The sequence below is a fragment of the Pseudoroseomonas sp. WGS1072 genome, from assembly GCF_049340465.1.
In the GTDB taxonomy this organism is placed as follows: domain Bacteria; phylum Pseudomonadota; class Alphaproteobacteria; order Acetobacterales; family Acetobacteraceae; genus Pseudoroseomonas.
The window spans coordinates 1-52,209 of record NZ_JBMPSU010000006.1 but is presented as its reverse complement, the minus strand read 5'-3'; the positions used below and the strand labels follow the sequence as shown (position 1 = coordinate 52,209).

Genomic DNA, 52,209 nt, shown 5'->3' with positions numbered 1-52,209 from the left:
CGCTGCGCCAGTGCTACAGGGCCGGCCGGGCGCATGGCGCCGAGGTCCGGCGGGAGAACGATGCCCGGCGCGCCACCCGGTCCTGAGCGGCCGGGGTCGCGCGAAAAAATACAGCTCGGCCGGGGAAGGCGCCGTCGGCGCCCTCTGGAGTGGACCGGCGCCCGTCAGCCCTGGCCGTAGGCGCGCCGCGCCGCGGCGGCGTCCTCGCGCAGCGCCTGGACGATCCCGGCGGGCAGGTCCCGGGCCTCCGCGCCGCGCAGCGCGCCGGCCTTGTTCATGCGGCTGAACACCTCGACCAGCGTGGACAGCATCGCCTGCTCCTGGTCGTGCGCCACCCGGGCCGGGCGGCCGCTGCCCCACCAGAAGGGATCCGCCTCGGCCGCCGCGGCGGCGGCGGTGGTCGCCTCCGGTTGCGCGACGGTCAGGCTCAGCGGCCCGTCCGGCGCGGCGAGGCCGAGCTGCGCATAGGTCTGGCTCACCCGCCCGCGCAGCGTCTCCATCACCTGCCGCACCGAGAGGGGGGCGCCGTCGGCGCCGCGGAAGATCGCCGGATTGGCCCGCGCCGCCTCCGGCAGCACCTGGCTCGCCGCCTTGTCGGGATCGCTCGACAGGGTCCGCAGGAACGCCGTGGCGCCGCGCGGGCCGAGGAAGTGGCCGAGATAGAGCTCGGTCGCGTCCGGCTTGCGGCCGCCCAGGGCCGGGGCCAGTGCATCGGCGGTGTCCTTCAGATGCTCGGCGCCGAGCCTGGCCGCGATCTGCGGATCGTCGCGCAGCGCCAGGATGCGGCTGCGCAGCGCCGGATCGGAGACGGTGAGGCGGCTGCCCTGGCGGGTGATCGCCGCCGCCTCCTGGGCCAGGCCATGCGCCGCGCCATGCTCCTGCACCACGCCGAGCCAGGTCTGCTCGATGAACTGGAACAGGCCGCGCGCCGAGGAGGTGCCGGCCTGGGCGTCGCTGCGGAAGCCGCTTTCCATCGCCGCCTTGGCGGCCAGCACCTCGAAGCCGACGCCCGTGGCGCTGGCGGCGCTGCGCAACGCGCCGGTGACCCGGGAATCGACATTGTAGCGACCGAGGCTTTCGCGCGTGGCGCGGCCGGCCGGGTCGGCCAGGGGTTGGAGGGAGACCGGCTGGGGCATGGGGCACTCCGCATTTTGCGAAAAATGTCCATAGCACGAAGGCATGCGAAATGATAAGAGGGATGCATCGGCCGCCTGCAGGCCGTCTGTCGCAACGAGGCGAGGCCGCTGCAACGCGATGATCCAGATTGCCGGAATCCTTGGAGTCTTCGTCGCCATCTTCGGCGGCTACCTGATCGCGGGCGGCAAGATGGGGGTCATCCTCCATGCCATCGGCCCGGAGATGATCATCATTGGCGGCAGCGGCGTGATGACCCTGCTGATCATGGGTGATGCCGCCAGCGTTGCGAAAACATTCAAGTCGCTGGGCATCGCCTTCAAGGGCCCCCGCTGGAAGAGCCAGGACTTCAACGACCTGCTCTGCCTGCTCTACCTGCTGTTGCGCACGCATCAGAAGGAGGGTGCGGCCAAGCTCGAGAAGCATATCGAGAAGCCGGAGACCTCGCCCATCTTCAGCCGCTACACCCGGCTGACCGCCGAGCCCGCGCTGCGCGGCCTGGTCTGCGACACGCTGCGCACCATCACCCTGAACAACAAGGACCCGCACCGCGTCGGCGAGATGATGGAGGCGGCCATCGACAAGCGCCACGCGGAGAACCTCAAGCCGGCCAAGGCGATCCAGACCGTGGCCGACGCCTTCCCCGCGCTCGGCATCGTCGCCGCCGTGCTCGGCGTCATCAAGGCGATGGGCGCGATCAGCGAGAGCCCGGAAATCCTGGGCGGCATGATCGGCTCGGCGCTCGTCGGCACCTTCCTCGGCGTCTTCCTCTCCTATGGCCTGGTCGGTCCGCTGGCCGCGCGGATCAAGGGCATCGTCGAGGAGGAGCGGCGCATGCTCGATGTCACCCGGGCGGTGATCACCAGCTATCTCGAGAACCTCTCGCCGCAGATCTGCGTCGAGGTCGGGCGCCAGTCGGTGCCCTCCAAGCTGCAGCCGAGCTTCGACCAGATGGAGGAGCAGCTGCGCGAGGCCGGCCGGGTCAAGACCGACGGCGAGGGGGCCTGAGCCCCATGCCGCCCGCCGCCGCCCTGCCAAGGGCCGTTCTGCTGGCCGGCCTTGCCCTGCCGATGGCCGGTCCCGCTCCGGCGCAATCCCCTTCGGCCCAATCTGCGCCCGCCCAACCCGTTCAGCCCCAACCCGTCCAGGCGCAACCGGCTCCGCCCCCCGCCGGGCGGGACGCCGCGGCCGCGGCGCCATCCCTGGCGGTGCGGCTGCGCGGCGGACAGCATGCCGATCGCGGCCGGGTCGTGCTGCATCTGGGCGAGATCCCCGCCTACAGCCTGCGCCGGCTGGGCCAGGACCATGAGCTGCGGCTGCGCGGCGCCTATCGCATCGACCAGTCCGGCCTGCGCCGCCCGCGCGAGCTGGCCGGCGTCTCGGTGCGCCAGGACGCGGGCGAGACCGTGCTGCGGCTGCACGGCAGCTGCGATTGCACCGCCGAGAGCGGCGCTTTCGACGGCATGCTCTATGTCGATCTGCGCCCCGCCGCCGGCGCCCCTTCCGGGGCGGAGCTGGCGCCGCAGGCCGAACGGATCGAGGCGGCGCGGCGCCGCCTGCTGGAGGATGCGGTGCGCCTCGGCCTGCTCGGCCGCGACCAGGCGGAGGCCTTGCTGCGCGGCGCCCCGCCGCCGGCCGCGCCCCTGGCCGCGCCCACGCCCGTGCCCCTGGCCGCCACGGCGCCGGCGCCCCCGCCGCCCGTTGCCCCGCCCGTCTCCGCTCCGGCGCCGGCCGCCGCCCCGCCGTTGAAGACGGATGATCTGGCCGCGCTGCGGGACGCCATGACCCGCCGCCTCGCCCTGCTGAACGGCGCGGCCCCCCCCGCCGCCGCGCCGCTCCCCACCCCGACCCTGGCCGCACCCCTGGCCGCGCCGCCAGCCCCCGAAGCGGCTCCCGAGGCAACTCCCGATCCGGTCCCCATGCCGCCCGTGGCGCGCCTCGCCTGCCCGGCCGCCTCCTTCTCGATGGCGGCGTGGAAGGGCGGCGGAAGCTTCACCGAGGGCCTGGCGCCGCGCCGCGCCGCCCTGGCGCGGACCGACCAGGGCCCGGCCGAGCTCGCCGCCCTGGCCGAATTCTACGTGGCGCATGAGCTGCCGCGCGAGGCGCTGTCGCTGCTGTCCGGGCCGCTTGCCGAGACGCCCGGCCCGCTCCTGCGGGCGCGGCTCGAGCGGGCGCGCGACATGGCCCGCCTGCTCGCCCGTCAGCCGATCGACCCGGCCTCGCCGCTGCTGGCCGAGGCGGCCGGCTGCGCCTGGCCCGACCTGCCGCTCTGGCAGGGCCTGGCCGCGGCGCTGGGCGGCGACGGGCCGGTCCTGTCGCGCCTGGCGCCGCGCATCCGGGGCGCGCTGCGCGACCTGCCGCCGGATCTGCGCCTCGCCTTCGTGGGCATCCTGGCCGATGCGGCCGAGGAGGACGCGGAGACGCTGCGCGGCCTGCTCGGCGCCATCCGCACCCTGGACGGGCTGCGTCCCGACCAGCGGATCCTGCGCCATGCCCTGCTGGCGCGGCTGGCCCGGCTGGAGGGCAACCGCGCGGACGAGGTGCAGCATCTGGAGCGCGCCGTGGCCGTGGAGGGCTTCGGCGCCCGCGGCCTGCCGGCGCAGCAGGCGCGGCTGCGGCTGGCGGCGCTGCGGCTCGGCCAGCCCGGTCCCGAGGCGCAGCAGGCCGAACTGCTGTTGCAGGATGCCAGCCGCACCTACCGCTTCGATTCCTTGGGCGAGGAGGCGGCCGTGCTCTATGCCGAGCGGCTGCTGGAGCGTGGCGATATCGGCGGCGCCCTGGCGGTGGCCGATGGCGCCGGCATGGCCGCGCTGCGCCCCGGCATGGACAGCCGCGGCGCCCGGCTGGCGGCGGGCGCCCTGCGCCGGCTGCTGCTCGCCCCGCGCGACGGCGGCCTGCCGCCGCCGGCCGACCGGCTGGCGCTCTACTGGCAGTACGAGGGCTATGCCACGCCGGGCGAGCGGGGCGACGACATCCGCCTCGGCGCGCTGCGGCTGATGCTGGAGCAGGGCCTGGCCGATGCGGCGCTCGACACCGGGCGGCAGCTCACCCCAGCCACGGCGCAGCGCCCGGAGGCGGCGCTGCTGCTGGCCCGCGCCGAGGCCGGCGCCGCCCAGGGCGACGCGCAGCGGGCCCTGGCCCTGCTCGCCCCGCTGCCACCCGGCACCGCGACCCGGCAGGCCGCCAGCGCCGCCCTGCTGCGCCTCGGCCGGCCGCTGGAGGCGGCGCGGGCGCTGGAAGGGCTGCCCGACCTGGCCGACCGCCAGCAGCGTGCCGCCCTGCTGTTCCAGGCCCAGGACTGGGCCGCGGCGGCCGAGGCCTATGCCGCGCTGCTGCGCGACCCGGCGCTCGAGGCATCGCCGCGGGCCGAGGCCGCGGCGCGGCTGGCCAGCGCCGCGGCGCTGGCGCGGCAGCGCCCCGGCATCGCGCCCGATCTGCTGGCCGGCGAGCCCGCCGCCGAGAACCTGCTGCGTCTCACCGCCGAGGCGCCGCCCGAGCGTGGCGTCGCCGGCGCCCGCGCCGCCATCGCCCGCAGCCGGCGGATCGAGCAGCTGCTGCCGGAGAGGAACTGACGCCATGGACAGCCCCAGCATCGTCGGCCTGTCCGGGCAGCTGGCGCTGCGCCAGCAGCTCGACGTCACCGCCAGCAACCTGGCCAATGCCAGCACCACCGGCTTCCGCGGCGACCGCACCCTGTTCCAGAGCCATGTCAGCCGCCTCGCCGTGCCGGGGCGCGAGGTGGCCTTCGTGCAGGACCGCGCGACCTATGTCGACACCCGCCAGGGCGGCATCGCCCAGACCGGCAATCCGCTCGACCTGGCGATCGACGGCGATGCCCATCTGGCGGTCGAGCGGCCGGGCGGCGCCCGCGGCTACACGCGGGACGGCCGGCTGAAGATCAGCGCCGACAACACCCTGACCGACAGCGCCGGCCGCCCGGTGCTGGGCGAGGATGGCGGCCGCATCACGCTGCCCGACGCCGCCTCCCGCCTCGAGATCCGCGCCGACGGCACCATCCTGGTCACGCTCGAGGGCGGCCGGGCCGAGCCGGCCGGCCGTATCGGCCTGTTCCGCGGCTCCGATCCGCGCGCCCTCCGCAAGGCCGGCGACGGCCTGCTCGAGATCGCCGATGCGGCGCCGGCGCCGCCGGGCGCGGCGCGGCTGGTGCAGGCCGCGCTCGAGGCCTCCACCGTCCAGCCGGTGCAGGAGCTGGCCAATCTCACCCTGCTGCAGCGCGCCTATGACAGCCTGCAGCAGGCGGTCAGCGAGGATGACAGCCGGCTGCGCCGGATGATCGAGACCATCGGGCGGCCGTGAGCATGGCCGCAATCCCCTCCCGCGACGAAGGAGTTCCCCCATGCGCGCCATGAGCATCGCGGCCACCGGCATGCAGGCCCAGCAGACCAATGTCGAGGTCATCGCCAACAACATCGCGAACGTCTCGACCACCGCCTTCACGCGCCGCAAGGCGGAGTTCCAGGACCTGATCTACCAGTCCACCGAGCGCGTCGGCTCCGCCTCCTCCGAGGCCGGAACGCTGCTGCCGGTGGGCACCCAGGTCGGCCTCGGCGTGCGCAACTCGGCGGTCAGCCGCATCACCCTGCAGGGCTCGCTGACCGAGACCGGCAACCGCTACGACCTGGCGCTGGAGGGGCGCGGCTATCTCGGCATCACCCTGCCGGACGGCACCATGGCCTATACCCGTGACGGCAGCCTCAAGCTCTCCAACGAGGGCCAGCTGGTGACCAGCGAGGGCTATCCGGTGGAGCCCGCGATCAATGTCGCGGCCGATGCCAAGGATGTCACGATCAACCAGGCCGGCGAGGTGATCGTCACCGAGGCCAATGGCCAGCAGCGCAATGCCGGCCGGCTGAACCTCTTCATGTTCGCCAACGACTCCGGCCTCGAGGCGATCGGCGGCAACAAGTTCCTGGAGACCGAGGCCTCCGGCCAGCCCAACCAGGGCCTGCCCTCCGATCCCGGCTACGCCAAGGTGCGGCAGGGCTATCTCGAGGCCTCGAACGTCAATGTGGTGCAGGAGATCACCCAGCTGATCGCCGCCCAGCGCGCCTACGAGATGAACTCGAAGGTGATCGAGGCGACCGACCAGATGCTGCAGACCGCCAACAACGTGCGCTGAGGCCGGGCCCGATGCGTCCCCTGCTCCTGGCGCTGCCGCTCCTGGCGCTGCCGCTCTCCGCCCCGTCCGCCGCGGCGCGCGAGGTCTGGCACGCGGCCCGCCCGCTGCTGCCGGGCGACATCCTGCAGCCGCAGGACATCGAGGCGCTGGCGCCGCGCCGCGACCGCGCCGATCTGGTCGAGGCGGAGCGCGAGGTCATCGGCCTCGAGGTCAAGCGCCGCGTCCGCGCCCAGGTGCCGCTGAGCGCCCGCGACATCGGCGAGCGCGCCCTGGTGCGCGCCGCGCAGCCGGTCCGCGTCTTCTGGAAGAGCGCCGGCGTCTCGCTGGAGCTGGAGGGCCGGGCCCTGGAGGCCGGGGCGCTGGGCGAGGCGGTGCGCGTCCACAATCCCGGCAGCAACCGCACCTTCCGCGCCCTGGTGGTGGCGGAAGGCACGCTGGAGGTGCGCGCCGCGCCATGAGCCAGTTCCCCCGCCCCCCGGTCTTTCGCCCCCCGGTCTTTCGTCCATCGGTCTTTCGTCCATCGGCCTTCCGCCCCTCGGCCCTGCGCCTCCCGGCCCTGTTGCCGCTCGCCCTGCTCGGCCTGGCCGGCTGCGACACGCTCGGCCATATCCAGCGGCCGCCGCCGATCTCGGCGCCGGGCGAGATCGGCGGGGCGCCTGCCACGGCGCCGGACAGCCCGCTCGAGGTGGCCAACCGTTCGCGCCCGGATGCGGGCGGCCCGGCCATGGCCGGATCGCTCTGGCGCCCCGGCAGCCGCACCTTCTTCCGCGACCAGCGCGCCCGCACGGTGGGCGACCTGCTGACCGTCGAGATCGAGATCGACGACAGCGCCCAGTTCGACAACAAGACCGAGCTCGAGCGCGAGAGCGCGCAGTCGATGCGGATGCCCTTCCTCTTCGGGCTGCAGGGCGTGCTCGGCCGCGCCTTCGGCGGCCAGCTCGATCCCGCCCTGGAGCTGGGCGGCGGCAGCACGGCCAACGGCAGCGGCAAGATCCGCCGCAACGAGAAGATCCGCCTGCAGGTGGCGGCCACCGTGGTGCGGGTGCTGCCGAGCGGCAATCTGGAGATCGCCGGCTCGCAGGAGATCCGCGTCAACAACGAGCTGCGCGAGCTGCAATTGCGCGGCCTGGTGCGGCCGGAGGACATCCGCCCGAACAACCGCATCGCCTCGGAGAAGATCGCCGAGGCGCGCATCGCCTATGGCGGGCGCGGCGTGTCGAGCGACCTGCAGCGGCCGCGCTGGGGCCAGCAGGTGATCGAGCGCGTGATCCCCTACTGATCTCCCCGCCTTAACCTCCTCTCGCCGGATCTCCTCACATCGGGCCGGGCAACCGGTCGCGATAGTCGAGGATGGCCTCGCGCAGCGCCTCGGCCACCGGCAGGCCGAGGCCGCCGGCGACCAGCGCCGGCTCGCTCGCATCCCGCCGGTCCAGCCAGAGCCGCGCCTCGGAGGCGCGCTGCTGCGCGGCGATGCCGGCGCCGAGGCCGTGCGGGCCGGGCAGGGTGGCGGCGGGCGGCGGCGCCTCGACCCGCAGGCCGCGCAGCGCCGTCCAGGCCAGGCGCCCCTCGGGCAGGAGGATGCCGGCGGCATCGAGCCGGATCTCGCGCCGCCCCCGTCCCCGCCGCGCCCGGCGCCAGGCCAGGGCCGCCAGGCCCAGCACCAGCAGGGCGCCGAGCGCGGCGCCGAGCGACAGCGCGTCGTGCCGCGCCGGATCGATCAGCACCGCCAGGGCGGGCAGGCCGAAGAGGCCGCCCAGCAGCGCCACGCTGGCCAGGAAGGCGAGCGGCGGGCGGGCCGGGCGCAGATGCAGCAGCAGGGCGCCGTCGCCCAGCGGGGTGCGGGTGAAGGCCCCCTGATCCTGTCCAGCCATCCGCCCCTCTCCGTTGCGCGGCGCAGGATAGGGCCAGGGGCGCCCGGGATGAATGGGCGCCGCCGCCGCGCGGACGGGTTCGGCCGCCGCCCGGCCGGGCCCCGAGCTGCGGCGGCCATCGGCGGACGCGGCGGTCAGATGAACTGCAGCTCCGCATGCAGCGCGCCGCTGGCCTTCAGCGCGGTCAGCACCGAGATCAGGTCGCGCGGCGCGAGGCCGAGCGCGTTCAGCCCGTCCACCAGATCCTTCAGCGTCGTGGCGCGCGGCAGGGTGGCCAGGCGCCGGCCGCGCTGGTCGTCCACCTCCACCTGGGTGCGCGGCACCACCGTGGTCTCGCCATTGGAGAAGGGCGCCGGCTGGCTGACCAGCGGGCTCTCGGTGACGCGGATCACCAGATTGCCATGGGTGATGGCCACCGGATCGACGCGCACCTGGGCGCCGACGACGATGGTGCCGGTGCGCTCGTCCACCACCACCCGCGCCGGCGTCTCGGGCCGCACCTGCAGCCCCTCCATCTGCGCCACCAGCAGCGGCAGCCGGTCGCGGAAGCCGGGCGGCACCCGCACCTCGACGGTGCCGAGGTCGAGCGCCGTCGCGGTCGTGGCGCCGAAGCGGGCGTTCACCGCCTCTTCGATGCGGATGGCGGTGGTGAAGTCGGGCGCGCGCAGCGCCAGGCGGATGCTCTCGAGGCCGCGCATCTCGACCGGCACCTCGCGCTCGACCAGCCCGCCGCCCGGCACGCGGCCCTGGGTGGTGACGCCGCTCGAGATGCTCTGCGCCTGGCCCTCGGCCTTGAAGCCGCCGACCACCACCGGGCCCTGCGCCACGGCATAGACCTCGCCATCGGCGCCCATCAGCGGGGTCACGATCAGCGTGCCGCCGTTCAGGCTCTTGGCGTCGCCGAGCGAGGAGACCTGCACGTCGATCGGCGTGCCCTGGCGGGCGAAGGCGGGCAGCGTCGCGGTGACGATGACGGCGGCGGTGTTCTTGGTCTGCACCCGGGCATCGGCGACGTTGATGCCCATGCGCTCCAGCATCGCCGCCAGGCTCTGCTGGGTGAAGGGCGTGTTGCGCAGCTGGTCGCCGCTGCCCTGCAGGCCGATCACCAGGCCGTAGCCGATCAGCTGGTTGCCGCGCACCCCTTCGATCGCGACGATGTCCTTGAGCCGCACCTGCGCCTGGGCCAGGCCCGGCAGCAGGCCGGACAGCAGGCCCGGCAGGGCGGCCGCGAGCAGCAGCAGGCGGAGCGGACGGCGCGGGCGGCGCGGCATGGCGCGGGCGTCCCGCGTCAGGCGCTGTAGCGCAGGCCGGCGGCGGCCAGCGCCGCGACCGGCATGCGGGCGGGGTCGAGGCCGAGCAGCGCCTTCATGGCGCCGAGCGCGCGGCCGTCCTGCAGCCGCCGTGCCGGGCCGCCGGCCGCCTCGTCCGGCCTCTCGCTCGGCCCCCCGCCCGGCCCCTGGATCAGGCCGCGCCAGAGGCGCACCGCCGTCTCGCGCGCCAGCGGCGTCGCCAGCATGAAGGCCTCGGCGCAGGTCTCGGTGTCGCAGCCGAGCCCCTCGGCCATGGCGGCGTAGGTGGCGATGTCCTCCTCCTCCAGGGCCAGGGGGATGAAGGGGGAGACGGGGGGGATGGCCATGGACGGTTTCTCCGGGGATGGGGTGATCAGAGGTAGTTGACCAGGCTCAGCTGATTGAGCCGGGCGGTGACCGAATAGGTGGCGTTGAGCTGCAGCTCGAGGGCGGAGACGCGGTCGGCGATGGTGTAGTAGTCGACCGTCTCGAGGTCGTTGATCTGCGCCGTCGCCGCGGCGATCGCCCTGTCCTGGATCTCGGCGACGCTCTCGAGCCGCGCCTGCTTGATGCCGAGCACGCCGGAGAGGGTGGTGAGCTGGCTCTGCGCGCCGCGCATCAGCGCGCCGGCCTGGTCGAGCAGGCCGCGCCGCGCCGCCTCGCTGAGCTGGCTGTCCGGCGCGTCCAGGGTGGAGAGCAGGGCGAGCGACTGGAAGGCGTCGCGGAAGGCCTGGTTGTCGGCGCGGACGTCATAGCTCAGCGTCTCGCCGGCGCCGATGCGGACCTGCGTCGGCCGGCCGTCGCCGGTCCGGCTGTCCGCGCCGTAGACCAGGCCGTAGAAGGCCGGCGGCTGGGTCGTGGCATCGCCGTCGCCATCGGCATCGGCATCCTCGAACAGCGCCCGGACATCGGCCATCAGCGCCCCGGCCTCGTCCGCGTCGAGCGGGCCGCCGCCGCCGACGGCGCCGCCGAGCAGGGACTGCACCTGGGCGAGCAGGCCGGCGGGCGCGGCCACCGGCGGCGCGGCGCTGTCGGTGCCGGCAAAGACGTTCTGCTGGTCGAAGCGGGTGTTCAGCAGGCCGACGAGGCTCTCGAGCGCGCCGCGCGCGGCCGCGGCCAGGGTGGCATAGCCATCGCCCTCCAGCGCCTCGGCCTGCAGGATCTGCGTCGAGATCTCCTGCATCACCGTGCCGGCATTGCCGAGCGCGGTCTGCATGGTGGCCAGCCGCAGCCCGGCCTGGCTGGCGACGCTCTTCAGCGAGGCGCCCTGCTGCACCTCGCCGTGCAGTTTGTAGAGCAGCGAGGCGCCGACGCCCATCTCGCGCGCCGGATCGGCCTTCCTGCCCGAGGACATCTCGGCGGTCAGCCGGGCCAGCTCGATCTTCATCTGGGTCAGGTCGGCCTGGCGGCCGATGGCCATGCCGCTGCCCGAAACACGGTTGTCCATGGTGTTCTCCCTCCGCTCCGGCTCACCGGATCTCGGACAGTTCCTTCAGCATGTCGGAGACGGCCTGGATGACCTGCACCGTGGCGGCATAGGTCTGCTGCACGACCAGCAGGCGCATCGTCTCGTCATCCACATTCACGGCGGTCTTGTTGGCCAGGCTCTCGCGCGCCTGCAGCGCCTGGCTGGCGCGGCTCTCGGCGCGGTCGGTCCAGACCGCGCGGGCGCTCTGCATCAGCCCCGCCACCTGGGCGGCGGCCGTCGGCAGGCTCATCGTGCCGGGCAGGCCGCCGCTGCTGTCGTAGCTGCGGTTCTCCTCGATCCCGGACAGGGCGCGGAGGACGAAGCTGTTGTCCGTGGCTTGGCCCGGGCTCGTCGCCTGCATGCCGTCGCGCAGGCGCCACAGCGCGCCGCCCTGCTCGGGATCGGCCTGCGTGTTGAGGCGGATGTCGCGGGCGAGGCCGCGGACGTCATCGCCGCCGGCGAGCGCCACGGGCGGGCTGCCGCCGGTGGTGAAGAGGCCGGCCGCGGTGCCGGAGAGGGTGGTGTCGGCCTCCTGGAAGGCCGTGACCAGCGCGCCGGCCGTCTGGTCCAGCATGGCGGCGAAGCCCGGCAGGGTCCTGTCGCGCAGCGTCAGCGAGGCGGCCAGCGAGCCGCTCTCCGAGACGCGCAGCGCCTGGCCGTTGACGGTGACGCCGGCCAGGCCGGTCGCCGTCGCGGAGATCACCGGCGTGTGGGTGAAGCGCAGGGGGTGCGCGGTGGTGCTGTCGAGCAGCGTGTTGCCGCCATCGGTCATCACGATCAGCCGGCCGGGGCCGTTGTCGTACACCTGGATCGGCACCACCTTGCCGATCCCGGCCAGCAGCACGTCGCGCCGGTCCTCGTACTCGGCCGTCGAGGCGCCGCGCGCGGCCGCCTGGGCCATCTGCCGGTCGTTCTCGGCCAGATTGGCCAGGGCGGTGTTCACCGTCTCGACATCGCGCGCCACGGCGAGGTCGGCCGCGGCCCGGCCATCGGCCAGGGCGGCGTCGAGCCCGTGCAGCGTGTCGAGCAGGTTCTGCGCCGTGGCCAGGACCTGGCTCTGCGCCACGGCGTCGTCCGGGCTGCCGGAGAGGAAGTCGAGCGCGTCCTGGAAGGCGCCGAGGCGGCTCGGCAGGGAGGTCTCGTCCGCCGGCTGGCCGACGGTCTTGTTGTAGACCTCCAGCGTGCCCTGCATGCGGTCGGCATAGGCCTCGGCCGCGTCGGCGGCGCGCGAGGCGGCGGCGAGGGCGGCATCGGCGGCGCGCTGCGCGACGCCGGTCTCGACGCCGGCGCCGCCGCCGGCCACCAGCTTCTCGCCGCGCGGCAGCTCGCGCCGCACATAGCCATCCGTGTTGGCGTTGGCGATGTTGTTGGCGATCAGCGCGGCGTTGCGCTGCTCGGCGGCCAGCGAGGAGAGGGCGGTGGAGAGGGCGCCTTGCAGGCTCATGATCCGGCTTCCGCGTCAGGGAGGGAGGGCGGCGGGGAGAGGCCCGCCGCCGCGGGCTCAGCGCTTGAGGTTGGTCGCCTCTTCCAGCATCTGGTCGGCGGTGCGCACCACCGAGGCGTTGGAGCTGTAGGCGCGCTGCGTCTCGATCAGGTTGGTCAGCTCGGTGCCGATATCGACGTTGGAGGATTCCAGCGCGCCGCCCGAGGTGGTGCCGGCGGCGCCCTCGCCGGCGGTCAGCAGCCGCACCGCGCCGGCCTCGCGCGACATCTCGTAGGCATCGCCGCGCACCGGGTTCAGCCCGTCCGCATTGGCGAAGACGGCGAGCTTGACCTGGTAGATCGCCCGGCTCTGGCCGTTCGAGAAGGTGGCGACGACCTTGCCGTCATCCTCGACCGAGACGCGCTCGAGCAGGCCGAAGGCGGAGCCGTCCTTCTCGATCGCCACGGGGGTGTAGCTGCCGGAGAGCTGGGTGACGCCGGAGACGCTGCCGGGGACGCCGATGTTGATCGGCAGGTCGGTGGTGGCGGTGCCGGACACCCCGGCGCCGACCTGCAGGGTCAGCCGGCCGGTGATCGGGTCGTAGCGGCCGAGGCCGGGGATGGTGTCGGCGGCGGCGTCCGCATCGCTGCCGTCGCGGCCGTAATTGGCCGGGCTCAGGATGGTGGTGCTGGCGCTCTGCGCGACGGTGCCGTCGGCGTTGCGGCTGTGGGTGGTGGTGGCGTCCTTCACCGACTTGATGGTGCCGGCCAGGTTGCTGCCGGCGCTCGCCGGGTAGAACTCGAACTCGACCGAGCCCACCAGATGGCTGGCATCGTAGGTGTCGGCGCCGCTGCCCGAGGCGCCGCTGCCCGTGGCGCTGTCGAAGACCTGCAGGATCCAGGCATTGGTGTTGTCGGTGCCGGCGGCGTCGGGCAGCACCGGCGTGAAGCGGTAGGTCAGGGTCTGGCTGCCGCCGAGCGCGTCGTAGTAGTCGATGCTGCTGACGAAGGCGTTCTCGTTCGGCGGCGGCGAGGCATAGGCGGTCTGGTCGGAGGGCAGGTTGAACCAGGCCTTCATCTGCGTCGTCGGCGAGGAGGCGACCGAGGTGTCGCTGACATTCACCGTGGTCAGGCTCTCCAGGTTGTTGTCCCCCAGATTGCCGGCCGGCAGGCCGTCGGCGCCGAGCCTGACGCCCTGCAGGTAGTAGCCGGCGGCATTGACCAGGTTGCCATTGGCGTCGGGGCGGAAGGAGCCGGCGCGGGTCGCCAGGTACTTGCCGGCGCTGTCGGCGCCCTCGTTGACCACCAGGAAGCCGTTGCCGTTCACCGCGATGTCGGTGTCGGTGCCGGTCGACTGCACCTGGCCCACCTTGCTGATCTCGACACGGTTCTGCGCCGCGGTGCCGGTCAGGGAGGCGGAGCCGTTGCTGCTGCCCTCGAGGACCAGGCTGGAGAACTGCGTGTCGACCCGCTTGTAGCCGACGGTCGAGCTGTTGGCGATGTTGTTGGAGATGCCGGCCAGCTTCTGCGCCTGGGCGTTCAGGCCGGAGGTGCTGGTGCGGAGTGCGTTGATGGCGGTCATCGGCGGTCCCTCTCAAGGCGGGCGTGACACGGGGAAGGCTGGCGGGCGCCAGCCGCTTCGGTTCGGGACCGGCGCCGGCCTTCTGCCGGCGGGCCGGAGGTCGCGCGGGGTTTCACCGCCGCGGCTCGGTGGAATGGCGCGCGGCGGCGCGCGCCGCCTCCACCGCATCGGCGCGCAGCACCGTCACGGCGATGCGGCGGTTGCGCGGATCGGCGGGCGCGCCGGGCAGCAGCGGCTCCATCGCCGCCTTGCCCTCGATGCGGAAGATGCGCGGCGCCGGCACGCCGGCGCGCTCCAGGGCGCGGCGGGCGCTGTTGGCGCGGTCGGTGGAGAGTTCCCAGTTGCCGTAGGCGCCGCGCTGGAAGCGGTCGGCATCGGTGTGGCCGGCCAGCACGACGGCGTTCGGCACGGTGGCCAGCACGCCGCCCACCACCTCCAGGATGCGGGCCAGGCGCGGCGTCGGCTCGGCGCCGCCAGGCTGGAACATGGCCGCGCCATCGCGGTCGAAGATCTGCAGCCGCAGGCCCTCCGGCGTCATCTCCAGCTGGATGTTCTGGGCCAGGTCGCGCAGCGCCTCGCCGGCCATCAGCCGCTCGATCTCGGCCTTCATCGCCTCGAAGCGCTGCCGCTCGATCGGGTCGCGGGCGCCGCCGGCGGCACTGGCGCCCTCCCGGGCGGCCTGCGCCATGGCCTGGGCGGCCGCGCCCTCGCCGGCGCTCTCGCCGCCCTCGCTGTCGCGGCGCAGTCCGCCATCCTCGACGCGGGTCAGCCCGTCCTGCCGCGAATCGCCCGCCGTCAGCACCGAGCGCCCGCCATCCAGCGCGCCATTGCCGGCCGGCAGGTCGAGGATGCTGGAGGCGGTGAAGAACTGCGCGATGCCCTCGCGCTGCGATTCGGTGGTGCTCGAGAGCAGCCACATCACCAGGAAGAAGGCCATCATCGCCGTGACGAAGTCGGCATAGGCGATCTTCCACTGGCCGCCATGCTCCTCCTCGTGCTCGCCATGATGGCGCTTCACGATGATCGGCCGTCTCAGGTGGTCGTCGGCGCTCATGCGGCGGTCCGGCCCGTCTGCTGGGGGAGGTCTCTCTCTACATCCATCGTTTTTCGCATTTCAAGTGCCGTGATCCCCCTCGCTGTGCCGCAGCGTCAGCTCGCCGCCGAGGCCCAGCCGCGCCAGCGCCGCGGCGAAGCCCTCCGACAGATCCGCCAGGAGCGGCCGGGGCAGGCGGGGCGCGGTCTCCATCACCGCGTCCAGCCGGCCCTGTTCCAGCCGCGCGCGCAGCTCGAGCCGCCCCGATGGCGGCAGGTCGAGTTGCAGGGCCAGGGCGACGCCGGCGCCCTTCAATGTTTTTTCGCCGCGTCGTGGCGGCCGGTCGGGCCGCCAGAACAGCCGCAGCCAGGCCAGCCTCTCGCCCAGCAGCAGGGGCAGCTGCCGCCCCTGCCAGGGCGCCGCCTCGCCCAGCGTCGGCGGCGGCGGCGGCGGCGCGTCCAGCTGCCAGGCCAGCAGCGCCGGCGCCAGGCCGAGCGCCGCGGCCAGCGCCTCGATCCGCTCCGGCCCGAGCCAGAGGCGGGCCTCGCCACGCATCAGCCCGAGCGCCAGCGGCAGGGCCAGGCCCGCCTCCGACCCGGGCAGCAGGCCGGCCAGCCCCGCCGCGCGCAGCGCCGCCGCGTCCAGGCCCGGCAGCTCGGCCGGCCCGGGCAGCGTGGCCGCGCCGCCCACCGGCGGCACCGCGCTCAGCGCGCGCGCCGCGGCGGCATAGCCCGCCCCCGCCTCGCGCGCGCCGGCGGCCACCGGCGCGACCGGGGTCAGCCGGCCGCCCATCAGCCGGCCTCGCCCACCTCATCCTCGTCCAGGATGAAGATGCGGCCCTCATCGGCCAGGCGCTTGGCGATGGTGATGATGTCGGCCTGCGCGTCCTCCACCGTCTTGCGCCGCTGCGAGGGCATGTTCTCGATCTCGTCGCGCATCATGGTGGCGGCGCGCTCGGACATGCTGCCGAGGAACAGCTCGCGCAGCTCCGGGCTGGCGGCGGTGAGCGCGATCTGCAGCTTGTCGGCCGGGCATTCGGCGACCAGGGTGGCGAAGGTCGTGCGGTCGACGCGGATCAGGTCGTCGAAGGTGAACATGATGCGCTTGATGCGCGCCGCCGCGTGCGGCTCGCGCGCCTCGATCTGGCGCATCAGGTTCTCGACCAGTCCCTTGTCGGCGCGGTTCATGATCTCGGCCACGATCTGCGAGCTGTCGCGCTCGTAGCTGCGGCTGAGATTGGTGATGAACTCGCGCTGCAGCGTCTGCTCGATGTCCTGCAGCACACCCTTCTGGATGCTGTCCATCCGCACCATGCGCAGGATGATCTCGTCCACCGAGGGCTTGGGCAGCAGCGCCAGCACCCGCGCCGCGTGCTGCGCCGGCAGCTTGGCGAGGATGACGGCGGCGGTCTGCGCCAGCTCGGTGCGCAGATAGGTGGCCAGCACCTCGGGCGAGATATTGGCCAGCTTCTCCCACATGGTCTTGCCCTCGGGGCCGCGGATCTCGTCCATGATCTCGCTGACCTTCTCGTTGGGCAGCAGCCGGCGCAGCAGCCGCTCGGTGGTCTCGGCGGTGCCGATCACCGTGCCGGTGCGGCCGACCTCGTTGCGGAAGCGCGTGATGACGCGCTCGACATGGTCGATATCGACCTTGCCGAGATTGGCCATGGCGCGGCTGACGCGGCGGATCTCGTTCTCCTCCAGCCGGTCGAACAGGCTCTGGATGCGGGTCTCGTCGAGCGCCATGAACAGCACCGCGACATCGGCCAGCGGATCGGCCTTGCTCTCGGCGACGCGCACCGCGCGGCGGGATTCGGGGGCTTTCATCGGGCGGGACTCCGCGGCGGGCTGGGCGGGGGCGGGGCGTACGGGGGCGGGGCGTACGGGGTCGCGGCGGGCAGGGGCAGGGGCAGGGCGAGCAGCGGCCGCAGCAGCGCCGCCAGCACCGGCAGGATCTCGGGCGGCGGCAGGCCGGCCGGCGGCGGGGCCGGCAGGGCGCGGACCAGCCGCTCGGCGGCATCGGCCTCGGGCGGCGGCACGGCGCCGCGCGCCGCGGCCAGCGCCGCCAGCCTGTCCAGCAGGGCGCCCGAGGGCGGCGGTCCGGCGGCCGCCTCGTGCCGCAGCGCGCGGGCCAGGGCGCGGCGCCGCCGGGGGCGGGGCCGGGGGTCGGAGGGGGGCGCGCTCACGCGGTGAAGCTCCGCGCCAGGGCGCCGGCCACCAGCGACCAGCCATCGACCAGCACGAAGAAGATCAGCTTGAAGGGCAGGCTGATCACCACCGGCGGCAGCATCATCATGCCCATGCCCATCAGCACCGCGCTGATGGCGATGTCGATGGCCAGGAAGGGCAGGAAGAGCAGGAAGCCGATCTGGAAGGCCTTGTTCAGCTCGGAGATGATGAAGGCGGCGGCCAGGATGTGCAGCGGCACGCCGTGGCGCGGCGCGGCGCCCGTGGTCCCGCCCTCGGCCGCGCCCGAGGCCCGGCCTTCGGGCGGCTGCCACTTGGCGATGTCGATGAACAGCGCCAGGTCGCGCTCCCGCACATTCGCCTCCATGAAGCCGCGGAAGGGCAGGATGGCGCGCTCGGCGGCCATCTCCTCGGTGATGCTGCCCTCGATCAGCGGCCGCGCCGCCTCGCTCCAGGCGCGCTCCAGCACCGGCGCCATGACGAAGGCGGAGAGGAACATCGCCAGGCTGACGATCACCGTGTTGGGCGGCGACTGCTGCAGGCCGAGGGCGGTGCGCAGCATCGACAGCACGACGACGATGCGGGTGAAGGAGGTGGCGACCACCAGCAGCCCCGGCGCCAGGGCCAGCAGGGTGGTGGCGACGATCAGCCCGACGATGTTGGTGGTCAGGCTCTGCCCGCCGCTGGCCACCGCCTGGCCGCTGAGGGTGCCCGCCGGGGCGCCGAGGCTGAGCGAGACGCTCTGCGCCAGGACGGGCGCGGCGAGCAGCAGCAGCGGCAGCGCCAGGAGGGCGGCGCGGCCGGCGCGGCGGCGGCCCGCCGCGGCCGGGGCGGGAAGGGGGAGCGGCATTCTGCGCGCCTCCGGGAAAAGGGGTTCAGCTCGCCGCGGAGACAATCTCGGTGATCGAGATCGACAGCCGGCCGTCATCGGTGATCTGGATCTCGCCGCGCGCGATCAGCCGCTCATTGGCCATCAGGTCGACCGGCTCGCCGACCTTGCGGTCGAACTCGATCACCGAGCCGCGGCTCAGGTTGAACAGGGCGGCCATCGGCAGCCGCTTGCTGCCCAGCACCACCTGCACGCTCACCGGGATGTCCATGATGCGCGGCTTGCGCTCGGTCAGGAAAGGGTTCTCGGAAGAGGCGCTGTCGCTCATCGCTTGGTCTCCTGTGGCGGATCGCCGGGCAGGGCGGGGGGGGTGGAGGGCGCGCCGAGCAGGGCGCCGATCCGGGCCAGCAGCTGCTCCGGCGCGAAGGTCAGCCCGCCCTGGTCCCAGGCGGCCTCGGCGGCGCCGGGGGGCAGGGTCTCGTCGGGCAGCAGGCGCAGCCGCCCGGCACCGGGCAGGCCCTCGGCCTGCGCCGCCGCCAGGGTGGCGGGATGCGCCCGCAGCGTGATCCCGGCCTCGGGCCGCAGGCGCAGCGCCTCGGCCGCCAGGGCGACGATCTCGCCGCCCATGGCGCGGGCCAGAAGGGTGGGGAAAAGGGTCTCCAGCGCCGCCGCCAGCGCGGCGCGCAGGGCGGCGTCGAGCCGGTGCCGCTCGGCCTCGCCCGCCGCCAGCAGCGCCTCGAAGGCCTGGGCGGCGGCGGCGGCGCCGGTCTGGCCGCGCCGGACGAGCTCGGCCTGCATCGCCCGCTCGGCCTCGGCCCGGCCGGCCAGCGCGCCCTCGGCGCGGCCGCGCGTCAGCCCCTCCTCCAGCCCGGCCAGGCGGCCGGCCTCGTGGGCGCGGGCGCGCAGCCGCTCCTCGGCGGCGATGCGCGCCGCCAGCGTGCCGTCCGCGCCGGCCTGCAGGGTGCTCAGCGAGGGCGGGTGGAAGGGCCGCGCCGCGCTCATGCCGGCGAGCCTTCCTCGATCCAGCTGCGCACCACGGCCAGCGCCTCCTCCGGCCGGTGGTCGATGATCTCCTGCAGCGCGTTCAGCGAGGAGAGGCGGATCTGGATGTCCTGGCCGACGGTCGCGATGGCGTCGTCCATGCTCTCGGCCGCCGCGGCGGCGGCGGCGGCGGCGGCCTCGGCGGCGAGCCGGGCGGCGGTGCGGCGGCGCTGGCCGCGGCGGCGCAGCAGCAGCCCGCCGCCCGCGGCGGCGAGGGCACCGGCGCCGAGCAGCGCCCAGTGCGCGGCGCCCAGCGGCGCGCCGCCCGTCTCGGCGCTGGCCAGCGTGCCGGCCGCCTCGCCGGGCAGGAAGCGCAGCGTGTCGACCGTCACCAGATCGCCGCGCGCCGGGTTGAAGCCGACCGCCGAGCGGACCAGCGCGGCGAGCCGCTCCAGCTCCTCCTTCGGACGCGGCTGCGGCTGGCCTTCCGCGTCCAGCGCGGTGTCGACCACCACGGCGACGCTGAGCCGCTTGACCGCGCCGGGCTCGCGCGTGGTCTCCTCGATCTTCGAGGAGATCTCGAAATTCACTGTCTCGCTGTTGCGCTGGTTGCTGGTGGCGCTGCGCGTGGCGGTGTTGTTGACCTGCTGGTTGGGCAGGTTCTGGCCGACCGTCACCGGCGCCTGGCCACGGCCGTCCTCGCTCGATTCCTGCTCGGTCTGGCTCTGCCGGCCGCGCTCCACCTGGCCGAGCGGGTCGAAGGTCTCGGCGCGGGCGACGACGCGGGCGCCGTCGATCTCGACGGCGGCGACGGCGCGCACCTTGCCGCGGCCGAGGATCGGCTCCAGCAGGTCGAGCACCGCCTTCTGCAGCGCCTGCTCCTGCGCCGCCCGCATCTCGCCGATGCGGCCGGCGGCGGCGCCGAGGCCGCCATCGGCGGCCAGCACCACGCCGGCGGGATCGACCACCGAGACATCCTCCTGCCGCAGCCGCGGCACGGCGCCCGAGACCAGCAGCCGGATCGCCGCCGCCTGGGCGGCGCCGAGGCGCTGGCCGGCCGAGGTGGTGACGGTGACGGAGGCGGTCGGCGCCGGCGCGTCGCGCGAGAAGCTCTCGCGCTCGGGCAGCACGACATGGACGCGGGCGCTGCGCACGCCCTGCATGGCGACGATGGTGCGCGCCAGCTCGCCCTCCAGCGCGCGTAGCCGCTGCACCCGCTGCATGAAGGAGGTCATCTGCATCGGGCTCGCCTGGTCGAGCAGCTCGTAGCCGGCGCCGCCCTGGCGGGGCAGGCCCTCGGCCGCGAGCTGCATGCGCAGCCGCGCGACCTGCTCGGCGGGGACGAGGATGCTGCCATCGCCGCGCGCCTCGACCGGGATCTTCAGCTCCTCGAGGCGGGCGGCGATGCGGCCGGCATCGGCCGCCTCCAGCCCGGCATAGAGCAGGCCGTGCGGCGCCTGGGCGGAGCGGGCCACCAGAAGCACGGCCAGCAGGGCGGCCAGGCCCACGGCGACCATGGCGCCGATTTTCGCGGGGCCCAGCCGGGCCAGGCCCTGGCCCAGCCCGCTCAGATCGAAACCGGATCCGAGGGTGCGGATTTGCTGCATCGACCTTCTCTCGTCCCTTCTCGACCGGCCCGGGGCCGGCGCCGTGGCGCCGGGACGCGGAGGGCCGCGGCATCCAGTTCCTGTCTCCCGCCGGCCAGACCTTCCGCCGCGTCCGCCCACGGGCCTGACGGGGGGCGGGCAAGTTCGGCTTCCGGTGTTTTTAGCATGGCATGCGAGAACGTGTCGGTTTATATCTGCGGTCGCTCCGCTTGTCGCGCGAAAAATCAATGCCGCCAGGAGATGCCTCGCCCATGTCCGCCTCTGCCGCCGAGAATGATGCGAAAAAATCCGATAAGCCGCCGCGCCCGGCCTCAGGAGGCAAGCGGCGCGGCCGGTTGTTGCTGGTGCCTCTGCTGCTGCTGCCGGTGCTGGGTGGCGGCCTGTCCGGCGCCTGGTTCCTGATGCCGGGCGCGGCGGAGACGATGCGAAATATGGTTGTGGGCTCGGCCGCCGCGCCGGCCGCGCCGCCCACGGCCCGCCCCGCCTTCCTCGAGTTCCCCGAGATGACGCTGACCCTGCCGAATGCCGGCCGGCCGCGCCAGCTGCGGCTCAAGCTCGCCGTCGAACTCGCCGGCGATCCGGCCGAGCTGCAGCCCGAGCTGCTCAGTCCGCGCGTCTATGACGGGCTGGTGCTCTATCTGCGCACGCTGCGCGACGGCGAGACCGAGGGCGCCCTGGCCATGGACCGGCTGCGCGGCGACCTGCACCGCCGGCTGGAGCTGATGCTGGGCGCGGGCCGGGTGCGCGACGTGCTGATCACCGGCTTCGTGGTCGCCTGAGCCGTGAGCGGGAGCGCGAACACGCCGGACGGCCAGGAGCCCGCCATTGATCCGATGGGCGATCCGATGGGCGATCCGATGGCCGATTGGGGCGCCGCCGGCATGGCCATGGGCCAGGGCGACATCGACAGCCTGTTCGGCGGCCCGGAGCCCGCGGCCGAGCCGGAGCCGCCGCGGCGCGGGCTGGAGGCGCTGGTCGGCGGCGCGGTGCGCTACGAGAAGCTGCCGATGCTGGAGATCGTCGTCGACCGGCTGGCCCGGCTGATGACCAGCTCCAGCCGCAAGTTCACCGCCGACAACGCCGATGTGGTGATCGACCGCATCCGCCCCGTGCGCGTCGGCGCCTTCCTCGACACCATCACCCTGCCGGCGCTGATCGGCGTCATCCGCATCGAGGAATGGGACGGCTACTGCCTGGCCGCGCTCGATTCGCGGCTGATCGGCTCGATCGTCGACATCCTGCTGGGCGGCCGGCGCAACGCGCTGCAGCCGATCGAGGGCCGGCCCTACACGCCGATCGAGCGCACCTTCGTCGAGAAGTTCGTCTCCATCGTGGCGCAGGACATGAGCCGCGCCTTCGAGGCCGTCTCGCCCGCCACCTTCGCGCTGGAGCGCTTCGAGATCACGCCGGGCTATGCGCTGATCACCAAGCCGACCGCGGCGGCGCTGACCTTCCGCGCCGAGATCACCATGGAGGGGCGCGGCGGCTACATCGATTTCCTGCTGCCCTATGCCGCGATCGACCCGGTGCGCGACCTGCTGAGCCAGGAGGTGCTGGGCAAGAAGCAGGGCGGCGACACCATCTGGCGCAGCCATCTGGCCGAGGAGCTGCCGCGCGCGCCGCTCGAGCTGACCGCGGTGATCGAGCGCCGCGTGCTGCCCTTCGCCGAGATTGCCGCCTGGCAGCCCGGCGCGGTGCTGGCGCTCGACCGCCGGCAGGACGAGGCCATCGAGGTGTTCTGCCAGGGACTGATGGTCTGCCGCGCCACCATGGCCGCGCGCGACGAGCGCGTGGTGCTGCATGTCGAGGATTGCGTGATCGAGAAGGGCTGGCCGGGCGACCTCGCCGCGGCGGCCCTGGACGGGCGAGGAGAATCCCCATCATGACGCTGACCGAAATCCTGGATGCCTCCGGCCTGGCGGTGCTGGCCGCGCAGGGCGGCTGGATCCTGCTGCTCTACCGCCGCATGGGCCGGCTACGCGCCGCGCTCGAGGGGGCGGGCGCGGTGGTGGCCCAGCTCGATGCCGCCTCGCGGCGGCTCGATGGCGCCTCCGGCGGCCTGGTGCAGACGGTGCGCGACGGCATCGCCGAGGTCGACAGCAAGATCACCGCCTGCCGCCGGCTGTCGCAGGAGCTGGGCTCGGCCTCGCGCCAGGCGGAGGAGGTGGCGGCGCGGCTCGACCAGGCGCTGCGGCAGAACCGCCGCCTGCAGACCGCCCGCGCCGCCGCGCCGCCGCGCGAACTGGTCGAGCCGCTGGGCCTGGCGGAACGGCTCTCCGCCCGCCCGCACCGCCCCGCCCCGCCGCTCGCCGCGCCCTTCGGCGCGCCGGCGCCGCGCCTGGTCGAGATGCTGACCGAGGCGCCCGCCGCCGGGGAGGGCCCCGCCGCGCCGGGCCGGCTGATCGAGGATTCCCTCGGCGCCCCGCGGGAGGACGCCGCGGGCTTTCCCCCGAATCTTCCCTTGGGCCTTCCCCTGGATCTCCCCCTGGATCTTCCCCTGGACCTCCCCTTGCCCCCTCTTCCGGTGGCCTGCCTGGAGGGCGCGGCGCCGGCCGGTCCCGCGCTGGCGGCGCTGCTGCGGGCCGGGCCGGGGCCGGACGCGTCCCCCGCCGAGCCGCCGCCGCGCACCATCCGCGTCAAGCTTGACTGAGCCTGAGGATCCCGCCGCCATGACGCCGCCCCTGCCGATCCCGCCCCGCCGCCGCGCGCCCCGTCTGTCTCGGATGGGTCTGTCTCGGATGGGTCTGCCCCGGATGGGCCTGCCGCTGATGTTGCTGGGGCTGGCCGCGCTGGTGCCGGGCCGCCTGGAGGGCCTGTCGCACTGGTCCGGGCTGGCCGGCCTGGGCTTCGCCGGGGCCTGGGCGCAGGGGCCGGAGCGGCCGCGCCCGGGCCCCGGCGCGCCGCCGCCCGTCATGGCCCCGGTCATGACCATGGGGGGCGGGCTGACCGCGCGGCCCACCGTGGCGCCGGTGCTGGCCGGCCCGATCCGCGCCAATCCGCTGGGCGACGATCGGCCCGGCGATGCCCGGCTGCTGGCCGAGGTGTCGCGCCGCCAGGCGGAGATCGAGCGGCGCGAGCGGGCGCTGGAGGCGCGCGAGGCGCGGTTGCAGGCGGCCGAGGCGCTGGCGCGCGGGCAGATCGCCGAACTGGCGCGGCTGCGCGAGGAGATGGAGCGGCTGGTGGTGCGCGAGAACACCGCCTCGGAGGCCGATCTCGACGCGCTGGTCGCGCTCTATGTCAACATGAAGCCGCAGCAGGCGGCCAAGGTGCTGGACCGGCTGGAGCCGCAGCGGGCCGCGGTGATCCTGCTGAAGATCCCCGAGCGGCAGGCCGGCCCGATCCTGGCCAGCATGGATGCGCCCGCCGCCCTGGCGGTGACCCAGGAGATCGCCGGGCGGCGCGAGGCCTTCCGCGCCGCGCCGTGAGCCGAGGCGCGCCGGCTCAGCAATGACCGCCCTGGCGGGCCCAGGCGCGATGCGCCAGCTCGCCCAGATGCCGCTCCAGCCCCGCCTCGCGCAGCGCCGCGACACTGGCCCAGCCACCGGGGCGGTCGATCCGCACCGGATGCAGCTCCAGCTCGTTCAGCCGCTCATCCTCCGGCCAGCCACCCTCCCAGATCTCGACATGCAGCCGCGCCAGGGCCTCGCTCGGGAAGGTGGCGGCGGCGTCGCGCCCGGCGGCGTTCAGCTTGGACCAGTAGGATTGACTCGGCGTGCGCCCGACGAACAGGCCCAGCGCCGTGTGCAGCAAGACGAAGCCCCGCCCGTAATGCGCTGCCATGCCCGGCGTCTTCCCTCCTGTGCCATGGGCTGATGATGCCGCAGGAGAACAATCCATAAAACAGGGATTGTGTCTCAAAAAACTTCAGTCTCGACGGGCGGCGAAGCCGTCCCGGCTCCAGCCTTCGCTCATCAACCGGCCCATCCTCTCCGCGGCGGGCGGCGTGGTCATCGTCGCCCAGGAGGGGGTCTCGGAAGACGCCATGCGCGACGCGATCGGCGGCGCCGGCGCCTGACCGGCGAGCGGGTCGAAGCCGCGCACATCGAAGCTCTGGGCGTTCAGCCGCGTCGTGTCGAGGGGCGGGATCTGCCGCGGGACCTCCTGCGCCATCGCCGGCCCTGCCAAGGCCAGCCCGGTTGCCAGCCCGGTCGTCAGCCCTGCCGCCAGGGCCATCGCCCGCCCGTTCCGCCCGTTCCGGATGATCCGCATCGCCATTCCTGCCATCGCGCCGCCGCCCTATCGCCGCCGGCCCCGCGGGGAGAAGTCCGCAGGCGGGCGCGGGATGATCTCTCACGGAGATTTGTCGCTTTCTTGATCAATTCCGCGAACAAAGCGGGATCACGCTTTGTTAACGCCTTCCCGGCATAGTCGCCACATTCGCCCGATCCCGCGGAGAGCAGCCAGAATGGCGACCGTCATCCCCCTTGCCTCGCGTCACGCCGCGCCGCGGGACCCCGATCTGAGCCTGCTGCTGCACAGCACGGAACAGGCCCTGGACCGCCTCTGGATGCACCGGATGACGCGGGATACGGGGGTGCTGATGCCGGAATTCCTCGATCCGGGCCTGTGCTTCCTGATGGAGGGCGCGGCGGATGCGGAGGGGGCTGCGCTGCGCACGACCCTGCTCGAGCTCGGCGCCCGGATGCGGCAATGCGGCCTGGCCGCCGTGGCGCGGGCGGTGCTGCGGATGGCGCGCTCGGCGCGCCGCCGGCGGGCCCTGCTGGCCCTGGCCGGAAGCGCGGCCTGGCGGCGGCTGCCCGGCGGGCCGGGCGAGGAGCACTGGCTGCGCCCGGCGGCGGAGGGCCGGTCCTACCAGCTGACCCTGCGGCTGGCTGGCGATTGCGCCCATGCGCCGCAGGCGCTCCGTGACCTGGCCCAGACCCTCCGGCTGCGGCCGGCGTCCCGAAGCGAGGTCCAGGAGAGCGAGGTCCAGGAGAGCGAAGTCCAGGGCGGGGCGGTGTTGCTGGCCGCGCAGGAGGGGGGCCTCGACTGCCTCTCGCTGCAGGCGGCGCTGCGCGATGTCACGCTGGCGCTGGGGCGGCAGGGCGAGACGGTCCTGGCCGCCGGGGTCGCCGCGCTGCGGGAGGACGGGCCGGACGGCCAGGAGGAGAGCGCCGGCCAGGCCTCTCCGGGCTCGCGCATCGCCGCGGCCTGAGCCCCCGGCGTCACCCTCGCCGCTCAGCAGGTCACCCGCCGGATCGCGTCCGCCACCCGCTCCTGCACCGCCCGCCAGTCGGGCGTCCCGCCGCCGGCGGGCGCCTGCAGCCGGGGCGCCACCCCGCTGCGGGCCAGGAAATCGCGCAGGTCGGTCAGCGGTACCGCGGAAGTGCCGCCGGCGCCGCCGGCATAGACCACCCCCACCACATTGCCCGCCGCATCCAGCACCGGCCCGCCGGAACTGCCGCCGCTGGCCGGCGCCGCGATCTCCAGCCGCCAGCGCAGCCGCTCGGCCTGGGCGGCGCCGAAATAGCGCAGCCCGTCCTCCCAGCCCGGTTCCACCTCCCGGCCCTGCCGGTCGGTCATGACGAAGCTGACGGCATGGCCGCCCTCCGGGTCGTGCACCGTCAGGGTGGCGTGCCGCAGCGTGCCGGCGCTGGCCTGCGGCCGGTGGCCCGGCTGGTTCGCGGGATAGCCCAGCACCAGCACCGGCAGGCCGCGCGGCAGGCGCGGCGCGGCGGAGAGCGCCAGCGCCGCCTCGCCCGCGGCCGGGCCGGCCAGCAGCGCCAGATCGGTGCCGGGGTCCTCCGCCAGCACCCGCCAGGGGCCGGGCAGGCCCTCCACCGCCACGCCCCGGCCCTCGAGGCGGCAGCGCAGCACGACATGGGTGTTGGTGACCATCCGGCCCGGCCCGATCAGGAAGGCGCTGCCGCCGAACCGTGTCGGGACCGACGGCGTGGCCTCGGGCGCGGCCGCCCGGCCGGAGGCGGCACAGGCCAGCCCGATCCCCAGCATCGCCAGGCCGCCGCCGGGAAGACACCACCGCAGCCAAGCACGCATCCGGGCCTCGACGTTCTTGCGAAAAACGAATAATGGATAGCATGGCGCGGCATGGCCGGCCAAGTCCCGTCATCCGGACGGGCGGGAGAGAAGCATGCAGGGACTGCCCTTGCTGATCCGGCTGGCCCGGCAGCGCGCCGATGAGCGCCGCATCGCCCTGGCCACGGCCGAGCAGGCCCGCCTGGCCGGCGAGGCGGCGCTGGCCCACCAGGCCGAGGAGGTGGCGGCGGAGCAGGCGCAGGTGCGGCAGCACCCGGCCAGCCTGGGGGACTGGGCCGCCTGGTCGCGCGCCGCGGCGCGGCGGCGCGGCCGGCTGCTGGAGGGGCTGGCCCTGTTGCGGGCCCAGGAGGCGGCGGCGCGCGAGGCGCTGCGGGCGGAGTTCGCCGAGGTGAAGCGGCTGGAGCTGGCGCTCCAGGCGCGGCGGCAGGCGGCGCTGCGGCAGGCGGCGCGCAAGGCGGAGCTGCGGGCGGAGGACAGCGCGCGCCTGGCGCGGCGGCCGGACTGATCTGGCCCCGCCGGCGCGGGGCGGAGGGTCCCGGGCCGGACGCCCGAGGCCGGCCGCGCGTCAGTCCAGCCGGTCGAGATCGGGCTTCTCGCGGAAGCGCGCCCAGGCGGCCAGGACCTCGCGCAGCTGCTCCTCCTGGCTGGTGCGTTCGCGGCGCAGGATCTGCATCCGCTTGCGCAGCTCCAGGATCAGGTGGCCGCGCGGCAGGTCGGCGCCGCTCTCGAAGCGCTCCAGGAAGATGCGGCCGAGCTCGGGATCCTCGCGCTCGATGCAATAGGCGGCATAGGTCAGCACCGAGCCGCGGCCGAACTCGATCATCTTGCGGCCGAAGGTGCGCAGCTCCAGCAGGCGCGGATGCTGCTCGACGATTCGCATCACCTCGGAGGGCGTCGGCTTGGCGTTGCGCGTCCCGGCGGGCTTCAGCTCGTGCTTCCAGAGCAGCACGGCGGCGGCGGCGACCAGCGGGCGGTCGCCGAAGCTGTCGAAGGCGATGCCGAGCTGCGGACCCTTCTTGGCGTGGATGTCGTAGGTGGCATAGGCCTCCTCCGGCAGGCCGCGCATCACCGGCACCTCGATCGGCTCGCCCGCCTGGATCACCGCCGAGAGCCGGTGCTGCCCGTTCAGCAGCCGCCCCGCGCGGCTGAAGCAGATCGGCTGCGCGTTCATCATCCAGTTGCCGGCCCGGATGTCGCGGGCGATGGCATCGACATGCGCGGCGACGATCTTGCGGTTGCGGCTGTTGTGCGCGAGGTAGGCCTCGGCCATCTCCGGCGTGATGGTCTCGATCGCCAGCGGGAAGACGCCCTCCTCCGCCGCCAGGCGCCGCACCGCCTCCTGCAGGCCGCGCGCCGTCTCCTCGCCATCCGCCGCATGGCCCGGATCGTCGAGCCCGGCATAGCCGGCGAGCGCCGGGAAGTCCTCGCCCCGGGTCGGGTTGGCGGTCGGGTCGATCCAGGTGTAGCTGCGCTGGTGCTCGCCGGAGATCGTCGCGTTCAGCGCCTTGATGCAGACGGCGAAGAGGGTGGTGGGCTTGAGCCGCGTCGTCGGATCGCCGCGGGTGATGTCGATCAGGTCGCGGATGCGGGCGCCCGGCTCCATCGGGGAGTGGTTCTCGGGATGCGCGATGGCGTCGAGGAAGCGGCGCGTCGCCGCCTTGTCGACCCGGAAGCCCATGAAGAGCAGCGGCGTGCGCACCGCCTCGGAGAGCATGGTGGCCGGGCTCTCGAGGGAGAGCTTCACCGCCGCCTCGAGATCGGGATTGGCGCGCAGCACGCGGTCCATGCGCGACCAGGCGGCGGTGCCGGCGCCGCGCAGCATCTTGCCGTCCTCGTAGCGGATCAGCTTGACCAGCGCCGATTGCAGCGCATGGGCATGCGGGATGCCGCGGCTTTCCAGCACGCCGGCGAAGGAGCGGCGGCGCTGCTGGTCGATGGTGTGCAGCACGTCATCGGGGATGTTCTGCGCCAGCACGGTGAGGAAGGGGACGCCGGCGCGGATGCAGGCGCGCAGGCGCTGCACGCCGTCGAGCAGGACCCCGTTGCGCGACAGGATCAGCGGCATGCCGTTGAGGATCCAGCGGCCTTCGCGCATCGCCTCGGCATAGGCCGCGATGGCGGCCGGGTTCTCACCGGCGGCGGGGCGCTTGCGGGCGAGCAGGCCGGCGGCGCTCTCCGGGGTCACCAGCTCGACCGAGAAGGCCGGCCCGTCCGGGCTCGCGCCCCGCAGCTGCACGATGCGGCCGCCCTGCGGCAGCGGCGCGCGGCCGGTCTTCCTGGCGGTGCTGCCGGTGCGTGCCATCCTCGCCTCTCCTCCTTCGTCTGCGAAACCTCTGCGTCGGTCTTAAACTTTTTTCGCGGCCGGGACCACCCGCAAAAATTCACAAGATGGAAAGGTCGGGCCGCGCCCTGGCCCCGGCCTTCCCCTCCCCTGCGCCCCCGCTGCGGCAGGACTTCCTTCACGATGTTCTCGAAGGCCGGAATGGCAGGGCGGGGCCGGCGATGCTAAAACATGCGGGATAGCCCGGGCCGCCTGCCATCCGGCGGCGGTCCGCGCCGGCCCGCCTCCCCAGGAAGGAGAATCCCTCCCATGAGCCTCGCCGCCCCCTTCTTCGTCCATCACACCATCCGCCTGACGCGGGCCGAAGTGCTCGAGGCGCTGCGCGGCGCCGCCCTGGCGCGGGCCCGCGAGACCCTGCGCCTGGTCGATCCCACGCCGCGCGGGGTCGAGATGGAAACCCGGCTGCTGTCCGGCGCCATGGTCGAGATCGACGGCGCCGCGGTGATGATCGAGGCGCAGCTGCCGGAGGATCTGATCGCCCTGCTGCGGGCCGGTGCCGGCCCCGCGGAGGCCGCCGGGCACGACGAACCGGCCCTGCCGGCGGCCGAGACCCTGCTTCCCGCCTGAGGACCGTCCAGGCGCGGGCTTTCCGGCGGCGGTGGGTCCGGGCAGGGCGGCGCGACAGTCGCCAGGGGCCAGGGCAAGGTCCGGGGCAGGGTTCATAGTCCTGCGAAATACCACAGAACGGATGGCCGGGCAGGGGGAGGGCGGGGCTCGCTCGCGTTTTTTCCCCGGCGCGGCCGTTCTCCGCTTGCGATTTCCCGGCCGGGAGGCTTTGTGCCTCACGGCAAGGTGAGATCAATGCATGGCTGTGCAACGGATATCCGCCGCGACCTCCGGTAGCGGCGAGGCCTGGCAGGTCTGCATCGGCCGCGGCGCCGCGGCCCTGCATCGCGCGCCCTTTCAGGACCGCGCCGCCGCCGAGGCCTGGGAGGGCATGGCCAGCGCCGCCCTGCGCCGCTGCACCATCCGGATCGGCAGCAAGCGCTTCCTCGGCACCGCCGCCGAGGCGCTGCGGCGCTGGGCGATCGACCAGGGCACCCTGCCCCGCGCCGAGGGCGGCACCCAGATCGCCCCCCTGCACCGCCTGGCCGGGCTGCTGGCCGAGCCGGAATGCGCCCTGCCGCTGGCGGCGCTGGGCCCCGCCGACCTGCAGGCGCTGCGCGCGCGGCGCCGCGTCGCGCTCGGCGGCGCCGCGCCGATGCTGGCCGAGCAGGCGGCGCTGGGCGCGGCCCTGGCGCAGTTCTGCGACTTCCACCTCCCCGGCCTCGACAGCCCGCTGCTCGGCCTGGCGCCGGACGGTCTCGGCCTGCTTTCGCCGGTCGATTGCGGCCGCGCCATCGCCTGGGCGCAGCGCGAGGGGCGCGATCTGGGCCTGCTGGTGGGGCTGGTGCTGACCACGGGCGCCGCCGCCGCCGACCTGCTGGCCTGCCGCCTGGGCGATCTCGATCCTCAGACCGGCCTGCTGCGTCTGCCGGGCGGGGGGCGGATCCTCCTGGCGGCGGCGGACCGGCCGGCGGAGGGCGCGGCCACGGCACCCCTGCTGTCGGGCCTGCCCGCGGAGCCGGCCCTGCTGCGGCCCGTGCTGGCCGAGCTGGCGCGCTGCCTGGAATGCCCCGGGCTGGAATATCGAGGACTGGAATATCGAGGACTGGAGTCCCGGGGACTGGATTGGCCGGCGATGCAGCTGACCGGCCTGGTCGAGGCGCTGCGCGGCGGGCTGCATCCGGATGAGATCCTGCCCCTGCTCGGCCAAGGCTCGGCGGATTTTGCGAAAAATCTTGCGTTCGTTGTGCGAAAATCATAAGGAGGAGGGAGACGCCCCGGCGTCATGCCGCCCTTCCTAGAACGGGAACCACAATGAGCATCTTCGGCAGGTCCAGCGGCGGCGAGCCGCGCATCACCTATGAGCGCTTCGATCTCTCCGCCGGCGAGGAGACCTTCGCCGGCGAGCCCGCCGCCCGCGGCACCGATCGGCTGGAGCCGCGGGTCGATCGCAGCCGCTTCCTCGCCCCGGCGCAGCTGCCTGGCACCGGCATGATGCTGATCGCCGCCGACAGCGAGCTCGAGGGCCGGCTGCGCAGCCGCGGCGTGATCCGCGTCGAGGGCGTGGTGCGCGGCGACCTCACCGCCCCCGTCGTGCTGCTCGAGGCCGGCGGCCTGGTCGAGGGCCGCATCGAGACGGAGCGGCTGCGCGTCAGCGGCACGTTGCGCGGCACGGTGGAGGCGCGCGAGATCGAGGTGGTGCGCACGGCCTTGCTGGAGGCCGAGCTGTCCTATGAGGAGATCGGCATCGAGCGAGGTGCCCGCGTGCGCGGCCTGCATCGCCAGCGCGATCCCGAGCCGGCCCCAGCCGAAACCGAAACCGATGCCAGAATCGAAGCCGAGGCCGTGGTGGCTGTGGCCGATCCGTCTGATCCGTCGCCGACGGCCGAGGCCGTGGACGGCCGGCCGGAGCCGGCCCTGAAGGGCGAGGCGGTGCCGCTGACCAGCGCCATCGAGACCGCGGCCCTGGTGGCCGAGGCCGAGGCGGCGCTGCAGGACCTGGCCGAGGCCTCGAAGGTCGCCGCCGCCGGCGCCGCCCTGCTGGCCGAGGAGGGTGTCGGCGGGCTGATGGCGCTGGAGGCCGATCTGCGCGCCGCGCCGGAGCGGCTGCTGCTCGACAAGCCGGCGCAGTGAGAGGGGGGCGGTGAGCGGCCGGAGGGTGGCGCGGCCGCCATGCGCCCGGCCCCGGAGCCCCGCCCGCCGGCCTCAGCGATAGAGCGGCGTCAGCCCCGGATAGGGGATCTCCGCCAGGCCGCGCTCGCGCAGCAGCCGGTTGGCCGCCCGCGCCACCTCGCGCGGGCCGGCCTGGAAGCCGTCCAGCACGTAGTAGCCGTTGCGCAGCGGCCGCACCCGGCCGCCCAGCACGCAGCATGCGTATTGCAGCGGGGTCATCTCCTCATCCATCTCCATCGGCGAGAGGAAGGGCGAGACCTCCTGGCCCCGGCTGACCCGGCCCAGCACCCGCTGCGCCCGGCGCTGCGCATACCAGGGCTCGATGCCGAAGGCACGGGACAGGCTGGCCACCTCCTCCCCGGCCAGCAGCCGGCGGTCGAACTCGCCGCGCCGCTCCACCGGCAGCGCGCGCCGGCGCTGCTGATTGCGCCGCTTGGGTCCGGCCGTCACCGGCTCTGGATCCACCGGCCCTGCTTCGTCCTCGTCCACGGCGCGCCATCCTTCCTGCTCCGCGCCGCGCGCGGAGGGGTCGCTCCTTCTGGAGATCGGGAGCCATCCGTTCTGGAGGGCGGGGTCTCGCGCCATGTTATGCGAAAATTTGCTGATGGTCGGCTAACGTGCCGTCCTTGCTCAGCGGAACCGTCATCCCCGGAGAAGACCGCATGGATGCCTCGATCAACGCCGCCCCGCCGGCCACCGCCCGGCGCCTGGCCCGGCAACTGGAAAGCGGCTTCGCGGCCGAGATGCTGCGCGCCGCCCGGCCGCCGCAGAAATCCGGCCTGTCCGGCCGCGGCACCGGCGCGCAGGCCTTCGACAGCTTCATGGACGAGGCGCTCGGCGGCGCGCTGGTCTCGCAGGGGGGCCTGGGGCTGACACCGGTGATCGAGCGCGCCATCGCCGCGCGCCAGGCGCCGCCGCAGCCGGGTGCGGCGCGATGACCCCGCTGCAGGAGGCGGCCGCGCAGCTCCGCGCCGTGCTGGAGCGCGAGGCGGCGGCGGCGCGGCAGGCGCAGCTGCCGGACCTGATGGCGCTGATCGGCGAGAAGCGTCGCGCCCTCACCCGCCTGGCCCAGGCCGGCGCGCCGCAGAGCCAGGCCGAGCGCGATTCGCTCGCCGCCATGATGCGCGCGGCGGAGGAGAACGCGCTGGTGCTGGGCGCCGTGGCGGGGGCGTTGGAGACGGTGCGCGAGCGGCTGCGGCAGGATGTCGCCGGGGCCGCCGATCCGGGCCTGTACGGGCCGCCCGCCGGGCCGCGCCGGCGCCGCCTGCGCCACACCCTGGCCGCCAGCCTGGACCGGCAGGCGTGACGCCGCCCCCCGCGCGCCGCGGCGGAGGACGATTGAGGCACCGCGGCGATTGCGAATTTTTCCCCGCCGGCGCTAGGAAGTCTCGTCGCGGTCGGCCCCTCGAGGTGCCGCGCGCAGCGATAGCCGCGTCAGAAGGCGCTTCCCCGAACCGGAACCCTTGAAGGGCGCTCAGATGGTCAGCTCGATCCTCACGAACAACGGCGCGATGACGGCGCTGCAGTCGCTGAAGGCCACCCAGAAGAACCTGCTGGACACGCAGAACCGCATCTCCACCGGCCTCAAGGTCTCGACCGCGAAGGACAACGCGGCGACCTGGGCGGTCGCCACCTCGATGCGCGCGGAGATCGCCAACTTCAAGCAGGTGAGCGAGAACCTCTCCGTCTCCAGCGGCGTGGTCTCCACCGCCGCCGCCGGCACCGAGCAGATCGCCGACCTGATCTCCAAGATCCGCGAGAGCGTCACCTCGGTGCAGGATGGCGTCAAGGATTCGGCCACCGTGCAGGCCGCGATCGACGAGTATGTCGCGCAGATCGACAGCATCATCGGCAGCTCCGCCTTCAAAGGCGTGAACCTGATCAACAACAGCCGCTCGGGCGACGAGAAGATCCTGGCCTCGGTCAACGCCGATGGCAGCAACCTGGTGCCGAGCTACATCACCGTCGCGCAGCAGAACCTGACCATGAGCGCCGGCGGCGCCCTGGAGGGTCTCGACCGCCTGACCGTCGAGCGCGCCAAGGACAGCTACTCCTATGCCGCGCCGACCGGCACCGTCGATGTGGGCGACAAGCTGAGCTTCACCTTCAAGCTCGACGGCAAGGAGAAGGTCGCGAGCTTCACCGCCACGACCACCTCGCTCTCCGACCTGATGACCGGCCTGAAGAACGCCATCAACAGCGCCGCCGGCGCGGGCAACGCCTTCGCCGAGATCGGCGCCAATGGCGAGCTCCTGGTCGATGCCGAGCTGGCGACCGACGTCGTGACCTTCGACGGCGAGACGGCGCTGGCCAAGGCGCTCGACACCGACAACGACATCGTCCTGGGCGCGGCCGTCGACAAGGCGCCGCAGGCGCCGAAGTTCTCCTACGGCCTGGCCGCCGGCGCGCCGGCGGTGGGTGCCGTCTACTCCTTCGAGTTCGAGGTCGAGGGCCAGCGGCAGATCGCCAGCTACACCGCGCTGACCGGCGACGACAACGCCGCCGTGCTGGCCGGGCTGAAGGAGCAGATCAACCTCGCCGCCGGCGGCGGCAACACCATCGCCTCGATCGACGAGCGCACCGGCAAGCTGGTGGTCGACGCCTCGCTGGCCAGCGGCGCGGTGACCTTCGAGGGCGAGGACGCGCTGAAGCTGAAGGGTGCGGCCGCGGCCGGCACGCTGACGGCGAGCGGCGCCACGACCCAGACGCGCGCCCTGGCCGGCATCGTTGCGGCGGCCGGCAACGTCTCCGCCCGCTTCACGATCAACGGCGTCGGTCATACGGTCACCCAGGCCGCCGCCGCCACCACCATGACCGCCGGCGAGGCGGCCACCTTTGTGACCAACATCAATGCGGCGGCCGGCTTCAACTTCGCCTATCTGAACGATGCCGGCACGGGCCTGGTGTTCGACCAGAGCCTGGCGCCGAGCGCCGTCACCGGCTTCCTGGTGACCGATGACGCGGTCTCCACCACGGTCGACACCTCCTCGGCCGGCGCCTCCGCGGGCTATACCTACGACGTCGCGGCCCTGGCCAATGTGGCGGCGGATGAGCGGGTCGAGACCCTCTCCTTCTCCTTCACCAATGCGGCCGGCGCCGCGCAGACCTCCACCGTCAGCCGCGCCAACGTGCAGGAGACCGACGCGGAGATGCTGGGCCGCCTGGTCACCGACATCAACAGCAAGAAGGGCTCGGGCGGCGACATCGCCTTCCTCACCGCCGATGGCCAGCTCTATGTCGATGCCGAGCGTTCGGGCGACACCGACACGGCCTTCACCGCCGCCTCGGCCCTGCAGGTGACGAAGTCCGATGCCACCGGCGTCGCGACCGAGCAGACCCCGGTCTCCAGCACCGACTATTCCGACCTGCTCGCCCGTCTGAAGACGATCGAGACGGCGGTGCTCTCGGCCGGCGCGGCCTTCGGTGCGGCGCAGACCCGCATCGACCTGCAGAAGGACTTCATGGACAAGCTGGTCGACACCCTGACCAGCGGCGTCGGCGCCCTGGTGGATGCCGACATGTCCGAGGAGGCCGCCCGCCTGCAGGCGCTGCAGGTGCAGGAGCAGCTCGGCACCCAGGCGCTGTCCATCGCCAACCAGGCGCCGCAGAGCATCCTGTCGCTGTTCCGCGGCTGATGACCCGAAGGGGGCGCGCCCGCCGCGCCCCCGGACCGGCGGGAGGGGGGATCCCTCCCTCCCGCGCCCCGACGACCCGCTGCCCGAGGCCACCGCGCCTTCCCGGCAAAGCCGGCCGGCGTGACCAAGGAAGAATCCGATGTTGAGCGTCGCTCAGGACACCCTCCGCCCCGCGCCCCTGCTGCGGCCGCGCGGCATCGCCGCCGCCTATGGCTCTGCCATCCGGCAGACCGAGGACCCGCGCGAGATCGAGTATCGCGTCCTGGCCCGCGCCACGGCGCTGCTGGAGGCCGCGGCCGATCCCGCCGCCGGCCCCGCCGCCCTGCCCAGCGCCCTGCACGAGAACCGCATGGTCTGGATCGCCTTCGCGGCCGATCTCGCCGCCGAGGGCAATGCCTTCGCCGACACGGTCAAGGCCCGCCTGATCTCGCTGGCCCGCTGGGTGCTGGCCGAAAGCGACCGCGTGGCGCGCGAGAGCAAGGCGCCCGCCGCGCTGATCGATGTCAACCGCGCCGTCATGGCCGGGCTCCGCCCCGCCGGCACGGCCCCCGCCGGAGCAGGCTGATGTCGCTGATCCTGAAGCTCGCCCCGGGCGAGCGGCTGTTCATCAACGGCGCCGTCGTCACCAATGGCGAGCGGCGCGCCTATCTGATGGTCGAGACCCAGGCGCAGATCGTCCGCGAGAAGGACGTGCTGCTGCCCGAGGACGCCACCACCCCGGTGCGCCGCGCCTATTTCGCCGCGCAGAACGTGCTGCTCGGCGCCCAGCCCGCGCTGGGCTCGATGGCGGCCTTCGACGAGCAGATGGCGCGCCTGCGCGGCGCCTTCGTCAAGCCCGAGCACCTGCGCCAGCTCGACGAGGCGGAGACGCAGATGCGCGCCGGCAACACCTACCGCGCGCTCTCCGCCCTGCGCGACCTGGTGCTCTACGAATCCGCGCTGCTCGACCTGCCGCCGCCGGAGCGCTTCCGCCGTGGCCCGGCCGCCGAGCCCATCCCGGCCCATGCCGGTCCCGCCCGTCCCGGCCCCGTCCATTCCGGCCCCGTCCATTCCGGCCCCGTCCCTTCCGGCCCCGTCCCTTCCGGCCTGGCAGGGCCGGCGCCGCAGCCCCACCGCCTCGCCACCCGGAACCGGGCGCCCGAGGCCCGCCCGGCCTGATCGCCGGTCCCGCCATCGCCCTGGGAGAAGCCCTTCCGCAGAACAGTCCGCAGAGAACAGGAAGACCGACATGATCGAACCCATCCCGCCCGCCGGCGCGCGCACCACCGAGACCGGCCCGGCCGGCACGGCCCGGCGCGAGGCCGAGACCCCGCCGCCCGCCACGGGCACCGCGCCGCAGACGGCCGAGCGCGAGCAGCGCGTCGTCCCCGCCGGGCCGACCTTCAACGTGCAACTGGATGGCAGGACCATGCGGCTCTATTCCGAGCTGCGCGACCCGGAGACCAACCGCGTGCTGATGCGCCTGCCCGCCGGCTACAATCCCGAGGCGGAGAAGCCGGCGCCGCCGCCGCTGTCCGACGAGGCATGAGCGGCGGCATCAGCCTGGTGGGCATCGGCCTTCCCACCGGCATGGCCGGCTGGAAGCTGCTGCAGACCAGGACCCCGGCCGATTTCAAGGCCTTCAGCAAGGACCCGCAACTGCAGCGCGACCTCGCCTATCTGCGCGAGCGGCTGCCGAGCAAGGCGACGGCGCAGGATCTGCTGTCCGACTACCGTCTGCAGTCGCTGGTGCTGAAGGCCTATGGGCTGGACGCGCAGATCGGCATGGAAGGGCTGATGCGGAAGGTGCTGAACAGCGACGTGACGGACAGCACCTCCGTCGCCGCGCGCATGACCGACAGCCGCTACCAGGCGATCGCCGGCGACCTGAACTATGGCGGCCTCGCCATCCCCGAGCTTCCCGCCATGCCCTCGACCGCCACGGTCGGGATCGAGGGGCTGCGGCTGACGCGCGGCTTCCTGAGCTTCTCGGGCGGCATCGGCGGCGTCACGGTGGAGGATGTCCCGCTCACCGAGGCCAGGACGCCGGGCGCGATCGCGGCGAAGCTGCAGGCGGCGCTGCGCCGCGCCGATGGCGGCGCGACGGCGATCCGCGTCGTCGCCCAGGGCGACACGCTGGTCTTCAGCGATGCCAGGGCCCGCGGCGTGGCGGAGATCGACTTCACGCCGGCGCAGGATTCGGTCGGCGCCACGCTGGTCAGCAATGTCGCCGGCGCGGCGGCGGTGCCGGCGCAGGGCGGGCCGAAGGTGGCCGACAGCGCCGTGGTCGAGAAGATCGCGCAGCTCTACACCCAGGCGGCCTTCGAGGACTCGCTCAGCGCCACCTCCGAGACGCTGCGCCAGGCGGTCTATGCCAAGCGGATGCTGCCGCAGGTCACCAGCTGGTACAGCGTCATGGCCGATACCAACCTCTCGGCCGTGGTGCGCGGCGTGCTGGGCCTGCCCGACAGCTTCGCCCGGCTCGACGTCGACCAGCAGAAGGCGGCGCTGGAGAAGCGGATGGATATCGCCGACTTCAAGGACGCCACCAAGCTCGCCAGGATGCTCGACCGCTACGTGGCGCAGTCGAGCGTCGCCGAGGCCAAGGCCCTGGCCAGCGCCAGTGGCGTCGCGACGCTGGTGCAGCCCCTCTCCTGGGGGCAGAACGGCTTCGCGGCGGAGAGCGCGGCGGCGATCTACTCGATCCTGAACGGCTGATGCGGGCGGTGGGCGAGGCCAGGCACGGCCGCCCGCGGTGATCCGCCACCTCCCCGCGTGGCGCGGCCTGCCCGGAGCCGGACGGGCCTCCGGCGGCCCGGGCCCGGGCCGCCCGCCTTACGCCTGCAGCACGCCATCCAGCTGCGCGAAAGCCTCGGCGCTGCCGGTGCGTTCCTCCAGCCCCTGGCCGAGGAAGGCATCGAGCGCCGGCTGCAGCCGGATGGCACGATCCACCAGCGGGTCGCTGCCGGTGCGATAGGCGCCGAGGCGGATCATCTCGGCCATGTCGGCATGGGCCGAGAGCAGGCGCCGCGCCTCGCCCAGCAGCCGGTTCTGCTCGGCGTCATGGCAGCGCGGCAGGGCGCGGCTGACCGAGCGCAGCACGTCGATCGCCGGCCAGCGGCCGCGCTCGCCGATCCGCCGGTCGAGCACCACATGCCCGTCCAGGATGCCGCGCACCGCGTCGGCGATCGGCTCGTCATGGTCGTCGCCATCGACCAGCACGGTGAAGATGGCGGTGATGTCGCCCTCCCCCTCGGGCCCCGGCCCGGCGCGCTCGAGCAGCGCCGGCAGCTCGGTGAAGACCGAGGGCGTGTAGGAGCGGGCGGTAGCCGGCTCGCCGGCGGCCAGGCCGATCTCGCGCTGCGCATGCGCCAGGCGGGTGATGGAATCGAGCAGCAGGAAGACCTGCCGGCCCTCGGCGCGGAAATGCTCGGCCACGGCCAGCGTCGCCTGCGCCGCCCGGCGGCGGGCCAGGGCCGGCTGGTCGGAGGTGGAGACGATGACGACGCTGCGCCGCCGCCCCGCCTCGCCCAGGATATGGTCGAGGAACTCCCGCGCCTCGCGGCCGCGCTCGCCGATCAGCCCGACGACGATGACATCGGCCTCGGCGCCGCGCGCCAGCATGCCCATCAGCGTCGACTTGCCGACGCCCGAGGCGGCGAAGATGCCGAGGCGCTGGCCGCGGCAGACCGGGGTGAAGACGTCGAGCACGCGCAGCCCGGTCTCGAGCTTGTCGCCCATCAGGCGGCGGCGCAGCGCGTCCGGCGCGGGGCGGCGCAGCGGCACGCCCGCGCCGCCCTGCGGCAGCGGGCCGCGGCCGTCGAGCGGTCGGCCCTGGCTGTCGATCACCCGGCCCATCCAGGCGTCGCAGGGACGCAGCCGGAGCGGATCGTCGAGCCAGACGCGGGCGCCGGGGGCGAGGCCCTCGGTGCCGCCCTCCGGCACGGCGAGCGCGGTCTCCGGGGTGAAGGCGACGAACTCGCCCTCGACCGGCGCCAGGCCGCCGCGCTCGATGCGCAGCCGGTCGCCGATGGCGACGCCCGGGCCCAGACCGGCGACGGAGAGGGCGGCACCCCGCACCCCGGCCAGCGTGCCGTAGCGGCCCCGCCGGGGCAGTCGCGCCAGCGGGCCGGCGAGGTCGGCGAGGCCGGATGAAAGGCCGGATGACGGGGCCGGCGGGGCGGCGAGCGGAGGGAGGGCCTCGGAATTCATGCGAAATATTCGTCCGCTAGGGAGGGGCAGCGCCGGAGACCGGTCTTCTCGGGCCATTATGGCCCGCATCGCCGCCGAAGCGCTATGCGAAAAACATCGACAAGACGGGCGGGACCGGGCTATTCCTGCGCCGGCAGCCAGAGAGGCACCCCCATCCATGCTCGACGGCATCGACGTCTTCCGCATCACCGGCGCGCGCATGCGGCACCTGTCGGAACGGCAGAACGTGCTGGCGCAGAACATCGCCAACGCCAACACCCCGCATTACCGCGCGCGGGACGTGAAGCCGTTCCGCTTCGACAGCGGCCTGCTGCGTGGCCCGGGGAGCGATCCGCAAACGGTGCAGCTGGCGGCGACCCGGCCCGGGCATCTCGGCGCCGGCCGCGGCGGCGCCGAGATCGCCGCCGACCGCGCCCAGTCCTATGGCGAGGACCCGGACGGCAACACGGTCAGCCTGGAGGAGCAGATGGTGAAGCAGGCCGATGTGGCGAAGGCCTATGACCTCGCCACGGTCGTCTACAAGCAGGGCGCCTCGCTGCTGCGCAGCGCCGCGGGCGGCCGCTGATGCTGCGCCTCGGACCTGTCTCCGGCGCCGGACCGCTGACCCGGGCGATGGCCACCGCCGCCTCCGGCATGAGCACCCAGGCCACCCGCATGCGCGTGGCGGCCGAGAACATCGCCAATGCCAGCTCCACGGCGGCGGTACCGGGCGGCGACCCCTATCGGCGCAAGCTGATCAGCTTCGGCCAGCGCCTCGACCGCGCGACCGGCGCGCAGCTGGTCAGCACGGCGGCGATCCAGCAGGACGGCCGCGGCTTCCGCACCCAGTTCGATCCCGCTCATCCGGCGGCCGACGAGCAGGGCTACGTCAAACTCCCGAACGTCGATCCGCTGATCGAGCAGGCCGATCTGCGCATGGCCGGACGCAGCTACGAGGCGTCCATGGCGGTGCTGCAGCAGGCGCGCACGCTCTACGGCAAGACGCTCGACATCCTGAGGTCGTGACCCGCATGTCCACGCCGCTCGCCGCCATCCCTCCCGTCTCCAGCGCGCTGCGCGCCTATGGCGCGGGTGCCGCCGCCGCGGGCCAGCCCGGGGCGACCGATTTCGGCGCCATGGTGGGGGACGCCGCCCGCGCCTCGCTCGCCACGCTGCGCCAGGCCGAGGTCACCGCGGCGCGCGGCGTCGCCGGCACCGCCGATGTGCAGGAGGTGGTGCAGGCCGCCGCCAGCGCCGAGCTGACCGTGCAGACCATGACGCAGCTGCGCGACAAGGTCGTCGGCGCGTACATGGACGTGCTGCGCATGGCGGTCTGAGCGCCGTGAACGAGGGCGATGTCATCGAGGTGCTGCGCGGCGGCTTCTACACCACGATGGTCGTGGCCGGCCCGCCGCTGCTCGCGGCACTCGTCACCGGCGTCGCCATCTCCGTGCTGCAGGCGCTGACGCAGATCCAGGAGATGACGCTGTCCTATGTGCCCAAGATCGTCGTGACCATGATCGCCACCATGCTCTCCCTGCCCTTCGGCTTCGCCGCGCTGCGCTCCTACACCGAGGAGATCGCGCAGCTCATCGTGGGTCTCTGACGCATGGATCTGCTCCGGCGCCTGCGCGGCGGCCTCGGCCACCAGGACCTGCTCTTCGCCGCGGCGCTGGTGCTGCTGCTGGCGGTGCTGGTGCTGCCGATGCCGAGCTGGCTGGTCGATCTCGGCCTCGCCACCTCGATCACCCTCTCGGTGCTGATCCTGATGGTGGCGATCTGGATCGAGCGGCCGCTCGACTTCTCCGTCTTCCCCACCGTGCTGCTGGTCTCGACCCTGCTGCGGCTGGCGCTCAACCTCGCCACCACGCGGCTGGTGCTGGCCGAGGGGCATCGCGGCCTGGACGCGGCGGGCGACGTCATCCACGGCTTCGCCGCCTTCGTCGTCGGCGGCGACTTCATCATCGGCGTCATCGTCTTCGCCATCCTGATCGTGGTGAACTTCATCGTCGTCACCAAGGGCGCCGGGCGCATCGCCGAGGTCGCCGCGCGCTTCAGCCTGGATGCCATGCCGGGCAAGCAGATGGCGATCGACGCCGATCTCGCCGCCGGCACCATCGACGACGCCGAGGCCAAGCGCCGCCGCCGCGATCTGGAGGACGAGAACACCTTCTTCGGCGCCATGGACGGCGCCTCGAAATTCGTCCGCGGCGATGCCGTCGCCGCCATCCTGGTCACCATCGTCAATGTGCTGGGCGGCATCACCGTCGGCACGCTGCGCCATGGCATGTCGCTCTCGGCGGCGGCCGAGAACTACGTCACGCTCGCGGTCGGCGACGGCATCGTCAGCCAGATCCCGGCGCTGATCGTCTCGGTCGGCGCCGGCATGCTGGTCTCCAAGGGCGGCGTGCGCGGCTCGACCGACAAGGCCTTCGTCAGCCAGCTCGGCGCCCAGCCGAAGCCGCTCTACCTGGCCGCCGGCCTCTCCGGCCTCTTCGCCGTGCTGCCCGGCCTGCCCTTCCTGCCCTTCTTCGCGCTCGGCGCCGTCGCCGCCGGCGGCGGCTGGCTGGCGCAGCGCGCCGCCGGGCGCGCCGCCGCGGCGCGCGAGGCCGGCCTGCCGGTGGCCGAGGCGGCGCCGCGCGAGGAGAGCATGGCCGAGCTGATCCGCGTCGACGACGTCCGCCTCGAGCTCGGCATGGGCCTGGTCTCGCTGACCGCCAGCCGCCAGGGCGGGCTGTCGGAGAAGATCCGGAAGCTGCGCCGCGCCTTCGGCCTGGAATTCGGCTTCGTGCTGCCCGCCGTCCGCATCAAGGACAACATGGATCTCGCCTCGGGCGAGTACTCGATCCAGGTGCAGGGCGTCGAGGTGGCGCGCGAGACGCTGGTGCTGGGGCGGCTGCTGGCCTTCGCCCCCGGCGGCCAGGAGATCGGCGTGCCGGGCATCGACACGCAGGAGCCCTCCTTCCACATCAGGGCGCGCTGGATCGAGCCGGCGCTGCGCGAGGCGGCGATGGCCCAGGGCCTCACCGTGGTCGATGTCGAGACCGTGCTGACCACGCACATGTCCGAGGTGCTGAAGGGCTACATGGCGCAGCTGCAGACCTATGCGGCGACGCAGCGGCTGCTCGACGGCCTGGAGAAGGAGCATCAGCGCCTGGTCGCCGACCTGATCCCCGCCGTGCTGCCGATGGCCACCGTGCAGAAGGTGCTGGCGACGCTGCTCGGCGAGCGCATCTCGATCCGCAACCTGCCGCTGATCCTGGAGGCGCTGCACGAGGCGGCGGGGATGACGCGCAACGTCTCGATGCTGGCCGAGCATGTGCGCCAGCGCCTCTCCCTGCAGATCTGCCGCGGCCTGACGCAGGAGGACGGCTACATCACCACCCTGCTGCTCTCGCCCGAATGGGAGCGCGAGGTGGGCGGCGCCATCATCGAGGAGGGCGACCAGCGCAACTTCGCCATGGCGCCGTCGCGGATCCAGGAGCTGATCGCCTCCACCCGCGCCCGCATCGCCGAGGCCGCCGCCAAGGGGGACTGGCCGGCGGTGCTGACCTCGGCCGCGGCGCGCCCCTTCGTGCGCCACCTGGTGGAGCGCATCAACCCGACCATCGCCGTGATCAGCCACGCGGAGGTGCATCAGCGCGCCAAGCTGCGCACCGTGGGCCAGATCTGAGGGTGCAGCTCGGCCTGGAAAGCTGGCTGACCGCCGAGCTCTATCGCCTCTTCCTGGTGTTCTGCCGGGTCTCGGCGGCGCTGCTGCTGCTGCCGGGGACGGGCGAGACGCAGCTGCCGGCGCGCATCCGCCTGCTGGCCGGACTGCTGATCGCGCTCTGCATCGCGCCGCTCGCCGGGCCGGCCAGCAGCCCGCCCGGCGCCCTCGCCATGGCCGGCGCGGTCGCGCTGGAGACCGCGACCGGCGCCTTCCTCGGCACGCTGTCGCGCCTGCTGCTCTCGGCGGTGCATGTGGCGGGTCAGGTGATCGGCCAGAGCATCGGCATCAGCAACGCCTTCGTCTTCGGCATCGGCATGGACAATTCGGCGGTGCTCGGCGGCGCGCTCTACGCCGCGAGCCTGGCGGCGCTCTTCGCCATCGACGGGCACCATCCGGGCCTGCGCGCCATCGCCGACAGCTACGCGCTGGTCCCGCTCGGCGCCGCGCCGGAGACGGCGCTCGCCGCGCGCAGCCTGGCCGAGGGGGTGGCGACGGCCTTCCGCCTCGCCATGCAGCTCGCCATGCCCTTCCTGATCCTGGCGCTGATCTTCAACCTGGCGCTGGCCGGCATCAACCGCGCCATGCCGGCCATGCCGGTCTTCATGATCGGCGCGCCGGCCCTGCTGCTGGCCGGCCTGACGCTGCTCGGCGCCGCGGCGCCGACCCTGGTCACCGAGATCCTCGGCGCCTATGGCGCCGTCTTCACCTTCGGGCGCTGAGCCGTGGCGGAGGAGAGCGGCCAGGAGAAGACGCTCGACGCCTCGCAGCGCAAGCTGCAGCAGGCGCGCGAGAAGGGCGACCTGCCGGTCTCGCGCGAGGGCTCGGTCTTCGGCCTCTATGCCGCCATGCTGCTCGCCCTCGGCCTGGCCGGCGGGCTGATCGGCGAGCGGGTCAGCCTGGTGCTGCTGCCGCTGATCGAGCAGCCGGAGGCCTTCCTCGACCTGACCGGGGAGGGCTATCGCCAGGCGGGCGCCGCCTTCATCGAGGCGCTGGCCGTGGCGCTGCTGCCGGTCTTCGGCCTGTTGCTGGCCGGCAGCCTGCTGCCGCACCTGGCGCAGAACACCGTGGTCATGGCCGGCGAGCGGCTGCGGCCGAAATGGTCGCACCTCTCGCCGCTGGCCGGGATGAAGCGGCTCTTCGGACTGAAGGCGCTGTTCGAGTTCGCCAAGAGCCTGACCAAGATGCTGGCCGTCGGCCTGACCTGCTGGATCGTCGGTCGGCCGCTCTACGAGCGGAGCGCGCAGCTGGCCGCGGTGGACCCGGCGGTGTTCCCGGCGCTGGCGATGCAGTCGGCCATCGCCGTGGTCTTCGCCGTGACCCTGGTCAGCGGCGTGGTGGCGGCGATCGACATCGCCTTCCAGCGCTTCGAGTACCATCGCCGGCAGCGCATGACGCTGCAGGAGATGAGGGAGGAACTGCGCGCGACCGATGGCGACCCGCACGTGAAGTCGGCGCTGAAGCGCAAGCGCCGGCAGATGTCGCAGCGGCGCATGATGGCCGATGTCCCGACCGCCACGGTGGTGATCACCAACCCGACGCATTTCGCCGTGGCGCTGCGCTACGAGCGGGGCGAGGACGCGGCGCCGGTCTGCGTCGCCAAGGGCGTCGACCACGTGGCGCTGCGGATCCGCGAACTGGCCGGCGCCGCCGGCGTGATGCTGATCGAGGACCGGCCCCTGGCGCGCGGCCTCTACGCCTCGGTCGAGGTCGGCCAGGCGATTCCGCCGGCGCATTTCGAGGCGGTGGCCCGGATCATCGGCATCGTCTGGGCGCAGCGGAAGCGGGGCGGCGCGGGCCCGCGCCATGTCGCGTCGCAAAAATAGGATAAGTTGATTGACGTGATAATCACCGGTTGCGTAACAGGGGTCATCCGCAATCGATCGAGAGCGCCATGCCGTCACCCTGTCTCCGCCGGGCCCTGCTCGGCGCCATTGCGACCTCCGCCCTGGCCCCGGCCCTGCTGACCCCTCCCGCCCGGGCGGCCGAGGCGGCGCCGAAGAAGGAATACGAGTTCCTGCCGCTCGGCGACTTCACGGTGAACCTGCCCAGCCTGGGCCGCCGCATGGGCTATGTCGTGGTCTCGGTGACGCTGGAGACCCGCGCGGCGGAGACCCAGCAGTTCCGCGACCTGTCGCCCCGGCTGAAGCAGGCGGTGCTGCAGCGGCTGATCGCCATGTCGGAGCGGCAGGAGCTGCGGCCGGGCCGGACCGACCCCTCCCTGCTGCGCGACCGGCTGTTCGACTGCCTGGCGCAGGTGCAGGAGGCCGGGCTCAAGGACGTGGTCATCACCCGGCTGATCCACAGCTGAGCCGCCCGCGCGGCCGGCGGCTCAGGACCTGATCTGCGTCACGTCGGCGGCGTTGATGACGCTGCCATTGCTCAGCACCAGGGTGAAGGCGCCGGTGCTGTCCTTGCGGAACTCGGTGATGGTGCCGCCGGCGCTGACGCTGCCGGCGCTCTGCCGCGCGCCGCCGGCATCGTCGCCGACGACACGGACATTGTAGCGGCCGGTCGCCAGCCGCGTACCGTCGGCGCTCTTGCCGTCGAAGACCACCGTGTTCTCGCCCTGGGCGAGGCCGATGCGGCGCACCACCGCGCCGCCGGCGTCCAGCACCTCGAGCCGGGTGTTGCCCAGCGTGCCGGCCGTCACCGTCGCCGTGACGGTGCTGGTGCCGCTGTCGGGCACGGTGATCTGGCTGAGCGTGCTCTGCACCGTCTTGCCGAGCAGCGCCGCGTTCTCCGCCAGGGTGCCGCCATTGCTGAGCGCACTGGCGATGCCGGTCAGCAGGGTGTTGGTCTTGGTCTGCTGCTCGACCTGGGAGAACTGCGCCAGCTGCGCCACGAACTGGGTCGGGTCGGTCGGCTGCATCGGGTCCTGGAACTTCATCTGCGCGGTCAGCAGGGTCAGGAAGCGGTCGAAATCGGCGCTGCTGCTGCTCAGGCTGGCGGTCGGCGCCGTGGCGGCGCCGCCCGCCGTGGCGGCGGTGATGGCGGATGTGCTGCTGGTGGCCATGCTGCTCTCCCTGCCCGGCTCCCGGGCCTCAGGCGATGATGTCGATCAGGCTGTCGGTGACGCGGCGCGGCGGCGCGGCGATGTCCTCCGCCTCCGCCTCGGCCATGCCGCGGAGGGGCGCGGCGGCGGCCGGCGATGGCGTGTCGCGCCGCTCGCCCGGGGTTCCCTGCTGCAGGTCGAGGCCGCCGGTGCCGAGCTGCACCCCGGCCTGCTCCATCTGCGTCAGCAGCGTCTGCCGGTCCTGGCGCAGCGCCTCGAAGGTCTCCGGCTGCTCGGCGCGCAGCAGGACATGGACGCCGCCCTCCTGGAAGGTCAGGCGCAGCTCGATGCGGCCGAGTTCCGGCGGCCGCAGATCGACCGCGATGCGGGACACGCCGGCCGTGCTGGCCTCGGCCAGGCGCAGCGCCAGCTGCGGCGCGGCCTGGGCGGCCAGGCGGGCGCGCCGCGCCGCCGTGCCGGGCGCCCCGGCCGCGTCGTCGGCGTCGGCCGGGGAGGCCGGGGTTGCGGCCAGGGTCGGCGCCAGGGTCGGGACCGGGGTTGGCGCCGGGGTCGTGGGCGCGGGGCCGGCCTCGGCGGGGCGCGCCGGATCCGCCAGGGCCGCCGCGACGATCGCGGCCCGGTCCCCGGCCGTCAGACCGTTCTCCGCTGCCTCGGGCACCACCTCGGGAAAGGCGGCCGGAAGGCCGGAGGAGACCGGGCTTCCCTCGGCCGGACGCTCCGGCCAGGGCGTGGCGAGCCTGGTCTCGCCGGCCGTCGGCAGCCCCGCCCCGGCCAGGCGGCGCGGCGGCGCGGCGGGCGGGGCCGAGGGCGGAGCGACCGGCGGGATGGCTGACACGATGGCGGCGGGGAGGGCCGGTTCGGCCCCGGCCCCGGCCCCGGTCCGGCCCGCCGCCGGCGGCGCTGCGGTCGCAGCCGGCGCCGGGAGGGAAGCGGCCACGGCGCCGGCGGCGAGCGCGGACGACACCAGGGGTGACGCCGCCTGCGGCGGACCGGTCAGGAGAGCGGACGGGAGGATGGCGGCCGATGCGGCCGTACCGGACGGTGCCAAGCCAGAGGGCATGGGACCAGAGGGCATCGGGCCAGGGGGCATCGGGCCGGAAGGCAGCGCGGCTTCCGCGGCCACCGTCTCCGGATCCTGCGGCGGCCCCTCCCGCGGCGCGGCGGGCCTTGGCGGCGAGGGCTCGGTGAGGGCCTCGCCGGCCCAGGCCAGGCCTGAGGAGGGGGCTGAGGGCGGCGGGATGGTCGCCTGCGGCGCCGACCCTTGCGGCGATGCCGCCTGGGGCATGGGCAGGGCCGGATCAGGCGCCTGCGGAGTGAACGCCCCCGGATTGAATGTCTGCGGATCGAACGTCTGCGGATCCGGTGCATCCAGATCGGGCGCCGCCGCCGCCGGGGTGAAGCTGGGCATCAGGAAGGATGCCGCCAGGCCGGCCGCCTCCTCGGCGGCGGCGGCGAGGCTGTCCCAGGGCAGGGCGCCCTCCGTCCCGGCCTCCGGGGCGGGGCCGGGCGGGGGCGCGGCCGCCTCCGGGGGGGCGGCCGCGCCCGTCATGCCGGCCAGCAGGGCGGCGAAGCCCTCGGCCGCCATGGGGACGGCGGTGCCGCGCCGCGCTGCGGCGCCGGCGGGCTGCAGGGCGCCTTCAGCGCCGACCGGGATCGCCATGTTCACATCCTGTCCTGTCCGCGCCGCCCGGCTCTCAGCCGAAGAGATCGTCCACGGCGCTTTGCGCGAGCCCACCCTGGGCGGCGCTGCTCGGCCCGTTCAGCAGATGGGCCTCCGGTCGCGGATCGGCCGGCAGGGGGGCTGCCTCCTCGGGGCGGATGCCCATCAGCGCCACCAGGGCGGCGATGCGCATCTCCACCTGCCGCAGGGTGGAGAGCACCTTGCGCACCCGCTGGCCGGTGATGTCCTGGAAGGCGCAGGCCAGCACGATGGCCGTCGCCGCCGCGTCCACCTCGGCCAGGTCGGCGGCGGTGTCGGCGGAGCGGCCGTCATGCAGCCGCCGCGCCGCGGCCTGGGCCCGCTCGGCCTGGCGCAGGATCTCGAAGGCGGCATGCTCGGTCTCGCCCACCACGGCGTCCAGCGTGTCGCCGAGATCGGTGGGCGGCGGCAGCCCGGTCACCTCGGCGCGCGTCTCGGCCAGCAGCCGGGCCATCGCGCGCATCTCCTCGAGCACCGGCGCCAGCCGGCCGGCCTCCTCCGGATCGGCGCGCAGGCCGAGCAGCCGGTCGATCTCGCCGGCGATCGCCGCGGCATGCCCGGCGATCCGCGCCAGGCCGGCGGCGGGGGCCGCAGAGGTCCCGCTCATGGCACCCCGCTCAGCCCACGACGGACGCGATTTTCGCCTTCAGGGTCTCGGCGGTGAAAGGCTTGACGATGTACTGCGAGGCGCCGGCCTGCTTGGCGGCGATGACGTTCTCGGTCTTGCTCTCGGCGGTGACCATGATGAAGGGGGTGCGCGCCAGGCTGGCATCGCCCCGGACCTCCTTGAGCAGCTCGAGCCCGGTCATCGGCTCCATGTTCCAGTCCGAGATCACCAGGTCATAGCGGGCGAGGCGGATCTTCTCCAGCGCCTCGGCGCCGTTGCCCGCCTCCTCGACCTCCTTGAAGCCGATCTGGTCCAGCAGGTTTCGCACAATGCGCCGCATCGTCGGGTAATCGTCCACAACCAGGATCTTCACGCGCCGGCTCCTTCAGCAGAGGCCAGGCATCCTGGCGCATCGCGTTATTTTTCGCAAGGCGTTTCGCGAGACGCTCCGTGGGCCGCCAGACCGCGCCCCGCTCAGCTCCGGGCGGCCTCGGCGCCGGGGAGGAAGCCGTACCAGGCCCCGTTGCCGCCCTGCGCCCGGCCGTCCGGATCGAAGAGGTGGCAGAGGCCCCAGCCGGGCATGGCGGCCAGCACCGGCGCGGCGCAGAGCTGCGCCAGGCGGTGCCCGAGGAAGAGCAGCGCCTGCGGCGTCTCCGGGGCCGGCGCCAGCAGGGCCGCGGCGCCGGCCCCGGCGCGCAGCCGCCGGTCCGCTTCCAGCCCTTCCATCGGCAGGGGCTCGGCGCCGCGCGCCTCGCCGAGCAGCACCGTCCCGGCCGGCAGCAGCCGCCGCGCCGCGGCGAGGAAGCCCAGCCGCGCCGGCCCCTGCCAGCGCGCCTGCCAGAGATCCGGCGCGATGCCGAACAGCGCCCACGCCGCGCCGGCGGCGCGCTGGCCGCGCGGCCAGGCCTGCAGCAGGGTCAAGCCGGCCGGCCGGCCGAAGGGGGTGGCGAAGCAGGCCGGCAGGGCGCCCAGACGGTCGGCCAGGCGGCTGGCCAGGCTGTCCTCGCCATCGGTCCAGAGGTCGATCAGGGCGTAGCGCAGGCGATCGCTCACCTCCTGGGCCAGCAGGTCGTCGAGATGCGCGGCCAGGCCGCTGGAGAGAAGCTGGTAGCGTTCATCGCCGCTGGGCGCGTCCCAGACGGCGGCGGGCACGGGGGGCAGCGCCGGGTCGAGCGCCTCGCCCACCACGCTGGCGGCCAGGGCCAGGGCGGGGGGCGCGGGCACCATCTCCCAGGCGACCGCCCCCGCCGCCGACCAGCGCAGCAGGGCCGGGCCCCGCCAGCCCGCGGCGGCGGCAGACCAGCGCGCCAGCCCGCCGGGCTGTGGCAGAAGGCTGACGGCCTGCGCCGCCGCGCCGTCCGCTTCCTCCATCGGCGTCCCCATCGGCGTCCCCATCGGCGTTCCCATCGGCGGTCCCATCGGCGGTCCCAGGGGGGGGCCGGCCCGGGCCTGCAGCCCCGCCGGGCCATGGTCGACGCTCACCACGCCGGGAAGCTCCTCCAGCGCCGCCCGCAGCGCGGCGGCCGGCTGTGGCCCGAGCACCAGGGCGGAGGCGGCATCGGGCAGCAGCAGCGCCTCCTGGCGCAGCGCCAGGGCGCCGCCCGGCAGCACCAGCAGGCCGGCCGCGCGTTCGGCCAGGGGCACCCGGCAGGTCAGCCGGGCCAGGCCCTCGCGCAGGGCGGCGGGGTCGGGCTGGCGATGCAGCCGGGCATCCAGGCGGCGCAGCAGGGCGAGGCCGGCGGTGGTGCCGAGATCCAGCGTTTCCAGGCGATCGAGGGGGGAGTCCGACATGGCGGGGAAGCGCATGGCATGATCGCATCGGTTGAATATCGATTCTTCATTCTTGCCTCCGAAAGGTCAATCCTGCGTAGGGGGGGGTGGCGGCCTCTTACCATCCGCGGCTTGTTTTGGTCTTTTTTCGCCGTGCGCGGTGATGTTTTGCGAAAAATTATGGACAGTCGACGTCGGATTGTGCCACCACGGGGCGCTGCATCATTCAGGAGAAGCCGGATGGAGATCAGCCGCCGCGGCCCCGCCGAGGCCAGTCTGGTCCAGGACGGGCGCGAGCTGCTCGACCTCGTCGCCGCCGAGGCCGATGAGGCCGAGTTCGCCGGCCTGCTCGCCCGCCTCGAAGCGGTGCTGGCGCCGCAGGAGGGCCCGCCCCGCATCGCCGTCACCTACCGCGAGGGGCTGTTCGAGGCGGTGCTGGCCGATCGTCCCGTGGAGGTGACGCTGATCGAGGAGGACCCGCAGGACCAGCCGCCGCTGCGCGTGCTGCGGCGGCGGACCGAGGCCGATCCCGCCGGGCTGGAGACGCGGCTCGCCGAACTGGCGCGCCGCGACGGAGGCGCGGCGTGACGGCCCGCCAGTCCCGCCTGGAGCTGGACGCGGCGCTGCGCCGCCCCCTGCCGCGCCCGGAGGCCGAGGCCCTGGTGCGCCTGCTCGCCGGCCGCCGGCCCGAGGCGCATCCGCATCCGCTGTTCCGCTTCCCCGCCGCCGCCGGCCTGCTAACCGGCGAGAGCCTGGACCACGACACCGGCACCTCCCGCCTGCTGCAGGAGGCGGAGGGCCCGCGCCTGGTGGCCTCCGCCAGCCTGCCGCCCCTGCCCGGTCTGCTGGAGGCGGGGCTGGGCTGGCTGTCCGGGCTGCTGGCGGCCAGTCCGGGCGAGGTGCTGGGCTATGTCGTGCCGCCCGGCAGCCATCGCCACGACCTGCGCCTGCTGGTCTGGGACGAAGCCGGGGGCGTCGGGCAGCTGCGCGGGCTGGGGCCCCTGCCGGAGCCGGCCAGCCTGGCCGGCGGCTGCAGCATGGCGGCCTTCCGGCGGGCCGCCGGCCTGCCGCCGCCGGATGCGCCGCCCGCGGTGCTGGCGCCCGCCATGCGGCGCGTCGCCCTGGCCCAGGCCCGGCGCCAGGCCCTGCCCGTGGCCCAGGGCCTGCTGGACGGCCCGTTCGACGGGCAGATCCTGTTCCGGGCCTGGCTGGCCGAGGCGGCGGCCCTGTCGCTCGGCTTCACCACGGCGCGCCCGGCCCTGCTGCTCGACGCCGCCTGAGGCGCGCCCCCTGAGGGGGCGCCAGGGGGCGCCAGGAAACGGCTGGGGGGCGCCGGCCGGCAACCCCCCGCCGGGCGCGGCGTTGCCCGGCTGCAGGAAGGAAGCCGCGCCATGGAGCAGAAGATCAGCATCGCCCGCCCCGCCGCCGAGGTGTTTGCCTATCTCGCCGATCCGCGGCACCTGCGGCACTGGCTGCCGCAGCTCCGCCGCGAGGAGGGACCGCTGCCGCAGGACGGGCTGCGGGCGGATGCCGCGACCGGCCGCCTGCAATGGTCCTTCCCGCCGGCGGGCAGCTGGCACGTCACCGGCAGCGGCCCGATCGCCACGCTGCATCTGCGCCTCGAGGTCGAGACCGCGCCGGCGGCCGACCCGACCGAGCGGGAAAGCCCCCGGGCCGCGGCCGAGCATGGTCTGGAGGCGGCGCTGCAAAGCGTGAAGTCGCATCTCGAACAGGCCGATGGCGGCGATCCCGACCTGCGCATGCCGCCCGCCCCGGCGCGGGTCTTCGGCCGCGGCCAGGACTAGGGGGGCCGCGCCGCCTGAAATGGGGCGACCGGCCGGCCTGGCCGGCAGCCTCGCGATAAGCGGACATTATCGGGGGTAATCGGACGCCGCGCCGCCTGACCAGGCCGGTTTCCTGCGTCATCCATGCCAGGACTCAGGCGGTCCTGCCGTGCCCGTCGGGAGTTCTTCCCCCCGGCTTTTTCTCTCCTTCACGAATTTCG

General features: G+C 74.1%; 60 protein-coding genes (1 of these 60 only partly in view). 34 read left to right on the top strand and 26 right to left on the bottom strand.

The window, feature by feature from the left end; translation table 11 throughout:
• Positions 1-86, top strand: the final stretch of a protein-coding gene (locus ACF3NH_RS22040; RefSeq protein ID WP_422926047.1) for a hypothetical protein. It extends 214 nt beyond the left edge of the window; only the last 86 of its 300 coding nucleotides appear in the window; its start codon lies beyond the left edge, outside the window; it ends in the stop codon at positions 84-86.
• A gap of 78 nt (positions 87-164) precedes the next feature.
• Here ACF3NH_RS22040 and ACF3NH_RS22035 read toward each other — a convergent pair whose 3' ends face one another.
• Complete coding sequence (locus tag ACF3NH_RS22035) at positions 165-1,136, bottom strand: lysozyme family protein (protein WP_422926045.1); 972 nt, start codon at positions 1,134-1,136, stop codon at positions 165-167.
• A 118-nt stretch (positions 1,137-1,254) separates the two neighbouring features.
• On the opposite strand from ACF3NH_RS22035, the gene motA reads away from it, so the two are divergent.
• The 6 genes from motA to ACF3NH_RS22005 all read left to right on the top strand — a co-directional run bounded on the left by motA (position 1,255) and on the right by ACF3NH_RS22005 (position 7,553).
• Complete coding sequence (gene motA / locus ACF3NH_RS22030; protein WP_422926043.1) at positions 1,255-2,142, top strand: flagellar motor stator protein MotA; 888 nt, start codon at positions 1,255-1,257, stop codon at positions 2,140-2,142.
• Positions 2,143-2,342: 200 nt separating this feature from the next.
• Positions 2,343-4,706, top strand: a complete 2,364-nt coding sequence (locus tag ACF3NH_RS22025) for a hypothetical protein (RefSeq protein WP_422926041.1) — start codon at positions 2,343-2,345, stop codon at positions 4,704-4,706.
• Positions 4,707-4,710: 4 nt separating this feature from the next.
• Entirely contained in the window at positions 4,711-5,451 is a 741-nt protein-coding gene (flgF, locus tag ACF3NH_RS22020) for a flagellar basal-body rod protein FlgF (protein ID WP_422926039.1), read from the top strand.
• Positions 5,452-5,491: 40 nt separating this feature from the next.
• Positions 5,492-6,274, top strand: a complete 783-nt coding sequence (gene flgG / locus ACF3NH_RS22015) for a flagellar basal-body rod protein FlgG (protein WP_422926037.1) — start codon at positions 5,492-5,494, stop codon at positions 6,272-6,274.
• Between the two features lie 11 nt (positions 6,275-6,285).
• Entirely contained in the window at positions 6,286-6,732 is a 447-nt protein-coding gene (flgA, locus tag ACF3NH_RS22010) for a flagellar basal body P-ring formation chaperone FlgA (RefSeq protein ID WP_422926035.1), read from the top strand.
• Positions 6,729-7,553 carry a flagellar basal body L-ring protein FlgH gene (locus ACF3NH_RS22005; RefSeq protein WP_422926033.1) on the top strand — a complete coding sequence of 275 codons (825 nt, stop codon included), beginning with the start codon at positions 6,729-6,731 and terminating at the stop codon, positions 7,551-7,553. The genes flgA and ACF3NH_RS22005 overlap by 4 nt, the downstream gene beginning before the upstream one ends.
• A gap of 34 nt (positions 7,554-7,587) precedes the next feature.
• Here ACF3NH_RS22005 and ACF3NH_RS22000 read toward each other — a convergent pair whose 3' ends face one another.
• The 14 genes from ACF3NH_RS22000 to fliF all read right to left on the bottom strand — a co-directional run bounded on the left by ACF3NH_RS22000 (position 7,588) and on the right by fliF (position 20,542).
• Positions 7,588-8,145 carry a hypothetical protein gene (locus tag ACF3NH_RS22000; protein ID WP_422926031.1) on the bottom strand — a complete coding sequence of 186 codons (558 nt, stop codon included), beginning with the start codon at positions 8,143-8,145 and terminating at the stop codon, positions 7,588-7,590.
• 134 nt (positions 8,146-8,279) lie between these two features.
• Positions 8,280-9,416, bottom strand: coding sequence for a flagellar basal body P-ring protein FlgI (locus ACF3NH_RS21995; protein WP_422926029.1), 1,137 nt, complete (start codon positions 9,414-9,416; stop codon positions 8,280-8,282).
• 17 nt (positions 9,417-9,433) lie between these two features.
• Entirely contained in the window at positions 9,434-9,781 is a 348-nt protein-coding gene (locus ACF3NH_RS21990) for a polysaccharide deacetylase (RefSeq protein ID WP_422926027.1), read from the bottom strand.
• Between the two features lie 26 nt (positions 9,782-9,807).
• Positions 9,808-10,881 carry a flagellin gene (locus ACF3NH_RS21985; RefSeq protein ID WP_422926025.1) on the bottom strand — a complete coding sequence of 358 codons (1,074 nt, stop codon included), beginning with the start codon at positions 10,879-10,881 and terminating at the stop codon, positions 9,808-9,810.
• Between the two features lie 22 nt (positions 10,882-10,903).
• Positions 10,904-12,346 (bottom strand): flagellar hook-associated protein FlgK, encoded by a 1,443-nt coding sequence (gene flgK, locus ACF3NH_RS21980; protein ID WP_422926023.1) that lies wholly within the window; start codon positions 12,344-12,346, stop codon positions 10,904-10,906.
• Between the two features lie 57 nt (positions 12,347-12,403).
• A complete protein-coding gene (locus tag ACF3NH_RS21975) occupies positions 12,404-13,906 on the bottom strand; it encodes a flagellar hook protein FlgE (RefSeq protein WP_422926021.1) in 1,503 nt (500 codons plus the stop codon).
• Positions 13,907-14,018: 112 nt separating this feature from the next.
• Positions 14,019-14,960 carry a flagellar motor protein MotB gene (locus ACF3NH_RS21970; protein WP_422926019.1) on the bottom strand — a complete coding sequence of 314 codons (942 nt, stop codon included), beginning with the start codon at positions 14,958-14,960 and terminating at the stop codon, positions 14,019-14,021.
• A gap of 60 nt (positions 14,961-15,020) precedes the next feature.
• Positions 15,021-15,731 carry a hypothetical protein gene (locus ACF3NH_RS21965; protein WP_422926017.1) on the bottom strand — a complete coding sequence of 237 codons (711 nt, stop codon included), beginning with the start codon at positions 15,729-15,731 and terminating at the stop codon, positions 15,021-15,023.
• A complete protein-coding gene (locus ACF3NH_RS21960) occupies positions 15,731-16,765 on the bottom strand; it encodes a flagellar motor switch protein FliG (protein ID WP_422926015.1) in 1,035 nt (344 codons plus the stop codon). Before ACF3NH_RS21960 ends, ACF3NH_RS21965 begins: the two co-directional genes overlap by 1 nt.
• Positions 16,762-17,124, bottom strand: coding sequence for a hypothetical protein (locus ACF3NH_RS21955; protein WP_422926013.1), 363 nt, complete (start codon positions 17,122-17,124; stop codon positions 16,762-16,764). The genes ACF3NH_RS21960 and ACF3NH_RS21955 overlap by 4 nt, the downstream gene beginning before the upstream one ends.
• The gene (gene fliP / locus ACF3NH_RS21950; RefSeq protein ID WP_422926011.1) at positions 17,121-17,975 is read right to left on the bottom strand and encodes a flagellar type III secretion system pore protein FliP; all 855 of its coding nucleotides are present in this window, start codon (positions 17,973-17,975) and stop codon (positions 17,121-17,123) included. The genes ACF3NH_RS21955 and fliP overlap by 4 nt, the downstream gene beginning before the upstream one ends.
• Before the next feature lie 25 nt (positions 17,976-18,000).
• On the bottom strand, positions 18,001-18,282 hold the full coding sequence (locus tag ACF3NH_RS21945) for a FliM/FliN family flagellar motor switch protein (RefSeq protein WP_422926009.1): 282 nt from the start codon (positions 18,280-18,282) through the stop codon (positions 18,001-18,003).
• Positions 18,279-18,956: a FliH/SctL family protein gene (locus ACF3NH_RS21940; RefSeq protein ID WP_422926007.1), complete on the bottom strand. Its 678-nt coding sequence runs from the start codon at positions 18,954-18,956 to the stop codon at positions 18,279-18,281. The genes ACF3NH_RS21945 and ACF3NH_RS21940 overlap by 4 nt, the downstream gene beginning before the upstream one ends.
• Positions 18,953-20,542 carry a flagellar basal-body MS-ring/collar protein FliF gene (fliF, locus tag ACF3NH_RS21935; RefSeq protein WP_422926005.1) on the bottom strand — a complete coding sequence of 530 codons (1,590 nt, stop codon included), beginning with the start codon at positions 20,540-20,542 and terminating at the stop codon, positions 18,953-18,955. Before fliF ends, ACF3NH_RS21940 begins: the two co-directional genes overlap by 4 nt.
• Before the next feature lie 251 nt (positions 20,543-20,793).
• Here fliF and ACF3NH_RS21930 point away from each other — a divergent pair, with 251 nt between their 5' ends.
• The 4 genes from ACF3NH_RS21930 to ACF3NH_RS21915 are packed head-to-tail and all read left to right on the top strand — an operon-like array spanning position 20,794 to position 23,967.
• Positions 20,794-21,321, top strand: coding sequence for a flagellar basal body-associated FliL family protein (locus ACF3NH_RS21930; RefSeq protein WP_422926003.1), 528 nt, complete (start codon positions 20,794-20,796; stop codon positions 21,319-21,321).
• Between the two features lie 3 nt (positions 21,322-21,324).
• Positions 21,325-22,428: a FliM/FliN family flagellar motor switch protein gene (locus ACF3NH_RS21925; RefSeq protein ID WP_422926001.1), complete on the top strand. Its 1,104-nt coding sequence runs from the start codon at positions 21,325-21,327 to the stop codon at positions 22,426-22,428.
• Complete coding sequence (locus ACF3NH_RS21920; protein WP_422925999.1) at positions 22,425-23,192, top strand: hypothetical protein; 768 nt, start codon at positions 22,425-22,427, stop codon at positions 23,190-23,192. The genes ACF3NH_RS21925 and ACF3NH_RS21920 overlap by 4 nt, the downstream gene beginning before the upstream one ends.
• Before the next feature lie 19 nt (positions 23,193-23,211).
• Positions 23,212-23,967 (top strand): MotE family protein, encoded by a 756-nt coding sequence (locus tag ACF3NH_RS21915; protein ID WP_422925997.1) that lies wholly within the window; start codon positions 23,212-23,214, stop codon positions 23,965-23,967.
• Positions 23,968-23,983: 16 nt separating this feature from the next.
• On the opposite strand, the gene ACF3NH_RS21910 is transcribed toward ACF3NH_RS21915, so the two are convergent.
• Together ACF3NH_RS21910 and ACF3NH_RS21905 are read right to left on the bottom strand one after the other, a co-directional pair.
• Complete coding sequence (locus ACF3NH_RS21910; protein WP_422925995.1) at positions 23,984-24,322, bottom strand: hypothetical protein; 339 nt, start codon at positions 24,320-24,322, stop codon at positions 23,984-23,986.
• 84 nt (positions 24,323-24,406) lie between these two features.
• A complete protein-coding gene (locus ACF3NH_RS21905) occupies positions 24,407-24,751 on the bottom strand; it encodes a hypothetical protein (RefSeq protein ID WP_422925993.1) in 345 nt (114 codons plus the stop codon).
• A 196-nt stretch (positions 24,752-24,947) separates the two neighbouring features.
• Between ACF3NH_RS21905 and ACF3NH_RS21900 the strand changes: the two genes are divergently transcribed.
• Complete coding sequence (locus ACF3NH_RS21900; protein ID WP_422925991.1) at positions 24,948-25,697, top strand: hypothetical protein; 750 nt, start codon at positions 24,948-24,950, stop codon at positions 25,695-25,697.
• 23 nt (positions 25,698-25,720) lie between these two features.
• Here ACF3NH_RS21900 and ACF3NH_RS21895 read toward each other — a convergent pair whose 3' ends face one another.
• Positions 25,721-26,539, bottom strand: a complete 819-nt coding sequence (locus tag ACF3NH_RS21895) for a S1 family peptidase (protein ID WP_422925989.1) — start codon at positions 26,537-26,539, stop codon at positions 25,721-25,723.
• Between the two features lie 94 nt (positions 26,540-26,633).
• Between ACF3NH_RS21895 and ACF3NH_RS21890 the strand changes: the two genes are divergently transcribed.
• The gene (locus tag ACF3NH_RS21890) at positions 26,634-27,044 is read left to right on the top strand and encodes a hypothetical protein (protein ID WP_422925987.1); all 411 of its coding nucleotides are present in this window, start codon (positions 26,634-26,636) and stop codon (positions 27,042-27,044) included.
• Between the two features lie 60 nt (positions 27,045-27,104).
• On the opposite strand, the gene ACF3NH_RS21885 is transcribed toward ACF3NH_RS21890, so the two are convergent.
• Positions 27,105-28,841, bottom strand: coding sequence for a hypothetical protein (locus ACF3NH_RS21885; protein ID WP_422925985.1), 1,737 nt, complete (start codon positions 28,839-28,841; stop codon positions 27,105-27,107).
• A 288-nt stretch (positions 28,842-29,129) separates the two neighbouring features.
• On the opposite strand from ACF3NH_RS21885, the gene ACF3NH_RS21880 reads away from it, so the two are divergent.
• The 3 genes from ACF3NH_RS21880 to ACF3NH_RS21870 all read left to right on the top strand — a co-directional run bounded on the left by ACF3NH_RS21880 (position 29,130) and on the right by ACF3NH_RS21870 (position 31,559).
• Complete coding sequence (locus tag ACF3NH_RS21880) at positions 29,130-29,447, top strand: methionyl-tRNA synthetase (protein WP_422925983.1); 318 nt, start codon at positions 29,130-29,132, stop codon at positions 29,445-29,447.
• A gap of 238 nt (positions 29,448-29,685) precedes the next feature.
• Complete coding sequence (locus ACF3NH_RS21875) at positions 29,686-30,687, top strand: hypothetical protein (RefSeq protein ID WP_422925981.1); 1,002 nt, start codon at positions 29,686-29,688, stop codon at positions 30,685-30,687.
• Positions 30,688-30,740: 53 nt separating this feature from the next.
• Positions 30,741-31,559, top strand: a complete 819-nt coding sequence (locus ACF3NH_RS21870; RefSeq protein ID WP_422925979.1) for a bactofilin family protein — start codon at positions 30,741-30,743, stop codon at positions 31,557-31,559.
• Between the two features lie 72 nt (positions 31,560-31,631).
• On the opposite strand, the gene ACF3NH_RS21865 is transcribed toward ACF3NH_RS21870, so the two are convergent.
• Complete coding sequence (locus ACF3NH_RS21865) at positions 31,632-32,087, bottom strand: hypothetical protein (RefSeq protein ID WP_422925977.1); 456 nt, start codon at positions 32,085-32,087, stop codon at positions 31,632-31,634.
• A gap of 173 nt (positions 32,088-32,260) precedes the next feature.
• On the opposite strand from ACF3NH_RS21865, the gene ACF3NH_RS21860 reads away from it, so the two are divergent.
• The 7 genes from ACF3NH_RS21860 to ACF3NH_RS21830 all read left to right on the top strand — a co-directional run bounded on the left by ACF3NH_RS21860 (position 32,261) and on the right by ACF3NH_RS21830 (position 37,930).
• Entirely contained in the window at positions 32,261-32,536 is a 276-nt protein-coding gene (locus tag ACF3NH_RS21860) for a rod-binding protein (RefSeq protein WP_422925975.1), read from the top strand.
• Complete coding sequence (locus tag ACF3NH_RS21855; protein WP_422925973.1) at positions 32,533-32,904, top strand: hypothetical protein; 372 nt, start codon at positions 32,533-32,535, stop codon at positions 32,902-32,904. Before ACF3NH_RS21860 ends, ACF3NH_RS21855 begins: the two co-directional genes overlap by 4 nt.
• 172 nt (positions 32,905-33,076) lie before the next feature.
• Positions 33,077-35,233: a flagellin N-terminal helical domain-containing protein gene (locus ACF3NH_RS21850; RefSeq protein WP_422925971.1), complete on the top strand. Its 2,157-nt coding sequence runs from the start codon at positions 33,077-33,079 to the stop codon at positions 35,231-35,233.
• A 139-nt stretch (positions 35,234-35,372) separates the two neighbouring features.
• Entirely contained in the window at positions 35,373-35,798 is a 426-nt protein-coding gene (gene flaF / locus ACF3NH_RS21845; protein ID WP_422925969.1) for a flagellar biosynthesis regulator FlaF, read from the top strand.
• The gene (locus tag ACF3NH_RS21840) at positions 35,798-36,391 is read left to right on the top strand and encodes a flagellar biosynthesis repressor FlbT (RefSeq protein WP_422925967.1); all 594 of its coding nucleotides are present in this window, start codon (positions 35,798-35,800) and stop codon (positions 36,389-36,391) included. The genes flaF and ACF3NH_RS21840 overlap by 1 nt, the downstream gene beginning before the upstream one ends.
• Positions 36,392-36,461: 70 nt before the next feature.
• Positions 36,462-36,761: a hypothetical protein gene (locus tag ACF3NH_RS21835; protein WP_422925965.1), complete on the top strand. Its 300-nt coding sequence runs from the start codon at positions 36,462-36,464 to the stop codon at positions 36,759-36,761.
• Positions 36,758-37,930 (top strand): DUF1217 domain-containing protein, encoded by a 1,173-nt coding sequence (locus ACF3NH_RS21830; protein ID WP_422925963.1) that lies wholly within the window; start codon positions 36,758-36,760, stop codon positions 37,928-37,930. Before ACF3NH_RS21835 ends, ACF3NH_RS21830 begins: the two co-directional genes overlap by 4 nt.
• 117 nt (positions 37,931-38,047) lie before the next feature.
• On the opposite strand, the gene ACF3NH_RS21825 is transcribed toward ACF3NH_RS21830, so the two are convergent.
• On the bottom strand, positions 38,048-39,424 hold the full coding sequence (locus tag ACF3NH_RS21825; protein ID WP_422925961.1) for a FliI/YscN family ATPase: 1,377 nt from the start codon (positions 39,422-39,424) through the stop codon (positions 38,048-38,050).
• A gap of 157 nt (positions 39,425-39,581) precedes the next feature.
• Between ACF3NH_RS21825 and ACF3NH_RS21820 the strand changes: the two genes are divergently transcribed.
• The 8 genes from ACF3NH_RS21820 (at position 39,582) to ACF3NH_RS21785 (ending at position 45,423) form a co-directional block, all read left to right on the top strand.
• The gene (locus ACF3NH_RS21820; RefSeq protein ID WP_422925959.1) at positions 39,582-39,989 is read left to right on the top strand and encodes a flagellar basal body rod protein FlgB; all 408 of its coding nucleotides are present in this window, start codon (positions 39,582-39,584) and stop codon (positions 39,987-39,989) included.
• On the top strand, positions 39,989-40,429 hold the full coding sequence (gene flgC / locus ACF3NH_RS21815) for a flagellar basal body rod protein FlgC (protein WP_422925957.1): 441 nt from the start codon (positions 39,989-39,991) through the stop codon (positions 40,427-40,429). The genes ACF3NH_RS21820 and flgC overlap by 1 nt, the downstream gene beginning before the upstream one ends.
• 5 nt (positions 40,430-40,434) lie before the next feature.
• Positions 40,435-40,740, top strand: coding sequence for a flagellar hook-basal body complex protein FliE (locus ACF3NH_RS21810; protein WP_422925955.1), 306 nt, complete (start codon positions 40,435-40,437; stop codon positions 40,738-40,740).
• A 5-nt stretch (positions 40,741-40,745) separates the two neighbouring features.
• Complete coding sequence (locus ACF3NH_RS21805; RefSeq protein ID WP_422925953.1) at positions 40,746-41,009, top strand: flagellar biosynthetic protein FliQ; 264 nt, start codon at positions 40,746-40,748, stop codon at positions 41,007-41,009.
• Between the two features lie 3 nt (positions 41,010-41,012).
• Positions 41,013-43,076: a flagellar biosynthesis protein FlhA gene (flhA, locus tag ACF3NH_RS21800; protein WP_422925951.1), complete on the top strand. Its 2,064-nt coding sequence runs from the start codon at positions 41,013-41,015 to the stop codon at positions 43,074-43,076.
• A 2-nt stretch (positions 43,077-43,078) separates the two neighbouring features.
• Positions 43,079-43,834, top strand: a complete 756-nt coding sequence (locus ACF3NH_RS21795) for a flagellar biosynthetic protein FliR (RefSeq protein WP_422925949.1) — start codon at positions 43,079-43,081, stop codon at positions 43,832-43,834.
• 3 nt (positions 43,835-43,837) lie between these two features.
• Complete coding sequence (locus ACF3NH_RS21790; protein ID WP_422925947.1) at positions 43,838-44,938, top strand: EscU/YscU/HrcU family type III secretion system export apparatus switch protein; 1,101 nt, start codon at positions 43,838-43,840, stop codon at positions 44,936-44,938.
• A 68-nt stretch (positions 44,939-45,006) separates the two neighbouring features.
• Positions 45,007-45,423, top strand: a complete 417-nt coding sequence (locus tag ACF3NH_RS21785) for a flagellar basal body-associated FliL family protein (protein ID WP_422925945.1) — start codon at positions 45,007-45,009, stop codon at positions 45,421-45,423.
• Positions 45,424-45,444: 21 nt separating this feature from the next.
• Here the strand turns inward: ACF3NH_RS21785 and ACF3NH_RS21780 are convergent, their stop codons facing one another.
• From ACF3NH_RS21780 to ACF3NH_RS21760, 5 genes are all read right to left on the bottom strand, one after another.
• The gene (locus ACF3NH_RS21780; protein ID WP_422925943.1) at positions 45,445-46,128 is read right to left on the bottom strand and encodes a flagellar hook assembly protein FlgD; all 684 of its coding nucleotides are present in this window, start codon (positions 46,126-46,128) and stop codon (positions 45,445-45,447) included.
• A gap of 28 nt (positions 46,129-46,156) precedes the next feature.
• Positions 46,157-47,788 (bottom strand): flagellar hook-length control protein FliK, encoded by a 1,632-nt coding sequence (fliK, locus tag ACF3NH_RS21775; RefSeq protein WP_422925941.1) that lies wholly within the window; start codon positions 47,786-47,788, stop codon positions 46,157-46,159.
• A 34-nt stretch (positions 47,789-47,822) separates the two neighbouring features.
• Positions 47,823-48,434: a protein phosphatase CheZ gene (locus tag ACF3NH_RS21770; protein ID WP_422925939.1), complete on the bottom strand. Its 612-nt coding sequence runs from the start codon at positions 48,432-48,434 to the stop codon at positions 47,823-47,825.
• Positions 48,435-48,444: 10 nt separating this feature from the next.
• Positions 48,445-48,807, bottom strand: a complete 363-nt coding sequence (locus ACF3NH_RS21765; RefSeq protein WP_422925937.1) for a response regulator — start codon at positions 48,805-48,807, stop codon at positions 48,445-48,447.
• A gap of 101 nt (positions 48,808-48,908) precedes the next feature.
• Positions 48,909-50,225: a hypothetical protein gene (locus ACF3NH_RS21760; RefSeq protein WP_422925935.1), complete on the bottom strand. Its 1,317-nt coding sequence runs from the start codon at positions 50,223-50,225 to the stop codon at positions 48,909-48,911.
• 219 nt (positions 50,226-50,444) lie between these two features.
• Between ACF3NH_RS21760 and ACF3NH_RS21755 the strand changes: the two genes are divergently transcribed.
• From ACF3NH_RS21755 to ACF3NH_RS21745, 3 genes are all read left to right on the top strand, one after another.
• Complete coding sequence (locus tag ACF3NH_RS21755) at positions 50,445-50,792, top strand: hypothetical protein (RefSeq protein WP_422925933.1); 348 nt, start codon at positions 50,445-50,447, stop codon at positions 50,790-50,792.
• Complete coding sequence (locus tag ACF3NH_RS21750; RefSeq protein WP_422925931.1) at positions 50,789-51,484, top strand: hypothetical protein; 696 nt, start codon at positions 50,789-50,791, stop codon at positions 51,482-51,484. The genes ACF3NH_RS21755 and ACF3NH_RS21750 overlap by 4 nt, the downstream gene beginning before the upstream one ends.
• Before the next feature lie 111 nt (positions 51,485-51,595).
• Positions 51,596-52,009 (top strand): SRPBCC family protein, encoded by a 414-nt coding sequence (locus tag ACF3NH_RS21745; protein ID WP_422925929.1) that lies wholly within the window; start codon positions 51,596-51,598, stop codon positions 52,007-52,009.
• Positions 52,010-52,209 lie beyond the last annotated feature (200 nt).

Excerpts from the sequence above, each read along its gene's own strand:
- ACF3NH_RS22035 (WP_422926045.1), bottom strand. The coding sequence starts at position 1,136 with ATGCCCCAGCCGGTCTCCCTCCAACCCCTGGCCGACCCGGCCGGCCGC.
- motA (WP_422926043.1), top strand. The coding sequence starts at position 1,255 with ATGATCCAGATTGCCGGAATCCTTGGAGTCTTCGTCGCCATCTTCGGC.
- flgF (WP_422926039.1), top strand. The coding sequence starts at position 4,711 with ATGGACAGCCCCAGCATCGTCGGCCTGTCCGGGCAGCTGGCGCTGCGC.
- flgG (WP_422926037.1), top strand. The coding sequence starts at position 5,492 with ATGCGCGCCATGAGCATCGCGGCCACCGGCATGCAGGCCCAGCAGACC.
- flgA (WP_422926035.1), top strand. The coding sequence starts at position 6,286 with ATGCGTCCCCTGCTCCTGGCGCTGCCGCTCCTGGCGCTGCCGCTCTCC.
- ACF3NH_RS22005 (WP_422926033.1), top strand. The coding sequence starts at position 6,729 with ATGAGCCAGTTCCCCCGCCCCCCGGTCTTTCGCCCCCCGGTCTTTCGT.
- ACF3NH_RS22000 (WP_422926031.1), bottom strand. The coding sequence starts at position 8,145 with ATGGCTGGACAGGATCAGGGGGCCTTCACCCGCACCCCGCTGGGCGAC.
- ACF3NH_RS21995 (WP_422926029.1), bottom strand. The coding sequence starts at position 9,416 with ATGCCGCGCCGCCCGCGCCGTCCGCTCCGCCTGCTGCTGCTCGCGGCC.
- ACF3NH_RS21990 (WP_422926027.1), bottom strand. The coding sequence starts at position 9,781 with ATGGCCATCCCCCCCGTCTCCCCCTTCATCCCCCTGGCCCTGGAGGAG.
- ACF3NH_RS21985 (WP_422926025.1), bottom strand. The coding sequence starts at position 10,881 with ATGGACAACCGTGTTTCGGGCAGCGGCATGGCCATCGGCCGCCAGGCC.
- flgK (WP_422926023.1), bottom strand. The coding sequence starts at position 12,346 with ATGAGCCTGCAAGGCGCCCTCTCCACCGCCCTCTCCTCGCTGGCCGCC.
- ACF3NH_RS21975 (WP_422926021.1), bottom strand. The coding sequence starts at position 13,906 with ATGACCGCCATCAACGCACTCCGCACCAGCACCTCCGGCCTGAACGCC.
- ACF3NH_RS21970 (WP_422926019.1), bottom strand. The coding sequence starts at position 14,960 with ATGAGCGCCGACGACCACCTGAGACGGCCGATCATCGTGAAGCGCCAT.
- ACF3NH_RS21965 (WP_422926017.1), bottom strand. The coding sequence starts at position 15,731 with ATGGGCGGCCGGCTGACCCCGGTCGCGCCGGTGGCCGCCGGCGCGCGC.
- ACF3NH_RS21960 (WP_422926015.1), bottom strand. The coding sequence starts at position 16,765 with ATGAAAGCCCCCGAATCCCGCCGCGCGGTGCGCGTCGCCGAGAGCAAG.
- fliP (WP_422926011.1), bottom strand. The coding sequence starts at position 17,975 with ATGCCGCTCCCCCTTCCCGCCCCGGCCGCGGCGGGCCGCCGCCGCGCC.
- ACF3NH_RS21945 (WP_422926009.1), bottom strand. The coding sequence starts at position 18,282 with ATGAGCGACAGCGCCTCTTCCGAGAACCCTTTCCTGACCGAGCGCAAG.
- ACF3NH_RS21940 (WP_422926007.1), bottom strand. The coding sequence starts at position 18,956 with ATGAGCGCGGCGCGGCCCTTCCACCCGCCCTCGCTGAGCACCCTGCAG.
- fliF (WP_422926005.1), bottom strand. The coding sequence starts at position 20,542 with ATGCAGCAAATCCGCACCCTCGGATCCGGTTTCGATCTGAGCGGGCTG.
- ACF3NH_RS21930 (WP_422926003.1), top strand. The coding sequence starts at position 20,794 with ATGTCCGCCTCTGCCGCCGAGAATGATGCGAAAAAATCCGATAAGCCG.
- ACF3NH_RS21920 (WP_422925999.1), top strand. The coding sequence starts at position 22,425 with ATGACGCTGACCGAAATCCTGGATGCCTCCGGCCTGGCGGTGCTGGCC.
- ACF3NH_RS21915 (WP_422925997.1), top strand. The coding sequence starts at position 23,212 with ATGACGCCGCCCCTGCCGATCCCGCCCCGCCGCCGCGCGCCCCGTCTG.
- ACF3NH_RS21910 (WP_422925995.1), bottom strand. The coding sequence starts at position 24,322 with ATGGCAGCGCATTACGGGCGGGGCTTCGTCTTGCTGCACACGGCGCTG.
- ACF3NH_RS21905 (WP_422925993.1), bottom strand. The coding sequence starts at position 24,751 with ATGCGGATCATCCGGAACGGGCGGAACGGGCGGGCGATGGCCCTGGCG.
- ACF3NH_RS21900 (WP_422925991.1), top strand. The coding sequence starts at position 24,948 with ATGGCGACCGTCATCCCCCTTGCCTCGCGTCACGCCGCGCCGCGGGAC.
- ACF3NH_RS21895 (WP_422925989.1), bottom strand. The coding sequence starts at position 26,539 with ATGCGTGCTTGGCTGCGGTGGTGTCTTCCCGGCGGCGGCCTGGCGATG.
- ACF3NH_RS21890 (WP_422925987.1), top strand. The coding sequence starts at position 26,634 with ATGCAGGGACTGCCCTTGCTGATCCGGCTGGCCCGGCAGCGCGCCGAT.
- ACF3NH_RS21885 (WP_422925985.1), bottom strand. The coding sequence starts at position 28,841 with ATGGCACGCACCGGCAGCACCGCCAGGAAGACCGGCCGCGCGCCGCTG.
- ACF3NH_RS21880 (WP_422925983.1), top strand. The coding sequence starts at position 29,130 with ATGAGCCTCGCCGCCCCCTTCTTCGTCCATCACACCATCCGCCTGACG.
- ACF3NH_RS21875 (WP_422925981.1), top strand. The coding sequence starts at position 29,686 with ATGGCTGTGCAACGGATATCCGCCGCGACCTCCGGTAGCGGCGAGGCC.
- ACF3NH_RS21870 (WP_422925979.1), top strand. The coding sequence starts at position 30,741 with ATGAGCATCTTCGGCAGGTCCAGCGGCGGCGAGCCGCGCATCACCTAT.
- ACF3NH_RS21860 (WP_422925975.1), top strand. The coding sequence starts at position 32,261 with ATGGATGCCTCGATCAACGCCGCCCCGCCGGCCACCGCCCGGCGCCTG.
- ACF3NH_RS21855 (WP_422925973.1), top strand. The coding sequence starts at position 32,533 with ATGACCCCGCTGCAGGAGGCGGCCGCGCAGCTCCGCGCCGTGCTGGAG.
- ACF3NH_RS21850 (WP_422925971.1), top strand. The coding sequence starts at position 33,077 with ATGGTCAGCTCGATCCTCACGAACAACGGCGCGATGACGGCGCTGCAG.
- flaF (WP_422925969.1), top strand. The coding sequence starts at position 35,373 with ATGTTGAGCGTCGCTCAGGACACCCTCCGCCCCGCGCCCCTGCTGCGG.
- ACF3NH_RS21840 (WP_422925967.1), top strand. The coding sequence starts at position 35,798 with ATGTCGCTGATCCTGAAGCTCGCCCCGGGCGAGCGGCTGTTCATCAAC.
- ACF3NH_RS21835 (WP_422925965.1), top strand. The coding sequence starts at position 36,462 with ATGATCGAACCCATCCCGCCCGCCGGCGCGCGCACCACCGAGACCGGC.
- ACF3NH_RS21830 (WP_422925963.1), top strand. The coding sequence starts at position 36,758 with ATGAGCGGCGGCATCAGCCTGGTGGGCATCGGCCTTCCCACCGGCATG.
- ACF3NH_RS21825 (WP_422925961.1), bottom strand. The coding sequence starts at position 39,424 with ATGAATTCCGAGGCCCTCCCTCCGCTCGCCGCCCCGCCGGCCCCGTCA.
- ACF3NH_RS21820 (WP_422925959.1), top strand. The coding sequence starts at position 39,582 with ATGCTCGACGGCATCGACGTCTTCCGCATCACCGGCGCGCGCATGCGG.
- flgC (WP_422925957.1), top strand. The coding sequence starts at position 39,989 with ATGCTGCGCCTCGGACCTGTCTCCGGCGCCGGACCGCTGACCCGGGCG.
- ACF3NH_RS21810 (WP_422925955.1), top strand. The coding sequence starts at position 40,435 with ATGTCCACGCCGCTCGCCGCCATCCCTCCCGTCTCCAGCGCGCTGCGC.
- flhA (WP_422925951.1), top strand. The coding sequence starts at position 41,013 with ATGGATCTGCTCCGGCGCCTGCGCGGCGGCCTCGGCCACCAGGACCTG.
- ACF3NH_RS21785 (WP_422925945.1), top strand. The coding sequence starts at position 45,007 with ATGCCGTCACCCTGTCTCCGCCGGGCCCTGCTCGGCGCCATTGCGACC.
- ACF3NH_RS21780 (WP_422925943.1), bottom strand. The coding sequence starts at position 46,128 with ATGGCCACCAGCAGCACATCCGCCATCACCGCCGCCACGGCGGGCGGC.
- fliK (WP_422925941.1), bottom strand. The coding sequence starts at position 47,788 with ATGGCGATCCCGGTCGGCGCTGAAGGCGCCCTGCAGCCCGCCGGCGCC.
- ACF3NH_RS21770 (WP_422925939.1), bottom strand. The coding sequence starts at position 48,434 with ATGAGCGGGACCTCTGCGGCCCCCGCCGCCGGCCTGGCGCGGATCGCC.
- ACF3NH_RS21760 (WP_422925935.1), bottom strand. The coding sequence starts at position 50,225 with ATGTCGGACTCCCCCCTCGATCGCCTGGAAACGCTGGATCTCGGCACC.
- ACF3NH_RS21755 (WP_422925933.1), top strand. The coding sequence starts at position 50,445 with ATGGAGATCAGCCGCCGCGGCCCCGCCGAGGCCAGTCTGGTCCAGGAC.
- ACF3NH_RS21745 (WP_422925929.1), top strand. The coding sequence starts at position 51,596 with ATGGAGCAGAAGATCAGCATCGCCCGCCCCGCCGCCGAGGTGTTTGCC.